Origin of the sequence: Streptomyces avidinii, assembly GCF_045161815.1 — a bacterium.
GTDB lineage: Bacteria > Actinomycetota > Actinomycetes > Streptomycetales > Streptomycetaceae > Streptomyces > Streptomyces avidinii.
This window is the reverse complement of sequence record NZ_CP108863.1, coordinates 5,297,426-5,354,442: the sequence shown is the minus strand read 5'-3', so window position 1 is coordinate 5,354,442 and position 57,017 is coordinate 5,297,426. Positions and strand designations below refer to the sequence as shown.

Below are 57,017 nucleotides of genomic sequence, written 5' to 3'. Positions count from 1 at the left end.
CTGTCCGTGGACGTGGGCGTGGTCGTGACGGACACCTTCGGGCGGCCGTGGCGCACCGGACTGACGGACGTGGCGATCGGCTCGGCCGGCGTACGGGTCCTGGACGACCTGCGCGGCGGCACGGACGCGCACGGCAATCCGCTGAGCGCGACCGTGGTGGCGACGGCGGACGAGCTGGCCGCCGCCGGTGACCTGGTCAAGGGGAAGGCGGCGGGGCTGCCGGTGGCCGTCGTGCGCGGGCTGCCCCATGTCCTGGGCGAGGGCTCCTCGGCCCGGGACCTGGTGCGCTCACCGGCCGACGACATGTTCCGGCTCGGCACCTCGGAGGCGGTACGGGAAGCCGTGACGCAGCGCCGTACGGTACGGGCCTTCACGGCGGAACCGGTGGACCCGGGCGCGGTACGGCGGGCGGTGGCGGCGGCCGTGACCGCCCCGGCTCCGCACCACACGACGCCGTGGCGGTTCGTGCTGCTGGAGTCCGAGGCCTCCCGGGTGCGGCTGCTGGACGCGATGCGGGACGCGTGGATCGCGGACCTGCGGGCGGACGGCAAGTCCGAGGAGTCCGTCGCGAAGCGGGTGAAGCGCGGGGACGTGCTGCGGGCCGCCCCGTACCTGGTGGTGCCGTGTCTGGTGACGGACGGCGCACACCACTACGGACACGCGCGGCGGGACACCGCGGAGCGGGAGATGTTCGTGGTCGCCATGGGCGCGGGCGTGCAGAACCTGCTGGTCGCGCTGGCCGGGGAACGGCTGGGCTCGGCGTGGGTGTCCTCGACGATGTTCTGCCGGGACGTGGTGCGGGAGGTGCTGGAGCTGCCGCAGGACTGGGACCCGATGGGAACGGTGGCGGTGGGGCACCCGGCGGCGGCCCCGGCGGAGCGGCCGGGGCGGTCCGCGGCGGACTTCATCCAGGTCCGCTGAGGCGGCCTAGAGCCGGCCGATGTCGCCGCGCGGCATACGGGGCGCGCGGCGGGGCGGGGTGCGGCCCGCGAGGAGGATGAGACGGGCCGCGCGGTGGCGCTGGCCGGCGTACGGGGCGAGCAGCTCCAGCATGGCGGCGTCGTCGGTGTCGCGGTCGCCCGCGAGGGCGTAGCCGATGATGCCGGGCAGGTGGAGGTCACCGGTGGTGACCGCGTCCGGGGCGCCGTTGCTGCGCTGGAGGGTCTCGGCGGAGGTCCACGGGCCGATGCCGGGGACGGCCTCCAGCCTTCGTACGGCCTCGGGCAGGTCCATCGCGGCCGCCTCCTCCAGCCGGTTCGCCACCCGGACGGCCCGCAGGATCGTGTCGGAGCGCTTGGCGTCGACCCCGGCCCGGTGCCAGTCCCAGGAGGGGATCATCGCCCAGGTCCGCGGGGCGGGCAGGACGTACAGGTCGGGGCCAGGGCCCGGGGCGGGCTCGCCGTACTGCCGGACGAGGCGGCGCCAGGCGCGGTAGGCCTCGTCGGCGGTGACCTTCTGCTCCAGGACCGTGGGGATCAGCGATTCGAGGACCAGGCCGGTGCGGGTGAGGCGCAGGCCGGGGCGGCGGCGGTGGCTCGCGTGCACGAGGCGGTGGCGGGGCACGAAGGCGGCGGGGTCGTCGCCCGCGCCGAGGAGCGCGGGCAGCTGTTCGAGGAACCAGTCGGCGCCGGGGCCCCAGGCCTCGGCGGTGATCTCCGTGCCGGTCCCGAAGACGCGCAGGGTGGCGGCGAGTCCCTGAGGGCTTCTGCCGGTACGCCAGACGGAGCCGTCGGGGGTGGTGCGGAAGGTGGGGTCGGCGGGGCCGCGGCGGAGCGGGCCGAGGGTGAGCCCGAGGTCGACCGGCCCGTCGGGGGTCCAGCGGCGTTCCCCGGCCCCGGAGCCGGCGGCGCCGCCGCGGCCCGCGGGTACGTCGGTCCGGCCGCCACGGACGGCGGCGCGGGTGAGGGGATCGAAGCGGCCGGCCATGCCCCGAGCGTAGCCCGGCCCGTCCACGTCCCCCGGGGCTCCGCCCCGGACCCCGCTCCTAGGGGCGGCCCTGGAGTTTGGCCGAGGTCGTGCGGGTCGTGCCCAGCTTGCCGTAGAGCTTCGTGCCCGGGCACTGGGTGGCGAAGCCGTCCCGGTGGCCCGAGATGACGTTCATCGACACGTTCCGGCCCTTGGGGTAGAGGTTGCCGCCGCCCGACGTCAGGGTCGTCTTCGCGCGCGGGTCCCGGCCGAAGAGGCCCAGCTTCCAGGCGGTGAGACGGGCGACCGCGTCGACCGCCGCCGCCGGCGGGGCCGAGGAGGTGAAGGTGCCGAGCACCGCGACGCCCATGCTGTTGGTGTTGAAGCCCATGGTGTGCGCGCCGAGGACCGCCTTGGCGACGCCGCCCGCGCGACCCTCGTAGACCGTGCCGCACTTGTCGACGGCGAAGTTGTAGCCGAAGTCCCGCCAGCCGTTGCTGACCACGTGGTAGCGGTACAGGCTGCGCAGGACCGCGGGGGCCTCCTTGCAGGCGTAGTTGTTGCCGGAGGCGCTGTGGTGGACGAAGGCAGCCTTGACCGTGCTGGTGTAGACGAAGCCCGACTCGCGCAGCTTCTCGTCCGCGCCCCAGCCCTTGCGGGTGACGATGCGCGGGCGCGGGCCGATGTACGGGGCGGCGGCCGCGGTCAGCTCGCCGTCGCTCGCGAAGATCGCGTCGGCGGTGGAGTCGGCCTTGTCCAGTGCGCTGATCTCGTTCGCGCCGAGCGAGGCGTGCGGGACGTTCGCGGCGGAGGACTCCGCCGTCTCCATCGTCAGGGCCGGCACCACTTCGCCCTTGCCGTCGCCGTCGCCGTCGGCCCCGGTGTTCTTGCCGTCGGGCTCCGCGGGGGGTTCCGCGCCCGGGTCCACCAGCTCGATCCGCAGGCCCGAGGGCAGCCGGGAGGGGGCGCGGGTGGTCGGGGCGCCGGGCTCGGCCTGGACGCGGACCTCCACGCCGTCGGACTCGCCCACCCACAGCGGGGCGGTGGCGCCCCGGATCGGGCGGGAGCCGCGCTCGGGTGCGTCGGGGTCCGCGGCGTGATCGCCGTTGTGGGTCTCGACGTCCTGCCAGTCCGACCAGGTGGCGGTCCGGGTGGAGCGGGTACGCACCTGGACCCGGCCGTTCAGTTCGGTGGTGGCGTCGTCCCAGATCACGCCGACCAACGAGAACGTCTTGACCTCGCGTGGGGTCAGACCCTGCGTCTCGGGGCGGCCCGCGGAGGTGCTCATTCCGGGGACTCCGGGTGCCCGTGTCGCCGACGGCCCCAGGGGGACGAGCGGCAGCGACTGGGTGGACCCGGCGGGGGCTACGGGGGCGGTCTCGGCCAGGGCGGGGGTGGGGAGCGCGAGGGGCAGGGCCAGTACGGCGGCCGTCGCGACGCCGATCGAGGAAGCAAGGAATCCACGCATGAAAAGGATGGTGAGCACCCGGACCGCCCGGCGCCATCCGAGAACTGACGCTCCGTCCGACATCCCGCGGGTACGCCTCCCCCGTACGGAGGAGCCGGTGGCCCCCGTACGAGGGACGGCCCCGCGTACGCTGTGCCGGGTGAACGCCACTGACCGCACCCCTGCCGACCTGCTGCGATCCGCGCTCGCCGCCGATCCGGGCCGCCCGCTCGTCACCTTCTACGACGACGCCACCGGCGAGCGCGTCGAATTGTCCGTCGCGACCTTCGCCAATTGGGTGGCCAAGACCGCCAATCTGCTCCAGGGCGACCTGGGGGCCGAGCCCGGGGACCGGCTCGCGCTGATGCTCCCGGCGCACTGGCAGAGCGCGGTCTGGCTGCTCGCCTGCGCCTCGGTCGGGGTCGTCGCCGAGGTCGGCGGCGATCCGGCCGGTGCGGATCTCGTCGTCAGCGGGCCGGACACCCTGGAGCAGGCCCTGGCGTGCGGCGGTGAGCGCGTGGCGCTCGCCCTGCGGCCGCTGGGCGGACGCTTCCCGCAGCCGCCGGCCGGGTTCGCCGACTACGCGGTGGAGGTGCCGGGGCAGGGCGACCGCTTCGCCCCCTTCGTGCCCGTGGACCCCGAGGGTCCGGCGCTGGTGGTCGGCGGCGAGGAGCTCACGCACACGGCGCTCGTGGCCCGCGCCCGCGAGGACGCGGCGAAGCGGGGCCTCGGCGAGGGCTCGCGGGTGCTGACCGGGCTCGGCTACGACACCTGGGACGGCCTCTCGGCCGGGCTCTACGCCGCCCTGGCCGCGGGCGGGTCCGTGGTGCTGTGCCGGAACCTGGACCGGCTCTCGCCGGAGGGGCTGGCCCAGCGCAGCGAGAGCGAGCGCGTCACCCACACCGTCTGATCGCCGACCGGACGCCCTTCACCCACACCGGCGAAGAGCAGGTACGGGCGATCTGTCACCCGCATGGCCCTAGACAAGCCCCTGCCCCCGGGCCTCTTCGGCAGCCCGGGTGCAGCATCGGCAGTGGCCGTGCTCACCCGTACGGCTGACGGCCCAGAGTCGTAGCGGCGAGGGGACGGACGCCAGTGACGGACAGCGCAGGCATACCGGGCGGCACCGACGCGGCCGGGGGCCCGGGGCGGCCCCCGCGCGGCCGCGGGCGCCGGCGCCGCATGCTGCGCCGGATCGGGCTCGGGATGGTCCTCCTGGTCCTGGCGGGCACGGTCACCGGCTGGTGGCTCTACAACAAGCTCGACGGGAACATCACCGAGGACACCTCGGCCGCGGCCGAGCTGCGGCGCTACGAGCGCGAACGCCCGGCCCACCTGGCCACCGGGGCCCAGAACATCCTGCTGATCGGCTCGGACTCGCGCTCCGGCAGGAACAACGCCGGGTACGGGCGGGACAAGGGCACCCAGCGCTCGGACACCACGATCCTGCTGCACCTGCCGCAGGACCGCAGGAGCGCGACCGCGGTGTCGATACCCCGGGACCTGATGACGGACATCCCCATCTGCACGCAGGTGGACGGCAGCCGCACCGGGGAGCAGTTCGCACAGTTCAACTGGGCGTTCCAGTGGGGCGGGGCCGCCTGCACGATCCGTACCGTGGAGAAGCTCACCGGGATCCGGATCGACCACCACATGGTGATCGACTTCGGCGGGTTCAAGAAGATGGTCGACGCGATCGGCGGTGTCGAGGTCTGCCTCAAGGAGCCGGTGAACGACGCGGAGGCGAAGCTGCGGCTGGCCGCCGGGCGCCAGACCCTCCAGGGCGAGAAGGCGCTGGGCTTCGTCCGCGCCCGGCACAGCCTGGGCAACGGCAGCGACACCGAACGGATGGACCGCCAGCAGCAGTTCCTCGGCTCGCTCGTCAAGAAGGTGCAGAGCAACGGGGTGCTGCTGAATCCGGCCCGGCTGTACCCGCTGCTGGACGCGGCGACCTCCTCGGTGACCACGGACCCGGAGCTGGCCTCGCTGCGCGGCCTGTACGAACTCGTCCGGGGCATGCGGGACATACCGACTGAGCAGGTTAAATTCCTTACGGTTCCGCGCAAGCCCTATGCACCCAACCCGAACCGTGACGAATTGGTCGAGCCTGCCGCGGAGCAGCTGTTCCAGCAGCTGCGGACGGACAAGCCGGTCACGGTGACCCCGCCGAAGCCGGAGCCGACCCCGGCCCCGGCCGAAGCCGCGGACGAGGACACGGAGTCCGGTACGTCCGGAACATCCGATACGGACGTGGACGGAACCGACGAGGGAACCGTCACATCCCCCGTACCCGTCCCCACCTTCACCGGAACCACTGCGGGGAACGCCGACTGCCGGTAAAGCAATCCCAAAAGCCGGTGACCGAACCGAGTGGGATGGGTGGTTCACCCCGTTATAAGGGGAGTGGAATTTGTCACCAGCATGGTTTGCCGCCGAACAGGGCGGATAGGGTGAGCGATCCGGTGCCCGGCCGGACCAGAGATCGGGCGCCAGCAGCCGGATCGTTGACCGTGCGCCTGGGGGAGGCGCGTCGCGAGGCACCGACGGAGGATTCGAGCAACCGTGGATGCGCAAAGCCGTGGGCGGGCGGAAGAAATCGACCCCGCAGACCAGTGGGTACTCAATCCCCGCACCGGCAACTACGAATTGCGACTGGCCGACTCCGCCGCGCAAGCGCGGCCCAGGGTCACCGCACCTCGCAGATCGCCGTCTGCTCCCTCCGCCCCCACCTCTCCCTCACCCGGTGTGCCGAAGCCGCGGCGCGGCGACGCCCCGCCCGGCGGCCGGCGCGGCGGCCGCTCCCGCAAGGGCGGCGGGGCCGGCGGTGGCGGACGCCGTAAGAAGGCGCTGGTCATCACCGGTGGGACCCTGGCGTTCCTGCTGGTCGGCGGATCGCTGGCGGCGTACCTCTACTACGACCACCTGAACGGCAACCTGAGCGTCACCGACATCGCGGGCGCGGGCACCGGCGGGTTCAAGAAGGACCAGGCCATCAACATCCTGGTCATCGGCACCGACAAGCGCAGCGGTGCGGGCAACGAGGGCTACGGGGACAAGGAGAGCGTCGGCCACGCCGACACCACGATCCTCTTCCACATCGCCAAGGACCGCAGCAACGCCACCGCGCTGTCCATCCCGCGCGACCTGATCACCAACATCCCGGACTGCCCGACGAAGCAGCCGGACGGGACGACGAAGGAGATCCGGGGCTCGAAGGGGATCCGCTTCAACAACAGCCTGGGTCAGGAGGGTCGCGACGCGGGCTGCACCATGCGCACGGTGAAGGACCTCACCGGCATAGAGGTCGACAACTTCATGATGGTCGACTTCAACGCGGTGAAGAACCTGAGCACCGCGGTCGGCGGGGTGCCCGTCTGCCTGGAGAAGGCCGTCGACGACAAGGACTCCAAGCTCAAGCTGTCGCAGGGCGAGCACCGGCTGCAGGGCGAGGAGGCCCTGGCCTTCGTACGGACCCGGCACGCCTTCGGCAACGAGAGCGACCTGGACCGGATCAAGACCCAGCAGCAGTTCCTCGGTTCGATGATGCGCGAGATGAAGTCCAAGGAGACGCTGACCAGTCCGAAGAAGTTCTTCTCGCTGGCGGAGGCGGCCACCAAGTCGCTGACTGTGGATCAGGGTCTGGGCTCCATCAACAAACTCACCGACCTCGCGGGCGAGTTGAAGGACATCGACCTCAAGAACATCACCTTCACCACCCTGCCGGTGCTCGACAACCCGGCCGAGAAGGTCAAGGCCACCGTCGTGGTCAACCAGGCCCTCGCCGATCCGCTGCTGCAGATGATCCGGGGGGACGTCTCGCTCACCGAGGTCGAGAAGAAGGAGCAGGCTGCCAAGGAGGCGGCCGACGCCGACTCGAAGGCCAAGCAGGACGCGCTGCTCCAGGGCAACCGCGCTCCCGCGGCGGACGTACGGGTCAACATCTACAACGGCGGCGGGCCCAAGGGCTCCGCCTCCACGACGGTGAACTGGCTGCAGAACAGCAAGGGCGTGGCCAGGTCCAGCAATGAAGGCAACGCACCCACGAAGGTCGGTGCCACGCAGCTGGAGTTCGCGCCCAACCAGGCCGACCAGGCCCGGGCACTGGCGGACATGATGGGCCTGCCGGCCACCGCGCTGAAGATGGGGACGACGGACGCGTCGGCGAAGACCGCGATGAAGCTGACGCTGGGTCCGGACTTTCAGCAGGCGGGCGCCCCGCTGGCGCCCGCGGCACCGCAGCAGCTGCCCGAGGACGTTCAGCAGGCCCAGGCCGACAAGGCCGTCTGCGCCAAGTAGCGGGACCCGGCCGGGAGTACCGGCCGCTATCGACCAAGATGGATCTTGAGGGGGATGTGTGAGGCACAGCAGCGTGCGAGGGGAGGGGGCGACCGCCCGGACCACCGAGGAGATATCCGACGGCGGGGCGGACGCCTCCGCCACAGTGCCCCCACCGCGGGGCGGCTCCAGAGCTGCCCGACGGGCGGCCGACCGCCGTCCCGGCAGACGGGGCCGGCGGCGCGTGCTGCGCTGGGTGGCCTCCGTGCTGTCCCTGCTGATACTCGGAACGGCGGCGGCCGGATACCTGTACTACCGCCATCTGAACGGCAGCATCCAGACGGACGAGCTGAACCTCGGTGAGACCAAGCTGGGCGGTTCCAAGCCCAACGCCTTCGGGCAGACCCCGCTGAACATCCTGCTGATCGGCTCCGACGCCCGCGACGACGAGGCCAACCAGTCCCTCGGTGGCGGCAGGGACACCTTCGGCGGCCCGCCGCTGGCGGACGTGCAGATGCTGCTGCACCTGTCCGCGGACCGCAGCAACATGTCGGTGGTCTCGATGCCGCGCGACACGATGCTGATGATGCCCAAGTGCACCGAGCCGGGCGGCAAGGTGCACCCCGCCAGCAAGGGCCTCGTACAGACCAACGAGTCCCTGCAGCGCGGCGGTCCGGGCTGCACGGTCGCCGCCTGGCAGGAGCTGACCAAGATCCCCGTCGATCACTTCATGATGATCGACTTCAAGGGTGTGGTCTCGATGGCGGACGCCATCGGCGGCGTCCCGGTCTGCGTCGAGGAGAACGTCCACTCCCGCAACCGTGAGGGCAAGGGCTCCGGCCTGAAGCTGCCGAAGGGCACGTCCGTCATCCAGGGCGAGACCGCCCTGCAGTGGCTGCGTACCCGCTACGGCTTCGAGGACGGCACCGACATCGGCCGCACGCACGCCCAGCACCAGTACATGACCTCGATGGCCCGCGAGTTCCGCAAGAACGCCAAGCTCACCAACCCGGTGAAGCTCAACAGCCTGGCGCAGGCGGCGATCCAGGCCATGGTCGTGGACAACGGCCTGAACAAGATCGACAAGCTGTACGACCTGAGCATGGAGCTCAAGAAGGTGCCGCCGGGCCGGATCACCATGACCACCATGCCGTGGGTCTACAGCGACAAGCCCGGCCTGGACGGCCGGGTCGAGCCCATGGCGGGCGAGGCCGAGGCCGTGTTCCGGATGGTCCGCGAGGACATCGCGCTCGACGGCAAGGGCTCCGGTACCCCCGCGGACGGTGCCTCGCCGTCGCCGGGTGCCTCCGCGTCCGCGGCCGCCCCGAGCACGGCACCGAGTACGGCCCCGGCCGCCGCTCCCGCGAAGATCGCGGTCTCCGTGCGCAACGCCACCGGCGGCAGGAACGGCACCGAGGCCAGGGTCAAGAACCGGGCGAACGACGTCGCCGCGCTGCTGGTCGGCAAGGGCTTCACCAAGGCCGCCGCCGAGAACCAGACCGGGGCCGAGGACACCACGGTGATCCGCTACGCCACGGACGCGCAGGCGGCCGACGCGGGCGTCCTGGCCACCGCCCTGGGTCTGCCCGCCGCCTCGGTGCAGAAGTCCGAGGACGTCTCCGGGATCACCCTGTTCGTCGGCAAGGACTGGCGGACCGGCAACGCGCCGGCAACGCCGCCGCCCGCCCCGACCGTGGCGCCGACCTCGGCCCACGCGCTCAACGGTGACAACGAGGGCGCCTGCATGCCGATCCAGCCGGGCTTCACCTGGTAGTGCGCACACGGAAGGGGCCCGGCCGGGCGGCTGCGACGTACGCAGCCGCCCGGCCGGGCCCCTTCCGTAAGGTCCCGGACTGCCGTCCCGGACCGCTGTCTCAGACCTGCGAGGAGTCCCGGTGCACGGCCGGGCGGCGGCTCGCGATCACCTTGTTCGCCAGCGCCTTCGGGCTGGTCAGGAAGCCGAAGCCCCAGCTCAGGTGCATGGTCGCCAGGGCGACGGGGATCTGCGCGCGGGCCTTGATCCCGAGCCCCTTGCCGGCCGGGACGGAGCCCGCGGCGATCGCCGCGAAGTAGCCGGCCGGGACGGCGAAGCCGAGGGGGGTCACGGCGACACCCACGACCACGCCCGCGGCGATCGCGCAGACGAGGGTCGGCGGGGCGAGGTAGCGCAGATTGATGGAGCCCGAGTGGTAGCGGGCCACCACGTGCCGCCAGCGCCCGTAGTCCTTGTACTGCTTGGCCAGGGCCCGTACGGAACGCCGCGGGCGGTACTGGACCATCAGCTCCGGCGAGAACCAGATCAGGCCGCCGGCTTCGCGGATGCGGAAGTTCAGCTCCCAGTCCTGCGCGCGGATGAACTCCTCGTTGTAACCACCCTGCTGTTCCAGCGCCTCGCGGCGGAAGACACCGAGGTAGACGGTCTCGGCCGGGCCGGCCTGGCCGCCGGTGTGGAAGGGGGCGTTGCCGACGCCGATCTTCGAGGTCATCGCCGCGGCGACGGCCTCCTCCCAGGCGTTCTCGCCCTCGGCGTGCATGATGCCGCCGACGTTCTGCGCACCCGTCTCCTCCAGGAGGCGGACGGCGGTGGCGATGTAGTTCGGCGAAAGCATGCCGTGGCCGTCGACGCGTACCACGATCGGGTGGCGCGAGGCCTTGATGGCGGCGTTGAGCGCCGCCGGGGTGCGGCCGGTGGGATTCGGGACGGTGTGGACTCGGGGATCCTCGGCGACGAGTTCGGCGGCGATCTCGTCGGTGCGGTCCGTGGACGGCCCGAGTGCGATCACCACCTCCATCTCGCCCGCATACTCCTGTTCGAGGATGTGGCGGACGGAATCGCGGAGGTAGTGCTCCTCATTGAGCACCGGCATGATCACCGAGACTGCGGGCTGCTGGGCGGGCATGTGGTCCTTCAAGGTCGGGTATCGGTGTCACGTTACCGCGTACGGGGGAACCGGGTGCGCGCCGAGCGACCGGTAAGGACAGCGGCTGATCGTATGGGCCTACTGTCTGTCGCATCAGCTGAATCCCGCCGGTGTCCCGACCGGTGTCCCTGCTGCCCCCGCGGAGGTGTCCACCGTGCCCCAGCCGCACCGTCCCGCCCGTCCCGCCGGGCCGCCCCGGCCGCAGCGCGCCCGGCGCGGCACAGGCGGCGGTCCCGCCCGGCACCGGGACGGACGACCCCGGTGGGGGGTACGGATCGCGGCCGGACTCTCGGTGGCGGTACTGGGCTCCGGGGCCGTCGGGCATGCCGTGATGACCGGCCTGGACACCGGCATCGAGCGGGTGGACCCGTTCAAGGACATGAAGAACCGCCCGCAGGCCGGACACGGCCTCAACTTCCTTCTGGTGGGCACCGACGGGCGGGAGAAGATCTCTCCGGAGGAGAAGCGCGAGTACCGCCTGGGCGGGGCGCCCTGCCACTGCACGGACACGATCATGCTGGTGCACCTGTCGGCGGACAAGGAGCGGGCCAGTGTGGTCAGCCTGCCCCGCGACAGCTACGCCGAGGTGCCCGCGCACCGGGACCTCGTCACCGGCAAGGCGCACAAGCCCCACCCCGTGCGGCTGAACGCGGCGTACGCGGAGGGCGGGCCCAACCTGACCGTGCGGACCGTGGAGAACATGACCCGGGTGAAGATCGACCACTACCTGGAGGTCGACTTCACCAGCTTCATGAAGACGGTCGACGCGATGGGCGGCGTGGAGATCTGCACCGCCAAGACCATGCGCGACAGCAACACGGGCCTCGACCTGCTGCCCGGCAGCCACCGCCTCAGCGGCGGACAGGCCCTGCAGTACGTGCGCTCGCGCCATGTCGACGGGGCCTCCGACCTCGGCCGGATGCAGCGCCAGCAGCGCTTCATCGCCGCCCTGATCAAGCAGGCGACCGGGGGCGGGGTGCTGCTGAACCCGGTGAAGTTCAAGGAGGTCAGCTCCACCCTCCTCGGCTCGGTCCGGGCCGACAAGGACTTCGGCTCGGAGCAGATGCTGGCCCTCGGGCAGGCGATGCGCGACTTCACGCCGTCCTCCTCGGAGTTCGCCTCGGTGCCCATCGGGAGCCCCTCCTTCCCCGTCAAGGGCATCGGATCCACCGTGAAGTGGGACGAGCCGAAGGCGGCCAAGCTGTTCGAGGCGCTGCGCGAGGACCGGCCGCTGGCCCCGGCCCGGCCCGGGCGGACCGGCGGCGGTCCGCCGGCGGCCGTGCCGGTGGACGTGCCCCCGCGCCAGGTCCGCGTCCAGGTGGAGAACGGCACCCGGATCGACGGGCTGGGCGGCCGGGTCGACGCCGCGCTGCGCGCCACCGGCTTCGACACCACCCGGGCCCCGGGCAACGGCGCCAGCCGCGAGGTCAAGCGCACGGTGATCACCTACGACCCGCGCTGGGACCGCTCCGCCCGCTCGGTGGCGACCGCGCTGCCGGGCAGCGAACTGCGTGCGGTGGCGCGCCAGGGCCGGACGGTGGTGGTGATCGCGGGCGCGGACTACCGCAAGGTGGTGCCGGTGCGCGCGGAGGACCCCTACCAGGGCACTTTCGGGGTGGTCACCGGCGACCAGGTGGTCTGCGGGAAGTGAGCGGGCCCGGCCGGCCGGGGGCGGGCGTCAGTCGTCGAAGCCCTGGGCCGACCGCTCCTCGCGCAGCGCCCTGATCGCCTGGCGGCGGGCGAGCCGGTGGGTGCGGCGGATCTGGGCCTCCTGGTAGCGCCGCTCGTCCTGTTCCGTCTCCGGGAGGACCGGCGGGACCTCGCGGGGCTTGCCGTCGGCGTCGACCGCGGCGAAGACGAGATAGGCCGTGCCGACCTGGGTGGCGGGAGTGGACTCGTTCCACCGCTCCGCGAGGACCCGTACGCCGATCTCCATGGAGGAGCGGCCGGTCCAGTTGCACTGGGCCTTCACATGGACGAGGTCGCCCACGCGCACGGGCGCGAGGAAGACCATCTCGTCCATGGAGGCGGTGACCGCCGGGCCGCCGGAGTGGCGGCCGGCCACGGCGCCCGCCGCGTCGTCCACCAGCTTCATGATCACGCCGCCGTGCACCGTCCCGAGGAGGTTGGTGTCGTTGGCGGTCATGATGTGGCTGAGGGTCGTCCGGGAGGCTGCGGTCGGCTTCCCGGGCAGCTCGCCCGGTATCTGTGTCATACGGACACCTTAGTTGGGTCATGGAGGCATCAGCTTCGCAACAGCACCGGTACGGAATGCGGACCGGGCTGTCGGAGGACCCACCCGGGCAGGCATTCTTGGGCGCATGAATGACTGGCCAGAAGGTCGTGACGACGCGTACGGGCGCGGCAGCGCGCAGCCGCAGCCCGAGGGCGCGCAGCGGATGCGGCACATCCAGCGGCAGCCGCAGCAACCGCCGCGGCCCGGGCAGCCCCCGCGCCCGCAGGGACCGGCGGGCCCGCCGGCGCACGGCGTACCCCCGCAGCAGGCGGGGAGCCACGACACGTACGGCGGTTACGACAGCGGCTACAACACCGGCCAGGTCTACGGGGCACCCGCGGGCGGCGCTCCGGGCGGGCCGGGAGGCCCCGGCGGGCCGTCCGGGCCCGGCCGCCCCGGGCGGGCGCCCGGTCCCGCTCCGGACTGGCGCAAGCGGATCAAGGTCGGCGGGGTCGTGCTGGTCTCGGCGCTCCTTGTGACGTCCGTCTCCACCTACTTCTGGGCCGACTCCAAGGTGCGCCGCGAGGTGGACCTCTCCAAGGTCATCGAGCGCCCGAAGGAGGGCGACTGCACGACGTACCTGATCGTGGGCTCCGACAGCCGCGAGGGCATGTCCGCCGAGGAGAAGAAGAAGCTGCACACCGGCTCGGCCGAGGGCAAGCGGACCGACTCGATGATGATCCTGGCGAAGTGCTCCAGCGGGAACACCATGATCTCGCTGCCCCGCGACTCGGACGTGGAGATCCCCTCCTTCGTCGGCTCGCAGTCCGGCAAGAAGTTCCCCGGGCAGGGACGCCGGGTCAAGCTCAACGCGGCGTACGCGGAGGACGGACCCGAGCTGCTGGTGCGGACGGTGGAGCACAACACCGGCCTGCGCATCGACCACTACGCGGAGATCGGCTTCGCCGGCTTCGCGAACATCGTGGACGCGCTGGGCGGTGTGGAGCTCGACATCGAGGAGGGCTTCAAGGACGAGAAGTCGGGCGCCGACTTCAAGGCCGGCAAGCAGACCCTCAACGGCGAGCAGTCACTGGCCTTCGTACGGACCCGGTACGCCTTCGCCGAGTCCGACCTCCAGCGCACGAAGAACCAGCAGAAGTTCCTGTCGGCGCTGGCCAGCCAGGCCGCGACCCCCTCGACGATCCTCAACCCGTTCTCGCTCTACCCGATGCTGGGCGCGGGCCTGGACACGCTCATCGTGGACAAGGACATGGGCCTGTACGACATGGGCCAGATGTTCTTCGCGATGAAGGGCGTCAACGGCGGTGACGGCGTGTCGATGAACATGCCGATCTCCGGTCAGCGCGGCGGCAACCTCGTCTGGGACAAGGCGAAGGTGCAGCAGCTGGTGAAGCAGATCCAGAACGACGAGAAGGTCACCGTCCGCGGCAACTGACGGCGGTGAGGGAGCACGGCCGGGTCGGCCGTGCTCCCTGCCCGGACCGGGATCAGGCGTCCGGGGAGAAGCGGATGGCGGCGGCGGGCAGCTGTGCCTCGCACCAGACGCGGGCGCCGGCGCGCAGTTCGTTGTCGGCTCCCACGGCCGCGCCGTCGCCGACGACCGTGCCGTCGAGCACGGTCCGCGCGCCGACCGAGGCGCGGGCCCCGATGAGGCTGGCGTTCACCTGGGCGTCGGGGCCGATCACGGCGTCGTCGAGGACGATCGAGCCCTGGACGACCGCTCCGGCCCCGATCCGGGCTCCGGCGCCCACCACGGTGCCCCCGGAGAGCTTGGCACCGGCCGCCACCTCGGCGCCGGGCAGGACCAGGTACTCGCCGCGGCGTCCGGGGACGGCCGGGGAGGAGACCACTCCGCGTACCAGGTCGGCGGAGGCCTGGATGATCGACTCGGGCTTGCCGAGGTCCATCCAGTAGGTGTTCTCGGTGACGCCGTGCAGCTTGGCGCCCGCGGCGAGCAGGCCGGGGAAGGTCTCGCGCTCGACGGAGACGGGGCGGCCGGCCGGGATGGAGTCGATCACGCTGCGGCGGAAGACGTAGCAGCCGGCATTGATCTGGTCGGTGATGATCTCCTCGGGGGTCTGCGGCTTCTCGGTGAAGGCCAGCACCCGCCCCTCGGGGTCGGTGGGGACCAGACCGAAGGCGCGCGGGTCCTCGACCCGCACCAGGTGCAGGGAGACGTCGGCGTCGGCCGCCTTGTGGGATTCGACCAGGCCGGCGATGTCGAGACCGGTGAGGATGTCGCCGTTGAAGACGAGGACGGAGGAGTCCGGGCCGCCGGTCAGGCGCCGGCCGGCGTTGCGGATGGCGCCGCCGGTGCCCAGCGGCTCGTCCTCGACCACGTACTCCAGGCTGAGGCCGAAGTCGGACCCGTCGCCGAAGTAGGGCTCGAAGACCTCGGCGAGGTAGCAGGTGGCCATCACGATGTGCGTGACACCGGCGGCGGCGGCCCTGGCTATCTGGTGGGCGAGGAAGGGAACGCCTGCCGTGGGAACCATCGGCTTCGGCGTGTTCACCGTCACGGGACGCAGCCGCGTCCCCTGTCCGCCGACCAGCAGGATCGCTTCCGTCATTGCGTTCTCCCCAACCGATTCCGGCGTACGAAGGTCCAAATTTAGCCCATCCGGGGGCGCCCGAAGGCCGGTGCCGGATGTGTCCACCGGTGCGCCCACCCGCGGGTTCGGCGCACTCGACATGTCATGAAATGACGCGTTGTCCGCCCGGTCAGGAAGCGAACGGATTGGCGTGGCCCGGCAGTTGCCGCCCCGGCTCCAGGAAGCGCTGCCGGCCGTGGTCGTCCGAGACCGGGACGAACCCGGCGTCCGTCAGTCGGCGGGCGATCCGCTGCCGGCGGATCGCGCCCAGCTTGAGGCCGCCGCCCAGGAACGCCGCGAGCGCCGCGCCGCCGACCAGCGCGGCGACCGGCATCCCGAGGACGAGCAGCATGAGGACCATGGCTCCGCAGGACCCCCAGGCGAACAGCTTCTGCCGCTTGTTCGCGGCCTCGGCCATGACGTCGAGCATGATCCTGTCCTTGAGCCGGGCCACGGGCTCCTGCGCCTCGGGGAGCGGCTTGACCGTCCCCGGCCGCATTCCCGGCACCGTCCCGCCGTTGCCGGCCTGCGGGTGGGCGGCGATGGTCGCCGCTTCGCGGGCACGCGCCGCGGGGTGCGGGTCCCGGTACATCCGGACCAGGATCAGCATGCCGTTGTGGCCGGTCCGGTGCGCCCGGTCGTACGCATAGCCGTACTGCTCCGCGACGTGGGCCAGGGCGGCCACCCGGCCGACCGTCTGCTCCGGGCCGATCTCGACGTCGTCCTGGCGGGCGATCTGCCCGAGCATCGCCGATATCTGGCGTTCCGTGAACATGCTTGTTTCCGCCCCACCTGCGCGCCTACGGCTGACAGCCGCACAGCCTAGCCCGCCGCCCCCTGCGCGAACGTCCCCCGGCTCCGTGCCGGGGGACGCCGCGTCGCTGCAGGTCAGGTACCCGCTACGGCAGGTTGCGGGCCATGACGATCCGCTGGACCTGGTTGGTGCCCTCGTAGATCTGGGTGATCTTGGCGTCGCGCATCATGCGCTCCACCGGGTAGTCACGGGTGTAGCCGTAACCGCCGAGGAGCTGGACGGCGTCCGTGGTGACCTCCATGGCCACGTCGGAGGCGAAGCACTTGGCCGCGGCACCGAAGAAGGTCAGGTCCTCCTTCTCGCCTCCGGCGGAGACGCGCTCGGACTTGGCGGCGGCCGAGTACGTGAGCTGGCGGGCGGCCTCGATCTTCATGGCCATGTCGGCGAGCATGAACTGCACGCCCTGGAAGTCGCCGATCGGCTTGCCGAACTGCTTGCGCTCCTGGACGTAGCCCTTGGCGTAGTCCAGGGCGCCCTGGGCGATGCCGAGCGCCTGGGCCGCGATGGTGATGCGGGTGTGGTCCAGCGTCTTCATCGCGGTGGCGAAGCCGGTGCCCTCGGCGCCGATCATGCGGTCGGCCGGGATCCGGACGTTGTCGAGGTAGACCTCGCGCGTCGGGGAGCCCTTGATGCCGAGCTTCTTCTCCGGGGCGCCGAAGGAGACGCCCTCGTCCGACTTCTCCACGACGAAGGCGCTGATGCCCTTGGAGCGCTTCTCGGGGTCCGTGACGGCCATGACCGTGTAGTACTCGGAGACGCCCGCGTTGGTGATCCAGCGCTTGACGCCGTTGAGCACCCAGAAGTCCCCGTCGCGCACGGCGCGGGTCTTCATGCCGGCGGCGTCGGAGCCCGCGTCCGGCTCGGAGAGCGCGTACGAGAACATCGCGTCGCCCTTGGCGAGCGGGCCCAGGTACTTGGCCTTGAGCTCCTCGGAACCGGAGAGGATCACCGGGAGCGAGCCGAGCTTGTTCACCGCGGGAATGAGGGAGGAAGAGGCGCAGACACGGGCCACCTCCTCGATCACGATCACGGTGGCGAGGGCGTCGGCGCCCGCGCCGCCGTAGGTCTCGGGCACGTGGACGGCGTGCAGGTCGCTGGCGACCAGGGCGTCCAGGGCCTCCTGCGGGAAGCGGGATTCCTCGTCGACCGCGGCGGCGAACGGCAGGATCTTCGCCTCGGCGAGCGAGCGGACCGACTCGCGGAGCATGTCGTGCTCCTCGGCCGGGCGGTACAGGTCGAAGTCGGCAGAACCCGCCAAGATCTCTCACTCCCCAGGGTGATGCGTGATGCTAACTACCGTTAAGTAACCCGATCCTAGTGGGCCCGTCACGGATGGCGATATGGACGGCCCACGTGAGTTGCGTGACAGCGGTGCCCTCCTGGGGAACGTCCCCGCTGGTGGGCCCGACTATGCTCAGTGGCCGCAAACGGCCCCGCACCTCTGGAGCACCCATGGCCCCCCTCAGGATCACTGTGATCGGCACCGGCTACCTCGGCGCCACCCACGCCGCGGCGATGGCGGAGCTGGGCTTCGAGGTGCTCGGGCTGGACGTGGTGCCGGAGAAGATCGAGATGCTCGCCTCCGGCCGGGTCCCGATGTACGAGCCCGGGCTGGAGGAACTGCTGGCCCAGCACGTGGCCGGACTGCCCGGCTCGACGGGACGGCTGCGGTTCACCACCTCCTGGGAGGAGGTCGGGGAATTCGGCGACGTCCACTTCGTCTGCGTGAACACCCCGCAGAAGCACGGCGAGTACGCGTGCGACATGTCCTACGTCGACTCCGCGATGGCCTCCCTGGCCCCGCACCTGACCCGGCCGGTGCTGGTCGTCGGCAAGTCCACGGTCCCGGTGGGATCGGCGGAGCGGCTGGCGGCGAAGCTCACCGAGCTGGCCCCGGCGGGCGCGGACGTGGAGCTGGCCTGGAACCCGGAGTTCCTGCGGGAGGGCTTCGCCGTGCAGGACACCCTGCACCCCGACCGGATCGTGGTCGGCGTCCAGGGCGAGCGCGGCGAGAAGCTGCTGCGGGAGGTGTACGAGACGCCGATGTCCGAGGGGACCCCGCTGGTCGTCACCGACTTCCCGACGGCCGAGCTGGTCAAGACCGCCGCCAACTCCTTCCTCGCCACCAAGATCTCCTTCATCAACGCGATGGCGGAGGTGTGCGAGGCCGCCGGCGGCGACGTGGTCAAGCTGGCCGAGGCCATCGGCTACGACGACCGGATCGGCGCGAAGTTCCTGCGCGCCGGGATCGGCTTCGGCGGCGGCTGCCTGCCGAAGGACATCCGGGCCTTCATGGCGCGCGCCGGTGAGCTGGGCGCCGACCAGGCACTGACCTTCCTGCGCGAGGTCGACTCCATCAACATGCGGCGCCGCGGGCACATGGTCGAGCTGGCCCGGGAGGCCGTGGGCGGTTCGTTCCTCGGCAAGCGGGTCGCCGTGCTCGGTGCCACCTTCAAGCCGGACTCGGACGACGTCCGCGACTCCCCCGCGCTGAACGTGGCCGGGCAGATCCACCTCCAGGGCGGCCAGGTCACCGTCTACGACCCCAAGGGCATGGACAACGCCCGGCGCGTCTTCCCGACCCTCGGCTACGCGGACTCCGCGCTGGCGGCGGCCCGGGGTGCGGAGGTCGTCCTCCACCTCACCGAGTGGCGCGAGTTCCGCGACCTCGACCCGGCGGAGCTCGCCGGTGTGGTCACCGACCGCCTCGTCCTGGACGGCCGCAACGCGCTGGACCCGGTGCGGTGGCGTGCCGCGGGCTGGACCTACCGCGCGATGGGCCGCCCGCGGGCCTAGCCCTCGGGCCGGGGTGGGGTGCGGATCCGGGCTGCCGGTGCGGCGCCGTTGGCGGGGCGCTGCCCCGGACCCCGCGCCTCGAACGCAGGCGGGGCTGGGAGTGGCCGGCGGGGCTGACCTAGTGCTGTGACCGGAAAGGTTTGCCGGGTCGCGGCGTCCGGTGCATGGGGTATCCCCAGGCCCGCAGGGCCTGGGGGAAGCATCGCAAGGCGGAGGGCCGCGGGCCGTACTGGACGTACTTCCGTGGTCCGACAACGCGGCGAGGTGCCGTGCCGGGCGTCGCGACCCGGTGGACCTTTCCGGTCACAGCACTAGCGGCGGTGCCCGGCGGCGCGGGCGGTGAATTCCGCGTCGCGGACCACGCGCTGGACGTTGCCCCAGGTCAGCATGGCCACCTCGGACTCCGGCCAGCCGCGCTCCAGCAGCTCCGCGATCAGCCGCGGGTAGCCCTCGGGGTCGGTCAGGCCCGTCGGGCGGGGGTGGTCCGGTCCGGTGCCGAAGGCGGCGCCGAGTCCGACGCCGTGCGGGCCCGCGATCGCCCGTACGTGGTCGAAGTGGTCCGCCACCGCGTGCAGGGAGTCCCCCGTGCGCGCGCTGTCGAAGGTGACCATCGCGAGGCCGTTCGCCTCCCGCAGCGCGGCCAGGACCTCGTCGGTCACGTTCCCCGGATGCGGGTTCAGCGAGGCCGCCGCCGTGTTCGAAATGATCACCGGCGCCTTGGAGGCCCCCGCGAGCCGGCAGGCCACCGCCGGCGGGCAGTCCGTGAGGTCCAGCAGGATCGCCAGCCGGTTCGCCTCGCGGACCACCTCGTGGCCGAAGGCCGTCAGCTCCTCCCGGGCCCAGGCCGCTCCCGCCGGCGCGAGGCTCCGTACGCCCAGCGCATGGAAGGCGCGCAGCGCACCCAGGGAGTCGGTCAGCGTGCGGCCGGGCACCGGGCCCAGGAACGAGGCGATCCGGCCGCGGTTGCGGGCGTCCGCCATGTCGTCGGCGCTGAGCGCCAGGCACAGACTGTCGGGATAGCGGCGCATCAGGGTCAGCGCCGTGTCGATCTGGTCCAGCGTGTCGGAGAGCACCTGGTCACCGGTGGCGTTCTCGGGCGCCCGCGCCGACGGCACGAGCAGGGACCAGAACTGGGCCCCCACTCCCCCGGCGCGCAACCGCGGGATGTCGGTGTCCACACCCGTGTCCGAGGTCTCGATGTCGTGGTACGGGCGCTGGTGCAGGGTCCGGACCAGGGTGTTGCACCCGTCGGCCACGGGATGGACGGCCAGCAGCGCGACGGCCCGGTCGAGGGCGCCCGCCGCCACCGCTGCTGCGGGTGCGGGGAGGTCTTCGGCTCCGATGCCCACGGAGTGGGGTTCATCCTGCAGGTCGGCCATGGCGTTCGCTCCGGTCTCGGCGGCAGCAGGGAGAGGTGGTGCCACCGTGACACGCGGGACGGCAGGGCCGCCCGGCGGACGCAGCGTTCGAGTGAACCCGCAGGTCACACCCTGTTACCGCATCCGCCGGGCACCGCCTCCGCTACCGGATCACCGCGTTCGACGGGCCCCGGGACGACGACAGGTCACGGGCCACCGACTCCGCGTCGCGCAGCACCCGTACCGCGTTCGACCAGGTCAGCTTCGCCAGGTCGGCCCGGGACCAGCCGCGCGTGAGCAGCTCGGCGACCAGGTTGGGGTAGCCCGCCACGTCGTCCAGGCCGGACGGGGTGAAGGCCGTGCCGTCGTAATCGCCGCCGATGCCGATGTGGTCGATCCCGGCCACCTCGCGCATGTGGTCCAGGTGGTCGGCGACCGTCGCGGCCGTGGCCACCGGTCGCGGGCGCTCCGCCTCGAAGGCCCGGTGCAGGGCCATCGCCTCGGGGGTGGTGTCCAGGTGGTGGAAACCGTGCGCCCGCAGGTTCTCGTCTGCGGCCAGGGTCCACTCGACCGCCGCCGGGAGGATGAACTTCGGTACGAAGGTGGCCATCGCCACGCCGCCGTTGCCCGGCAGCGTCGCCAGCACGTCGTCGGGGATGTTGCGCGGGTGGTCGCAGACCGCCCGGGCCGAGGAGTGCGAGAAGACCACCGGCGCGGCCGAGACCGCGATCGCGTCGCGCATCGTCGTCGCGGCGACGTGCGAGAGGTCCACCAGCATGCCCACGCGGTTCATCTCGCGGACGACCTCGCGGCCGAAGTCGGTCAGACCGCCGTGCCGGGGCTCGTCGGTCGCCGAGTCCGCCCAGTCGATCGTGTCGTTGTGCGTGAGCGTCATGTACCGCACGCCCAACCGGTGCAGGGCGCGCAGGGTGGCGAGCGAGTTGTTGATGGAGTGGCCGCCCTCGGCGCCCATCAGCGAGGCGATCCGGCCGTCGGCGCGGGCCGCCTCCATGTCGTCCGCCGTCAGTGCCCGCACCAGGTCGCCGGGATAACGGTCGATCAGCTGGGCGACGACGTCGATCTGCTCCAGGGTGGCGCTGACCGCCTCGTCACCGGCGTAGTCGGAGCGTACGTAGACGGACCAGAACTGCGCGCCGACCCCGCCGGCGCGCAGCCGGGGGATGTCGGTGTGCAGGTGGGCGGACTGGTCGCCCGCGATGTCGCGTTGCGCCAGGTCGTAGCGCACCTGCTGACGCAGCGCCCAGGGCAGGTCGTTGTGGCCGTCCACGACGGGGTGCTCGGCCAGCAGCTCGCGCGCCTCGTCCAGACGCTGCGCCGCGCTCACTTGCCGAATCCGAAGGACTCCGCGTTCGCGACCTTCGTCCGCAGCCGCTTGCCCTTCTCGGTGGCCTGGTCGTTCAGCTCCTGCTGGAAGTCGCGCATCCGGGCCAGCAGCTCCGTGTCGTGCGCGGCCAGCATCCGTACGGCCAGCAGTCCCGCGTTGCGCGCCCCGGCGACCGAGACGGTGGCGACGGGAACCCCCGCGGGCATCTGGACGATCGACATCAGCGAGTCCATGCCGTCGAGGTACTTCAGCGGCACCGGGACGCCGATGACCGGCAGCGGGGTGACCGAGGCGAGCATGCCGGGCAGGTGGGCGGCACCGCCCGCGCCCGCGATGATCGCCTTCAGCCCGCGGTCGGCGGCCCGCTCCCCGTACGTGATCATCTCGCGCGGCATCCGGTGGGCGGAGACGACGTCGACCTCGTAGGGGATCTCGAACTCGTCCAGGGCCTGGGCGGCCGCCTCCATGACGGGCCAGTCCGAGTCGGAGCCCATGACGATGCCGATGACGGGGCCTGCGGAGGTGGTGCTCATGCGGTGATCGTTCCCCTGAGGTAGCCGGCTGCGTGGCGTGCGCGTTCCAGCACATCGTCCAGATCGTCGCCGTAGGTGTTGACGTGGCCGACCTTGCGGCCGTGTTTCACGTCCTTGCCGTACATGTGGATCTTCAGCTGGGGGTCGTGGGCCATGCAGTGCAGGTACGCCGCGTACATGTCGGGGTAGTCCCCGCCCAGCACGTTCGCCATGACCGTCCACCGGGCGCGGGGGCGCGGGTCGCCGAGCGGGAGGTCCAGGACCGCCCGTACGTGGTTGGCGAACTGGGAGGTGACGGCGCCGTCCTGGGTCCAGTGGCCGCTGTTGTGCGGGCGCATCGCCAGCTCGTTGACCAGGATCCGGCCGTCGGTGGTCTCGAACAGCTCCACGGCCAGGTGGCCGGTCACGTCGAGTTCCTTGGCGATGCGCAGGGCGAGGGCCTGGGCCTCGCCCGCGAGGGCCTCCGAGAGGTTCGGGGCCGGGGCGATCACCGTGTCGCAGACCCCGTCCACCTGGACGGACTCCACGACGGGATAGGCGACCGCCTGTCCGTGCGGGGAGCGGACGATGTTGGCCGCGAGTTCGCGGACGTACTCGACCTTCTCCTCCGCAAGGACGGGGACGCCCGCCTTGAAGGGGGCTGCCGCGTCCTCGGGGGTGCGGACGAACCACACCCCCTTGCCGTCGTACCCGCCCCGCACGGTCTTGAGGATGACGGGGAACCCGCCCACCTCGTCCGCGAAGGCGGTCACGTCGTCCGGATCGCTCACGATCCGGTGCCGGGGGCTGGGCGCGCCGATCTCGTCGAGCTTGGCGCGCATCACCCCCTTGTCCTGGGCGTGTACCAAAGCGTCGGGCCCCGGGCGGACGGGGATGCCGTCCGCTTCCAGGGCCCGCAGGTGCTCCATGGGTACATGCTCGTGGTCGAAGGTGATCACGTCACAGCCGCGCGCGAAGGCACGCAACGTCTCCAGGTCGCGATAGTCGCCGATGACGACATCGCTCACGACCTGGGCCGCAGAGTCCTGCGGGCTGTCACTGAGGAGCTTGAATCTGATGCCGAGGGGGATACCCGCCTCGTGGGTCATGCGGGCGAGCTGACCGCCGCCGACCATGCCGACTACCGGGAACGTCACTCCTCCAGGGTATCCGCCGGTATTCGGCCACCGGGACCCGCCCGGGACGCGGCCCCGGCCCGATCCGTGCGAGTGCCGTGCGTGTGCCGTGCGTGTGCCGTGCGTGTGCCGTGCGTCGCAGGGTGCCGGAAGGCACAGACGGAGCACTGGGGGGAGACTTAGAGTGGTTGGGTTGACGGAGAACACCGGACGCCCCGTAAGCGGGCGGTGACCGACAGGACTGACCTACTGATGAGCACGCCGGGCGGATCTGTCCTCGAACGTGTACGTGGCCTCGTGCGAGAGGTCGCCAAGTTCGGGGCGGTCGGCGGTCTGGGCGTCCTGGTCAACCTGGGTGTCTTCAACCTGATCCGCAACACGACCGACCTCCAGGTGGTGCGCGCGAGCGTGATAGCCACCGTCGTCGCCATCGCCACGAACTACATCGGCTTCCGCTACTTCGCCTACCGCGACCGCGCCCAGAGCGGCCGCACCCGCGAGCTCGTCCTGTTCGCCGTGTTCAGCGGGATCGGCCTGGTCATCGAGAGCGGTGTGCTCTACGCCGCCACCTACGGCTTCGGCTGGGACGGCCCGGTCGCGAGCAACGTGTTCAAGTTCATCGGCATCGGGACCGCCACCGTGTTCCGCTTCTGGTCGTACCGGACCTGGGTCTTCAGGGCCCTGCCCGTGCCGGTCGAGCCCACCGAGCCGATGCCGGATCCCGCGCCGCTGCCGAAGCCGGAGCGCCGGCCGGAGCCGGTGCCCGAGCCGGCCCCCGCGAACAACTAGCTCCCCGGTCTCCGGGCCCCCGGTCTCCCCCGGCCTCCCGGCTCCCTGCTCTGCGCCCCTCAGCGCACCGTGGCCTGCGGTTCGGCCGGTTCCGGCGCCGTCCGGCTGAGGAACAGCGCGAACACCGGCGGCTGCGTCTGGAGCAGCTCCAGCCGTCCGCCGTCCGCCTCCGCGAGGTCCCGGGCCACCGCGAGGCCGATCCCGGTGGAGTTGCGGCCACTGATGGCCCGCTCGAAGATCCGGTTCCCGAGGTCCGGCGGAACGCCCGGCCCCTCGTCGGTGACCTCCAGCACCGCCTGGTTGCCGATCACCCGGGTGCGCAGCGCGACCGTGCCGCCACCGTGCATCAGGGCGTTCTCCACGAGGGTGGCCAGCACCTGCGAGACCGCGCCCGGGGTGCCGACGGCCCGCACGCCCTGTTTCCCGGAGCGGACGATGGCCCGGCCCGCGCTGCGGTAGGCCGGCCGCCACTCCTCCACCTGCTGCTTGACGACCTCGTCCAGGTCGAAGGGGACCGCCGAGCCGGTCCGCGGGTCCCGCGAGTTCGTGAGCAACCGCTGCACCACGTCCGTGAGCCGCTCCACCTGGGTCAGGGCGATGGTCGCCTCCTCCCGTACGGTCTCCAGGTCGTCGGTGACCGTGATCTCCTCCAGCCGCATGGAGAGCGCGGTGAGCGGGGTGCGCAGCTGGTGGGAGGCGTCCGCGGCCAGGCGCCGCTCGGCCGTCAGCATCCGGCCGATCCGCTCGGCGCTGGAGTCCAGTACGTCCGCGACCCGGTCCAGCTCGGGAACCCCGTACCGCTTGTGCCGGGGCCGCGGGTCGCCCGATCCGAGCTGCTCGGCCGTCTCGGCCAGGTCGGTGAGCGGGGAGGCGAGCCGGTTGGCCTGGCGTACGGCGAGCAGCACGGCCGCCACGACGGCAAGCAGGGCCACCGCGCCGACCACGGCCAGGGTCCGGCCGACCTCGCGGGTCACGATGGAGCGGGACTCCTCGACGACCACGACCTCGCCCTGCTCCCCGCGGGCGACGCCGCGGATGACGCTGTCCGGGATCGGGGCGCCCACCTGCACGGCCTGCTGGCCGGGGACGGTGATCCGCGCGTAGTGGCCGGCGTCCAGTTGCTCGCCGAGGGCCACGGGGTCGATCGGCTTCTTCTCCAGGACGCTCGCCTCGACGATGCCCACGAGCCGCAGCGCCTCGGACTCGATGCGGTCCTGGGCGCTGCTGGTGATGGTCCTGGTCTCCACGATGACGAGGGAGACCCCGAAGACGGCGATCACGACGAGCACCACGGCGAGCGTGGAGTTGATCAGGCGGCGGCGCATGCCCTAGAGCATGCCCCAGGAGTGGCCGCGGGAGGCGGTCAGCTCTTCTCGAAGCGGAAACCGACGCCCCGCACGGTGGCGATGTAGCGGGGGTTGGCGGCGTCGTCCCCGAGCTTCTTGCGCAGCCAGGAGATGTGCATGTCGAGGGTCTTGGTGGAGGACCACCAGGTGGTGTCCCAGACCTCGCGCATGAGCTGGTCGCGGGTGACGACCCGGCCCGCGTCGCGGACCAGGACCCGCAGCAGGTCGAACTCCTTGGCCGTGAGCTGGAGCTCCTCCTCCCCCATCCAGGCGCGGTGCGACTCGACGTCGATCCGCACGCCGTGGGTGGCGGGGGGCTGGAGGGCCTCGGTGGCGCCGCGCCGGAGCAGGGCCCGGACCCGGGCGAGCAGCTCTGCCAGGCGGAAGGGCTTGGTCACGTAGTCGTCGGCGCCCGCGTCCAGGCCGACGACCGTGTCGACCTCGTCCGCGCGGGCGGTGAGGACCAGGATCGGGAAGCCGTGGCCCTCGGCGCGCAGTCGGCGGGCGACCTCCAGGCCGTCCATGCCCGGCAGGCCCAGGTCGAGGACGACGAGGTCGACGCCGCCCTGCAGTCCCGCGTCCAGAGCGGTGGGGCCGTCCTCCCGGACCTCGACCTCGTACCCCTCCCGGCGCAGAGCGCGGGCCAGGGGTTCCGAGATGGATGCGTCGTCCTCGGCGAGCAGTACACGCGTCATGTGGGTGATGGTAGTCCGCGGCGGCTGGATCCAGGGGCCCGCCTGCAGACCCCTCTCGATCTGGGCTTATGAACGACTGAGCGCCTTCGAATATGGTCGAACGGTTCCCGACGCGCCTTGTGATCCATCTCTCAAGTCCTTTTAAATGCCACCGTGTCGTGTCGTATGGTGGCGAGACGCCTGATGCACTACCTCAGGGACCTTTGTGCCGAAAACCGAGCCAAGGGTCTCTATTTCTGTCCTGATCGGACAGGACGGTCCTGTCGGATTCGCCTGTCCGGGCTTGATGACAGTGAATGACCTGTGGGCCGGGCCCCTCCGCGATGGTGCGAGAGCGGGCGTGGATCCCGGTTACGGATGTTCTTTCGCCTCCAACCCCTTGGGGGGCGAGACCCCGAGGCGTGGGGTGGGAGATCCGTCGCCGGTGCCGGCCACCCCCCACCGGGCGCGGATGAGCTCACGAAGCCAAGCGTCCCGAGCAAGCAAGGATCGACCATGGCTTCCAGCCTGACGACGGCTTCTCCGAGCCCCGCTCACGAGAAGACCTTCCTCGGCCACCCGATCGGCCTGGCCACGCTGTTCATGACCGAGATGTGGGAGCGCTTCTCCTACTACGGCATGCGTGCGCTTCTCGTCCTGTACCTGGTCTCCGGCGGTGCGGACGCCGCGACCGGGAGCCAGGGCGGTGGCCTGGGCTTCAAGATGGGTGTCGCCACGGCGATCTACTCCGTGTACGTGGCCATGGTCTACCTGATGGCCATGCCCGGTGGCTGGTTCGGCGACCGCGTCTGGGGCGCCCGCAAGACCGTCACCATCGCCAGCTTCGTGATCATGGCCGGTCACGTGGCGCTGGCGCTGCCGGGGCAGATCTCGTTCTTCGCGGGTCTGATGCTGGTCGCCGTCGGTTCCGGTCTGCTGAAGGCCAACATCTCCACGATGGTCGGCCACCTGTACGCCGGCCCGGACGACCCGCGCCGTGACGGCGGCTTCACGCTGTTCTACATCGGCATCAACCTGGGTGCCTTCGGTGCGCCGTGGGTGATCGGCATCATCGGCGAGACCTTCAGCTGGCACCTCGGCTTCCTGCTCGCCGCCATCGGCATGGCCATCGGCCTGGTCGTGTTCCTGGTCTTCGGCCGCACGCTGAGCCCGACCAGCAGCGTCGTCCCGAACCCGCTCTCGGTCACCGAGCGCAACAGCCTCGTCGTCAAGGTCGCCGCCGTCGTGGCGATCATCGGCGCCTTCTACGGCACCGTCGTCGCGATGGGCATGTTCACCATCAACTGGGCGCTGTACCCGATCACCATCGCCGGTCTGGTCATCCCGGTCACCGTGCTGGTGCGCATCAAGCGGGACAAGGCCCTGTCGGGTCCCGAGCAGTCCAAGATGTCCGCGTACATCTGGTTCTTCGTCGCCGCCGCCGCGTTCTGGATGATCTACGACCAGGGTGGCTCGACGCTCTCCCTGTTCGCCGACAACAGCACCGGCTCGATCTTCGGCTGGACCCCGTCCACCGTCCTGTACCAGGCGCTGAACCCGCTGTTCGTCATGGCGCTGGCCCCGGTCTTCGCGTGGCTGTGGCTGTGGCTGGCCCGCAAGAACCAGGAGCCGAACACCATCGTGAAGTTCGCGATGGGCCTCGTCCTGGTCGGCGCGTCCTTCTTCATCTTCATCATCCCGATGAGCATGGCGGGCGACGGCACCAAGGTGTCGCCGATGTGGCTGGTCTCGATATACATGATCCAGACGATCGCCGAGCTGTGCCTGTCCCCGGTCGGCCTCTCGGTCACCACCAAGATGGCTCCGCAGAAGTACGCCTCCCAGATGATGGGTGTCTGGTTCCTCGCGGTCACCGCCGGTGACTGCACCACCGGTCTGCTCGCGCTGGCCGGCGTGGACCTGAACGGCACGATCATCATCGGCCTGCAGGCCGCCGCCGCGGCGCTCGCGGGTCTCGCGGTCTACATGTACCGCAAGAGGGTCCAGGCCCTGATGGGCAACGTGCACTGACGCACCCCCGCCCGACGACGAACGGCCCGGCACACCGGAAGGTGTGCCGGGCCGTTCGCGTGTCAGCGGGTGCCGCGCAGGCGGCGCCACGGGGTGAACGTGAACACCGCGCCGCCGAGCAGGATCACCGTGCCGGCGACCAGGGCGAGGGCCTTGATGCCGCCTTCGTCCTCCGCGCCGGTCTCGGCGAGGCCGCCGCCCGAGGTGGTGCTGCCGGAGGCCGTCGAGGAACCGGAGCCGCCCGGCTGGGCGGCGGTGTCCAGTTCCAGCGAGACGCCGCTGCTCGTCGCCTTGCAGGGGACGTTGATCGGCGTGGAGCCGGGGGCCATCGTGACGTCGATCGTCAGCTGGTCCGGGCTCAGCGTCACCTTGCCGGACTTCCCCGGCTTGTAGGTGCCGGTCATGTCGCTGAGGCTGACCGGGGCCTTGTCCGGGATCGGCTCGGCGTTGGCCGGGCCGGAGACCTTGACCGTGCCGCTGTCCGCCCCGCCGAGCTTCACGTCCATCGAGGGCTTGAGGGCTCCCGCGGGCAGGGCCATGGGCGCCGCCATCGCGCCCTTGGCGGTCTTGACCGTCAGGTCGTAGCTGCCGCCGTTCTTCTTGGCGTTGACCGTGACCGGGGTCTTGATGCCGCCCGGGACGACCGGCCCGCAGTCGAAGGCCACCTCGACCGCCTTGCCCGGGAAGTCGGTCTGGCCGCCTCCGCCGCCGGTGGAGCCGCCCGAGGTCGATCCGCCCGTGGTGGTACCGCCGGTGGTGGAGCCGCCCGTGGTCGTACCGCCGGTCGTGGTCGTGCCACCGGTCGTCGTGCCACCCGTCGTCGTACCACCGCTGGAGCCGGCCGACACGTCGATGGTGGCCCCGATGCCCACGGCGCCGGTCGGCGCGCACTTGGTGACGAACGTGCCGAAGGAGAAGGTGACCGCCACGTCGTACTTGCCGGGGGTCAGCGTGATCTTCCCGGCCTTGGTGAGCTTCAGCTTGCCCTTCATCACGGACATCTGCATGGGCGCCTTCTTCGGGATCGGCGGGTTCTTCTTCTCCCCGACGACCTTCAGCTCACCGCCACCGCCGCCCACGGTGATCCAGCCGGTGGGCTGGACCGCGTCCTGCGGGATGTCCATCAGGTCCGTGTTGTTCGAGGCCGGCTTCACCGTCTCCCAGGACACGTCGACCTCGTCGCCGACCTTCGCCGAGGCCGGCGCGGTGACCTTGGCGGTGGTCTCGCCCTCCACCGGGCTGCCGCCCCCGGCCGGGGGAACGCACTTGACGTTGAACTTGGTCTCCGCGGCCTGGGCGGGGGTCGTTCCGATGGCGATACCGGCGCCGCCGAGCAGCAGCGCGATCACGACCGCGCTCACCCTCCGTTGGGTTTTCACGAATGTCCCTTCGTCGTCGAACGGTTCTCAGACGGTGCGGACGCCTGTGGTGCTGTGCCCGGCGCGCTGTCCGGGGTGAACCACGGCAGGTTCGCCGTGGTGGTCTGGGGGGACCGCTCCGCGCGGTCGGAGCGCGGGGCCGGCCCCGGTGGCCGCAGGGCCGGGATCCGCGGCAGCCGGGCCGTCACGGCGGCGGCCGCGTCGGGGAGCCGTACGCCCCGGTGGCGGCCGGCGGCGGGCGCGGCGCGCGGCCGGACCCGGTCGACGACGGCCATGCCGATACGGAAGACCGCGGCCGGGATCACCAGCAGGAGCAGGCCCCAGAAGAGCAGCACCCCGTACGGGCGGTCCACGCCCCAGGGCTGCGTGGCCACGACGGTCTCGCCGTACTTGAGGGAGATCGTGTAGTCGCCGTGGGCGCCCGCGGCGAGGGCGACGTCGAGCGCGATCTCCGCCTTGCCCCCGGGCGCGATGGTGCCCTTCCAGCGGGCCTCCTCCCACAGCGGGGCGAACACCCCGTGCGCGGTGCCGAGCTGGAAGACCGGGTCCTTGACCGGGACCGGGCCGAGGTTGCCGACGGTGACCTTGAACTTCCGGGCGGGCGGGGCGCCGAACCAGGTCAGTACTCCGTCCTCGCCCTCCAGCCGGACTCCGGTGAGCATCGCGAGGCGGGCCGTGCCGGATTCGGCGGGCAGCTCGGCGACCGGGTGGTCGGTGATCTTCAGCGGGGTCGCGACGGTGGACCGGTCGCCGTTGACGGAGGTGACGTTGACGATGCAGGGGCAGGGCTTGGGCGGCGCCACCACGGGCAGCTGCGCGGTGAAGCTCCCGTCGGCGGCGACCGAGACGGCGGCGCCGTCGGCGTTGGCGCAGCTGTTGGTGCCGCCGATCATGTTCTGCCCGCAGACCAGCAGCATCACCAGCGTCCTGGCCGGCCAGCCCGTACCGGTGACGGTGATCCCGGTGCCCTTGGCGGCCTCCTGGAGCGACAGCGCCACGGCCGGCCTGCCCTCGGCCGCTGTGGCCGGACCCGCGGGGAACAGGGCGAGGGCGCACACCGCCAGCCCCGCGGCCAGCAGGGCTCCGACTCTTCTCACCTGGCGGCTCCCGTCAGTTCGTGGTGCGGTGCAGGGGTCGTCGGTCCGGCCTCGGGCGGCCCCTCCGGCGCCGGGCCCGGTTCGGAACGCCGGCCGCGTACGAGGTACAGCGCGGCAGCGGTGGTCGCGCCGAGGACGAGCAGACCGGCGCCGGTCCGGCCGGGAAGGCCGACGGGGACCAGCCAGCGCGAACCACCGGCCTTCCCGACGGCGCCGCCGGGGGCGGTCACGGTGACGGTGACGCGGACCCGGTCGAGGGCCGGGGCGCCGGGCCAGGGCTCGGTGAGCTCCACCCGCTGCCCGGGCAGCAGTTCCAGCGGCAGGGTGCGGGCGCGGGGCGGGGCGGGCGCGTCACCGAAGAGGGCGTCGGCCCGGATGCGGAGTTCGGGGGCGAGGGCCACGTTCCCCCGGTTGACGAGGGTGTAGGCGACGACGGCGGACCGGCCCCGGCCGCGTACGGCGACGTCCTCGACCGTGAGGGCGGCCAGGGTGGGACCGCCGACCCGCAGGTGGACCCGTACGGCGACCTCGCGGCCCGCCTCGGTGGCGACCACGGCGGCGGGGTGGTCGCCGGGCGGGGACGCGGGCGGCACGGTGAGCGTGAAGGGGACCACGGCGCGGGTGCGGGGCGGGACCGTCACGGTGGTGGCGGTCCCGAAGCTGATCCAGGAGCCGGCCCCGGAGGTGGCGGGGGCGGCGGCGGTGGCCGGGCGGACCGCGAGGGCGCCGTCGGCGGTGTTGTAGGCGTCGGCCCCGCGCAGCGCGAGGGTGCGCTCCCGGTCGGTGCTGTTGACCAGGGCGAGGCGGTCCTCCAGCACGGTGCCGGGGGCGCCCGCGAGGTAGAAGTACGGGCGGACGGCGGCGGCCGTTCCCGCCGCGGGCTCGGCGGTCCAGCCCGGCTCGTCGGCGGCCGCGGGGGGCGCCGGAGCCGCGTACAACGCGGCCGCAGCGGCGAGCAGGAGCACGGCGCCGGCGCGCCTCAGGGTGTGGAGCACGGGCATGACCGGGGTGCTCCGTTCAGGACCGGGCCCGCTGGCCGCGCCGGGTCAGCCAGAGCACTCCGGCGGCACCGGAGAGCAGCACGGTGGCGCCGAGGGTGCCGAGGGCGAGGGCGGAGTCGGTGGGCCCGGTCTGCGGGAGGGTGTCGCCGGTGGTGTCGGCGCCGGCGGCGGACTGCGTGCCCGCGCCGCCGGGCGCCGTGACGTCCAGCTCCAGCGAGGGCTTCGGGCTGTTGCCGGGGGTGCAGGTGGTCGTGGTGCTCATCGCCATGATGGTGAGCACACCGGCGGTGAAGGTGACCTTGCCGCTCTTCCTGGGCGTGTAGGTGCCCGAGAGGTCGGTGATCCTGATGGGTGTGTCGGGCGGTACGGCCTCGGGGTTGGGCGGACCCGAGACCGGTACGGACACCTTCTCGGCGCCGTCGACGAGGATGACGGCGCTGGGGTTCATCGCGCCCTTGCCCAGCTCGATGGGGCTGGACGAGACGCCCTTCTGGAACGACATCGTCAGCTTGTAGCCGTCGCCCTCCTTGACGGCCTTGATGTCGATGGGCGACACCGCCGACTTGTCCCCGATCGGGGTCTTGCAGTCGTAGGCCACGTCGACGACGGCGGCACGGGCCGCGGGGGCGGTGAGCAGCACCGCCGTTCCGGCCAGCGCGGAGGCCAGCGCGAGCGCGGTGGAGCGTTTGCGGTCGGACACCTTCGTCTTCCCCTCGGGCCACAGATAACTGACGGGACATCAGATCGGTGGCTCAAGGTACGCCCGGGGTCTTACGGAGGGAAGACAAAGGACAACCCGGGATTGACCGTTCGTCAGTGCACGCGGCGGCCCCGCTGCCAGACGGTGGAAACGAGCGGGACGCCCGGCCGGTAGGCGAGGTGGACGTGGCTCGGGGCGTCCAGCAGGGCCAGGTCGGCGCGGGCGCCCGGGGCCAGCCGGCCGATGTCGTCGCGGCGCAGGGCGCGGGCACCGCCGGCGGTGGCCGACCAGAGGGCCTCGTCGGGGGTCATGCGCATGTCGCGGACGGCGAGCGCGATGCAGAACGGCATCGAACTCGTGTAGGAGGAGCCGGGGTTGCAGTCCGTGGACAGGGCGACGGTCGCCCCCGCGTCGATCAGGCGCCGGGCGTCGGGCCACTGGGCCCGGGTGGAGAACTCGGCGCCGGGCAGCAGGGTGGCGACGGTGGTGCCGGCGGCCTGGGCGAGGGCGTCGACGTCGGCGTCGGTGAGGTGGGTGCAGTGGTCGGCGGAGGCCGCTTCGAGCTCGACGGCGAGCTGGACGCCGGGCCCGTGGGAGAGCTGGTTGGCGTGCACGCGCGGGATCAGTCCGGCGGCGGCGCCGGCGGTGAGGATCGCGCGGGCCTGGTCGCCGTCGAAGGCGCCCCTCTCGCAGAAGACGTCCACCCAGCGGGCGTACGGGGCGCAGGCCGCCAGCATCTCGCCGGTGACGAGGCCGACGTAGCCGGCCGGGTCCTCGGCGTAGTCGGGGGAGACGATGTGCGCGCCGAGGTAGGTGACCTCCTCGGTGTGCGCGGCGGCGATGCGCAGGGCGCGGGCCTCGTCGGCGACGGTGAGGCCGTAGCCGGACTTGGTCTCGAAGGTGGTGGTGCCCTGGCGGCGGGCCTCGTCGAGGTGGCGCACCAGGTTGGCCTCCAGCTCCGCGTCGGTGGCGGCGCGGGTGGCGGCGACGGTGGTGCGGATGCCTCCGGCGGAGTAGGCGCGGCCCGACATCCGGGCGTTGAACTCCTGGGTGCGGTCGCCGGCGAAGACGAGGTGCGAGTGGGAGTCGACGAAGCCGGGGATGACGGCCCGGCCCTGCGCGTCGAAGCTCTCGTCCGCGGCCGGGGCCTTGGCGGCGGGGCCGACCCAGGCGACGGTCTCGCCGTCGATGACGACGGCGGCGTTCTCGATCAGGCCGAGGGGGGAGCCGTCGCCTGCGGCGGGGTCGTTGGTGACGAGGCTGCCGATGTTGGTGATGCAGGTGGTGGTCATGGGGTTCCTCTCAGAGGGTTCGCTCCCCCACCCCGCCCTTTCGCCGTTTCCTGGGGCTCCGCCCGGACCCCGGTCCTCAAACGCCGGACGGGCTGAAATCAGCCCCGCCGGCGTTTGAGGCGCGGGTCCGGGCGGAGCCCGGGAAACGGTGAAAGGGCGGGGTGGGGGAGAAGGCCCGCCGCAGGCGGCTCGGTCAGGAGCGGAGGGCTGCGATCGATTCGGCCAGGGCCGATGCGACGTCCGGCACCAGGGTGTGGGCGCCGTCGCGGACGATATGCCGGCCGCCGACCACCGTGTGGCGGACGTCCGAGGCGGTGGCGGCGAAGACCGCCGTCTCGGCGCCGAGCCGCGGCAGCGGACCGGCCGTGCGTACGGAGTCCAGCGCGATCGTGGTGAAGTCCGCCAGCGCGCCCGCCTCCAGGCGGCCCGCGTCCGGGCGTCCGAGGGCGGCGTGGCCGTCCTCGGTGGCGGCGGTGAGCAGGGCGTTCGCCGTCCAGTGCCCCCGGGTGCGGCTGCGCAGCCGCTCGTTCAGCTCCATCGCGCGGGCCTCTTCGAGCAGGTCGATCACGGCGTGGCTGTCGCTGCCCAGGGACAGCGGGCTGCCCGCCTGCTGGAGACGGGTCGCCGGGCCGATGCCGTCCGCGAGGTCGCGTTCGGTGGTGGGGCACATGCAGGTGCCGGTGGTGGTCCCGCCGAGGAGGGCGATGTCCACGTCGGTGAGGTGCGTGTTGTGCACGCCGGTGGTGCGCGGGCCGAGCACTCCGTGGTCGGCCAGCAGCTGGGTCGGGGTGCGCCCGTGGGCGGCCAGGCAGGCGTCGTTCTCGGCGGTCTGCTCCGAGAGGTGGACGTGCAGGGGCGCCCGGTGCTCCTCGGCCCAGCGGGCGACGGTGGCCAGTTCGGCGGCCGGTACGGCGCGGACCGAGTGGATGGCGGCGCCGATCAGGGCGTGCTCACGCGGCTTCAGCGCGCTCGCGCGCTCCGCCCAGGCCTCGGCGGTGCCGTCGGAGAAGCGCAGCTGGTGGCTGTTGGGGGCCTCCCCGAAGCCGGAGGACAGGTACGCCGTGTCCAGCAGGGTGATGCGGATGCCGGCCGCGGCGGCGGCCTCGATCAGGGCCTCGCCCATGGCGTTCGGGTCGGCGTACGCGGCGCCGCCGGGCGCGTGGTGGACGTAGTGGAACTCGCCGACGTTGGTGATGCCGGCCAGCGCCATCTCGGCGTAGACGGCGCGGGCGAGCGCGAAGTAGCTCTCGGGCGTGAGGTTCTGGGCGACCTTGTACATGAGGTCGCGCCAGGTCCAGAAGGTGCCCGAGCCGACCTGGACGGTGCCCCGCAGGGCCCGGTGGAAGGCGTGGCTGTGCGCGTTGGCCAGGCCCGGGAGCGTCAGGCCGCGCAGCACCTGCGCCCCGGGCGGCGGGCTGCTCACGCCGGTGCGCAGGGCGCCGATCCGGCCCTCCGCGGTGACCTCCAGGGCGACGCCCGGCTCGACGTGGGTGCCGAGCCAGGCGTGCTCCAGCCAGTACGTCGTCAGCGACATGCCAGGCCTTCCAGTACGTCGGCGAGGGCGAGGACGCCTGCCACGCAGTCGTCCTCGGCGGCGAACTCCCGCGGGGAGTGGGAGACGCCGGTCGGGTTCCGTACGAACAGCATCGCGGTCGGGACGGCGGCGGAGAGGATTCCGGCGTCGTGTCCCGCCCCGGTCCCGAGGACGGGGACCGAACCGCCCAGGATCCGGTTCATCTCGTCGCGCAGGGCGTGCTCGAACTCGACGACCGGGGTGAAGGACTCCCGGACGATGCCGAGGTCGATGCCGTCCTGGTCGGCGCGCTCGCGGGCGGCCTTCTCGATGGCGGTGACGACCGTGTCGAGGGTGGCCTGGTCGGCGGCCCGGGAGTCGAGCCAGCCGCGCACCAGCGAGGGGATGGCGTTGACCCCGTTGGGCTCGACCGAGATCTTCCCGAAGGTGGCCACGGCCCCGGCGAGGGCCGCCTCGGTGCGCGCCGCCAGCACGGTCGCCGCGTAGGTGAGCATCGGGTCGCGGCGGTCGACCAGCCGGGTGGTGCCGGCGTGGTTGGCCTCGCCCCGGAAGTCGAACCGCCAGCGGCCGTGCGGCCAGATCGCGGAGGCGATGCCGACCCGGTCCCCGGACAGGTCCAGGGCCCGGCCCTGCTCCACGTGCAGCTCGACGAAGGCGCCGATGCGGCCGAGGCGTTCGGGGTCGGCCCCGATGGTCTCGGGGTCGTAGCCGGCGGCCTCCATGGCCCGGGGCAGGGGGATGCCGTCGGCGTCGCGCAGCTCGTACGCCTTCTCCTTGGTCAGCTGCCCGGCGGCGAGCCGGGAGCCGACGCAGGCGAGCCCGAAGCGGGCGCCCTCCTCGTCACCGAAGTTGGTGATGGCCAGCGGCCGGGAGAACTCCACGCCCCTCCTGCGGAGTTCGTCCAGGGCCGCGAAGGAGGACACCACCCCGAGGGGGCCGTCGAAGGCCCCGCCGTCGGGGACGGAGTCCAGGTGGGAGCCGGTGACCACGGCGTCCCCCGCGAGGGGGTCGCCGAGCCAGGCCCACTGGTTGCCGTTGCGGTCGGTCTCGTACGTGAGCCCGCGCGCCTCGGCCTGCTCCTGGAACCAGGTCCGGCAGTCGGCGTCGGCCCCGGTCCAGGCGTAGCGGCGGTATCCGCCGGTGTCGGCGTTCCGGCCGATGGGCGCGAGCTCGGCCCACATGCTGTGGAACGATGCGGCCTCGCTCACGCGTCGTCGCCCTCACGCATGGGGACGCGGACGCCGCGCTCGTCGGCCACCGACTCGGCGATGTCGTAGCCGGCGTCGACGTGGCGGATGACGCCCATGCCCGGGTCGTTGGTGAGGACGCGGCGGATCTTCTCGCCGGCGAGCGGGGTGCCGTCGGCGACGGTGACCTGGCCCGCGTGGATCGAGCGGCCCATGCCGACGCCGCCACCGTGGTGGATGGAGACCCAGGAGGCGCCGGAGGCCACGTTGACCATGGCGTTGAGCAGCGGCCAGTCGGCGATCGCGTCGGAGCCGTCGAGCATGGCCTCGGTCTCGCGGTACGGGGAGGCCACCGAGCCGCAGTCGAGGTGGTCACGGCCGATGACCAGCGGCGCGGCGAGGGTGCCGTCGGCCACCATCTCGTTGAAGCGCTCGCCGGCCTTGTCGCGCTCGCCGTAGCCGAGCCAGCAGATGCGCGCGGGCAGGCCCTGGAAGTGGACGCGCTCGCCCGCCATCTTGATCCAGCGGTGCAGGGACTCGTTCTCGGGGAAGAGCTCCAGCATCGCCTTGTCGGTCTTGTGGATGTCCGAGGCCTCGCCGGACAGCGCCGCCCAGCGGAAGGGGCCCTTGCCCTCGCAGAACAGCGGGCGGATGTAGGCGGGGACGAAGCCGGGGAAGGCGAAGGCGCGGTCGTAGCCGGCCAGCTGGGCCTCGCCGCGGATGGAGTTGCCGTAGTCGAAGACCTCGGCGCCGGCGTCCATGAAGCCGACCATGGCCTCGACGTGCTTGGCCATCGACTCGCGGGCGCGGGTGGTGAAGCCGGCCGGGTCCTTGGCGGCGTAGGAGGCCATGTCGTCGAAGTCGACGCCGACGGGCAGGTACGCGAGCGGGTCGTGGGCCGAGGTCTGGTCGGTCACGATGTCGATCGGGGCGCCCTCGGCGAGCATCTGCGGGAGCAGCTCGGCGGCGTTGCCGAGCAGGCCGATGGAGAGCGGCTTGCGGGCGTCGCGGGCCTCCACGGCCAGCTGGAGGGCGTGGCGCAGGTTGTCGGCCTTGACGTCCAGGTAGCGGTGCTCGATGCGGCGGTCGATGGCGCGCGGGTCGACGTCGATGCAGATCGCGACGCCGTCGTTCATCGTCACGGCCAGCGGCTGGGCGCCGCCCATGCCGCCGAGGCCGGCGGTGAGGGTGATGGTGCCGGCGAGGGTGCCGTTGACCCCTCCCTTACCGATTGAATGCAGCTTGGCGGCGACGGCGGCGAAGGTCTCGTAGGTGCCCTGGAGGATGCCCTGCGTGCCGATGTAGATCCAGGACCCGGCGGTCATCTGGCCGTACATGGTCAGGCCCAGGTGCTCCAGGCGGCGGAACTCCTCCCAGTTGGCCCAGTCGCCGACCAGGTTGGAGTTGGCGAGCAGGACGCGCGGCGCCCACTCGTGCGTCTGCATCACGCCGACCGGGCGGCCGGACTGGACCAGCATGGTCTCGTCCTGCTTGAGGGTCTGCAGGGTGCGCACCATGGCGTCGTACGAGCGCCAGTCACGGGCGGCCTTGCCGGTGCCGCCGTAGACGACCAGCTTGTCGGGGTGCTCGGCGACCTCGGGGTCGAGGTTGTTCTGGAGCATCCGCAGCGCGGCCTCCTGCTGCCATCCCAGGGTGCTGAGGTCGGTGCCTCGCGCGGCACGTACGGGGCGGGGTCCTGACATGGCGGTGCCTCCTCCGATGTTGGTCAATCTATTCACATCCTCGCGCCCTGAATAGATTCAGTCAACAGCTGCGGTCGGCCCCGTCGAATGATGGGATGGCCGACATGGCTGCACACACGGAGCGCGAGGGCGCCGTCGAGGCCGCCGCCGAGAGCGCCGCCGCGCGCCGGGACCTGGCCGTACGGGCCGCCGTCGCGCAGGGCCTCGTGGGCGGGGCCGACGCCGCGGAGCCGCTGACCTGCCTGCTGGACATCGCCGGGATCCGGGCCTCCGCCGCCGCCCTGACCGGTGCCTTCGCCGCCGCAGCGGCCCCCGGCACCCCCGTCCTGCACGCCTTCGCCGTCAAGGCCGCCCCGCTCGTGCCGGTCCTGCGGCTGCTCGCCGACGCCGGACTCGGCTGCGAGGTGGCCAGCCCCGGCGAGCTGGCGCTGGCCCGGGCGGCGGGGGTCCCCGCGGCCCGGACCGTCCTGGACTCCCCCGCCAAGACGGTGGCCGAGCTGCGCGAGGCCCTGGCCCTGGGCATCGCCCTCAACGCCGACAACCCGCAGGAGCTGGCCCGCCTCGACGCGCTCGTCGCGGCGGCGACCGCGCCCACCACGACCCCGATCGGCCTGCGGATCAACCCGCAGACCGGCGCCGGGGCCATCGACGCCCTGTCCACGGCGACCGCGACCTCGAAGTTCGGGATCGCGCTGCGCGACCCCGGCGCGCGCGACTGGCTCGTACGGGCCTACCTGGACCGGCCGTGGCTCACCCGCCTGCACGTCCACTCGGGCTCCCAGGGCGTCCCCCTGCCCCTGATCGCCGAAGGCGTACGGGAACTGCACGCGCTGGCCGAGGAGATCAACGCGGCGGCCGGGCGGCGCCAGGTCGACACCCTCGACATCGGCGGCGGCCTGCCGGTGAACTTCGCCTCGGACGAGGAGACCCCCACCCACGCGCAGTACGTGGCCGCCCTGCGCGAGGCGGCCCCTGCCCTCTTCGACGGCTCGTACGGCCTGGTCACGGAGTTCGGCCGGTCCCTGCTGGCCAAGCACGGCCTGGTGCTGGCCCGCGTCGAGTACACCAAGACCAGCGGCTCCCGGCCCATCGCGCTCACCCACGCCGGGGTCCAGCTGGCGACCCGCACCGCGTACGCGCCGGCGGCCTGGCCGGTGCGGATCCTGCCGTACGACGCGAAGGGCGCCCCGAGGACCGGCGACCCGGTGCCCCAGGACATCGCGGGCCCGGCCTGCTTCGCGGGGGACCTGCTGGCCACGGCGCGCGAGCTGCCGCGGCTCGCCCCCGGCGACCTGATCGGCGTCCCGGACACCGGCGCGTACTTCTTCACGGCCCACTACGGCTACAACAGCCTGCCCCGCCCGGCGATCCACGGCTTCGCGCTCACGCCGTCGGGCGAGGTCCGCTTCCGCCTCGTGCGCCCGGCGCAGGACGTGCCGTCGATCGTCGCGGAGGCGGGCGGGGACTTCCGCGACGCCCTGCTGTAGCCCCGGGGTTCCGCCCCGCACCCCGCGCCTCGAAGGCCGGCGAGGCTGTCCTCTCCCCGGCTCACTCCACGAAGAGGCCCCGCGCCGCGGCCCGCGCGTCGAAGGCCTCCAGCCGCGCCTGCGCGTCCGGCAGCGCGTCCGCCATCGACTCCAGCAGCACGCGCCCCAACAGCATCGGCGCGCACGCCGTGTCGAAGGCCAGCCCGGTGCCGACCTGCGCCGGGATCAGCAGGTCCGAGTGACGGGCCACGGGGGCGAAGGCCGAGTCGGCGACCGTGACCACGGTCAGACCGGCCGCCCGCGAGCGTTCCAGCGTCTCCACGACCTCCCGGGGGTGCCGGGGCAGCGCGAAGCACAGCAGGGCCGTTGCGCCCTCGTAGCGCGCCGCGTCGATGCGGTCCTCCAGCATCGTGCCACCCTCGTCGAGGAGCCGTACGTCCGGGTGGACCTTCGACGCGAAGTACGCGAACCCGCGCGCCTGCGACGAGGCCGCCCGCAGCCCGAGCACCAGCAGCGGCGTCGAGGCGGCGAGCAGCCGGCCGGCCTCCTGGACCGGCGCGGGATCCGCGAGCATGGCCGCCAGCTGCCGCAGGTTCTCGATCTCGCCGAGGACGGCCTGCTGGTATTCGTTGTACGAGTCCTCGTGCGCGGCCTCGGGCCGCTCGGCCGGGGCCACCTCGCGCAGGTGGCGGCGCAGCGCGGGATATCCGTCGAAGCCGAGCGCCACGGCGAACCGGGTCACCGAGGGCTGGCTCACCCCGGCCAGTTCGGCCAGCTCGACGCTCGACAGGAAGGGCACCTCCGCCGCCCCGCGCACCATGCAGTGCGCGATCCGCCGCTGGGTCGGCGTCAGCCGGTGCCCCTCGAACAGCTTCTGCAGCCGCGCGGCCGGGCTGTCACTCATCCCGTCCCCTCCGTCCCGGTGAGTTATTCAGACACGGAGCACTCTGCATGCGGTTATGCAGCGGGGCAAGCCGTGCCCGCGATGCGGATACGGGGGACAGCCCCAGTGCCGGGACCCGCGGAGGTTCCTACGGTGGGGGCATGGACGCCCACACCCAAGAGCTGAAGAAGGAATTCGACGCGACGATGGACGCCCGGCGCGAGCTGGGCCCGGAGTACGAGGCCGCGCTGGTGGACTCGTTCGTCGAGAAGGTCGACACCCAGGTCCGGCGCCGCCTCGCGGAGGAACGCCTGGCCGCGGCCCGCGGCGACGCCCGGACGCCGTCCACCGCCCCGGGGGACGGGAACTTCGGCGAACGCTTCGGCTTCGCGATCATCACACTGGTGCTGGCGATCCCGCTGTCGGCCATCGCCGCCGCACAGGCGCGGCTGCCGGGGCTGATCGTCGCCTGGGCGGGCATCGTGGGCGTGAACTTCATCCATGCCCATCGCCTCCGGCGCGGCGGGGCGGACCCGCGGGACTGACGCCGGTCCCGCCGCCGCACGGGCGAGTGAGCCGAAGGGGCGCGACGGGGAGTGAGGGCGAACGCGCGGAGGAAACCGTGAGGCACGAGCGGTTTTCGAGCACGTACGCCGTCACGAGCCGGCAAGAGGCGCCCCGGAGGCGAACCGAGCCCCGAAAAAGGGATTGCGCGGGGACCGCCGCACCCTCGGTTGCCCGAGGGGCGGGACGACGGCGGTCCCCGCGAAGGACACGGCCGGGTCAGGGCCGTCCGCGTCCGTGGCGTACGCGCGGTCCGGGAGCCGCTCCGGAGGTACGCACACGCCGTTCCGTGGTGCCGGCCGGGTTCCGGTCTCCCGGACTTCCCTGCCGACAACCACCACTGTGCCGGAGCCGTGTTAAGCGGGTGCTGCCGTCACGTGTCATGCCCGTACCGTTTGCGCGAAGGCCGCGCCACGGACCGGGTGCCCGGGGCCGGAGGCGGGCCGCGGGCCCGCTCCCCGTCCCCCGGGCGGGCCGCAGGCTACTTGGCGGCCTTGGCCAGGAAGGCCAGCAGGTCCTGACGGCTCACCACACCGGTGGGCTTGCCCTCGACCAGCACGATCGCCGCGTCCGCCTCGCCGAGCACCGCCATCAGCTCGGACACCGGCTCGCCGGAGCCCACCTGCGGCAGCGGGGAGCTCATGTGCTTCTCCAGCGGGTCGGTCAGCGAGGCCCGCTGGGCGAACAGCGCCGCCAGCAGCTCCTTCTCGACCACGGAGCCGATGACCTCGGCGGCCATCACGTCCGGGTGACCGGCGCCCGGCTTGACGATCGGCATCTGCGAGACGCCGTACTCGCGCAGGACCTCGATGGCCTCGCCGACGGTCTCCTCGGGGTGCATGTGGACGAGGGACGGGATGCCGCCCTCCTTGTCGTTCAGCACGTCACCGATGCGCGCGGCGGGGCCGGCCTCCTCCAGGAAGCCGTGTCCCGCCATCCACTCGTCGCTGAAGATCTTGCTGAGGTAGCCGCGGCCGCTGTCCGGCAGCAGGACGACGACGACGTCGTCCGGGCCGAGGCCCTCGGCGGCCTTGAGCGCGGCGACGACGGCCATGCCGCAGGAGCCGCCGACGAGCAGGCCCTCCTCCTTGGCGAGGCGGCGGGTCATCTGGAACGAGTCCTTGTCGGACACCGCGATGATCTCGTCGGTGACGTCCGGGTCGTAGGCGGTCGGCCAGAAGTCCTCGCCGACACCTTCGACGAGGTACGGACGCCCGGAGCCGCCGGAGTAGACCGAGCCCTCGGGGTCGGCCCCGATGACCTTGACCTTCCCGCCGCTGACCTCCTTGAGGTAGTTGCCGGTACCGGAGATCGTGCCGCCGGTGCCGACGCCCGCGACGAAGTGGGTGATCTTCCCGTCCGTCTGGTCCCACAGCTCGGGGCCGGTGGTCTCGTAGTGCGAACGGGGGTTGTTCGGGTTGCTGTACTGGTCGGGCTTCCAAGCGCCGGGCTCGCGCGCGAGGCGGTCGGACACGTTGTAGTACGAGTCCGGGTGCTCGGGGTCGACGGCGGTCGGGCAGACCACGACCTCGGCGCCGTACGCGCGCATCACGTTGATCTTGTCCATGGACACCTTGTCAGGGCAGACGAAGATGCACTTGTAGCCCTTCTGCTGGGCCACGATGGCGAGTCCTACACCCGTGTTGCCGCTGGTCGGCTCCACGATGGTGCCGCCGGGCTTGAGGGCTCCGCTCTGCTCGGCGGCCTCGATCATCCGTACGGCGATCCGGTCCTTCACGGATCCACCGGGATTGAAGTACTCGACCTTCGCAAGGACGGTGGCCTGCAGGCCTTCGGTCACACGGTTGAGCTTCACCAGCGGGGTGTTGCCGACGAGGCTGATCATCGAGTCGTGGAATTGCACCATGTTCTCCAAGGAGGGGACTCCACGGGTTCTCCGGGAGGTCCGGCCAGAGTATGCCGAAAGGGATTGGCCGACCGTCCGTACGGGGCAGGTAGGGGTCAATGAGGACCGAGGAGGTGGCCTGAAGGATGTCCAGGGCGAGAACAGCCCGCCGGATCGCGGCGGGGGCAGCGTACGGCGGAGGCGGCCTCGGGCTGGTCGGGGCCGCCACGGTCGGGCTGGTGGTGGCCGAGATGCAGTTCGCCAGGCGGGCGGTCGGATCCGGGCTGCCGGAGCCGCCGCGCGCCGACGGGCTGTACGGGAGCGAGTTCGGCGGGCCGGAGCAGAGCCCGGGCCCCCTGCGCCTGGGCATGCTGGGTGATTCCACGGCCGCCGGGCTGGGCGTACGACGGGCCCGGCAGACGCCGGCGGCCCTGCTGGCCTCCGGCCTGGCGGCGGTGGCGGAGCGGCCGGTGGAGCTGCGCAACGTGGCCCTGTCGGGGGCCATGTCGGACGATCTGGACCGGCAGGTGGGCCTGCTGCTGGACGGCACCGCGCCGCCCCCGGACGTCTGCGTGATCATGATCGGTGCGAACGACGTGACCCGCCGGATGCCGCCGACGCAGTCGGTACGGCTGCTGACCTCGGCCGTCCGCAGGCTGCGCATGGCCGGCGCCGAGGTCGTCGTGGGTACCTGCCCCGACCTCGGCACGATCGAGCCGGTCTACCAGCCGCTGCGCTGGCTGGCCCGCCGGGTCTCGCGCCAGCTGGCCGCCGCGCAGACCATAGGGGTGGTCGCGCTGGGCGCCCGTACGGTCTCCATGGGAGACCTGCTGGGCCCGGAGTTCGCGGCGAACCCCCGCGAGATGTTCGGCCCGGACTCCTACCACCCGTCCGCGGAGGGGTACGCGACCGCCGCCATGGCCGTGCTGCCGACCCTGTGCGCGGCGCTGGGCCTGTGGCCGGAGTCGGACCGGCTGGACGTCTCCCGGGACGAGGACATGCTGCCGGTGGCGAAGGCCGCGTCGGCCGCGGCGGGCCAGGCGGGTACGGAGGTCACGGCGGTCCGTGGCCCCTGGGTCCTGCTCAAGCACCGCCGCAGGCGGCGGGTACCGGCCACGGACCCGGCGCAGACGACCGTCACCTGAGAAGGGCACCGAGGGGGTGCCCGGGGCCGAGTGCGGCCCGTGTCACACGCCCCGGCCGGTGACCTGGACCGTACGGGGCGGTAACTTCGCATGCGGTCCCGCTCAGAGCCGCAACACACCCTTGGAGTCCCGATGCCCGAAGCCGTCATCGTTTCCACCGCCCGCTCCCCCATCGGGCGCGCCTTCAAGGGGTCCCTCAAGGACGTGCGGCCGGACGACCTGACCGCGACGATCATCCAGGCCGCCCTGGCCAAGGTCCCCGGGCTGGACCCGCGCGAGATCGACGACCTGATGCTGGGCTGCGGCCTGCCCGGCGGCGAGCAGGGCAACAACCTGGCCCGCATCGTGGCCGTGCAGATGGGCATGGACTTCCTGCCCGGCACCACCATCACCCGCTACTGCTCCTCCTCGCTGCAGACCTCCCGGATGGCCCTGCACGCCATCAAGGCGGGCGAGGGCGACGTCTTCATCTCGGCCGGCGTCGAGATGGTGTCGCGGTTCGCCAAGGGCAACTCGGACTCCTGGCCCGACACCCACAACCCGCACTTCGCCGAGGCCGAGGCCCGCACGGCGGCCGTCGCCGAGTCGACCGGCTCCGACTGGCACGACCCGCGCGAGGACGGCCTGGTCCCGGACGCGTACATCGCGATGGGCCAGACCGCCGAGAACCTGGCCCGCATCAAGGGCGTGACCCGTCAGGACATGGACGAGTTCGGCGTCCGCTCGCAGAACCTCGCGGAAGAGGCCATCAAGAACGGCTTCTGGGCCCGCGAGATCACCCCGGTCACCACCCCGGACGGCACGGTCGTCTCCACGGACGACGGCCCGCGCGCCGGCGTGACCCTGGAGGGCGTGCAGGGCCTCAAGCCCGTCTTCCGCCCCGACGGCCTGGTCACGGCCGCCAACTGCTGCCCGCTGAACGACGGCGCCGCGGCGCTGGTCATCATGAGCGACACCAAGGCCCGCGAGCTGGGCCTGACCCCGCTGGCCCGGATCGTCTCCACCGGCGTCACCGGCCTCTCCCCCGAGATCATGGGCCTGGGCCCGGTCGAGGCATCGAAGCAGGCCCTGAAGCGGGCCGGGCTGACCGTCGGCGACATCGACCTCTTCGAGATCAACGAGGCCTTCGCGGCCCAGGTCATCCCGTCGTACCGGGACCTGGAGATCCCGCTGGAGAAGCTGAACGTCAACGGTGGCGCCATCGCCGTCGGTCACCCCTTCGGGATGACCGGCGCACGCATCACCGGCACTCTGATCAACAGCCTGCAGTTCCACGACAAGCAGTTCGGCCTCGAGACCATGTGCGTCGGCGGCGGCCAGGGCATGGCCATGGTGATCGAGCGCCTGAGCTAATTGGATCAAGAGTGTGCCCAGGCGCCGCAAGGGATCCGGCCGGATCCCTTGCGGCGTACCGGCCCCGGATCCAACCCCCTCGCGGCCGACCTGTGACCAAATTTCCCCCAGGATGTGACCTATCTCCTGGGGGATCGGTGTTTATGCAGGTCACGGCCGGTACAGATGCTGCCTGTGTGACGAAAGCCCTGTCCATTTCGTGACGTAATGCACTGCACGCCATTCCCAGGTCGGGACACTCTGATGTAGGAAGTCGGGGGATCGAATCACTTCAGGAGTTAGTCAGTGAGCGCCATGTCTCTTGCCCTGTTGCTGACCACGGCCGCTGCCACGGCCGTGGGCGCTGCTGCGCTGCACGCCGTCCACGGTCTGCGCAAGCAGGTCACCGCCCTGCGCACCGAGCTGGTGGTGCCGGCCCACACCCGCGGTACGACCGTCCCGCACGCCCGCAGCGCCGTGGAGTCCCCCGCCGCGGAGATACGAGCCGCCGTGGCCGAAGCCCTCGCCGAGGAGCGGGAGCGCGAGCTGGCCGAGGCGCGGGCCTTCTGGGCCGCGCAGGAGGCCCGCGACGCCGCCGACGCCCCCTCGCTGCTGGGCGGTCTGCCCGGCCTCGGCGAGGACAGCCCGGTCTTCCTGCCCCGGCAGGCCGACCTGGTGGGGCTGGAGCCCGTCGTCGGCGAGGACATCCTGGACGAGCTTCCCGGGTACCCGGAGGATTCGGCCGAGCTGGCCGCCGCACGCCGGCGCCACCCCTCGCACCCCGACTTCGTCCCCGTCCAGGCCTCGCACCCCGGCGCCGACCACGAGCGCACCGTGAACCGCCTGGAGGAGCTCGCGGAGGCCCGTACGGCCCTCGCGGACGTCCGCCCGGGCCCGCTGGGCACCCTCGACGTGTACGTCTTCACCGACGGCACCACGCTCTGCATGACCCCCGGCCACCGGGAGACCGCGGAGCGCCTCGCCGAGGCCCTGCGCTCGGGCACCGCGCCGGTCCTGCTGGGCGGCTCGGGCATTTCCGGCGCCTACGCACTGACCTTCTCCTGCGGTGACGCCGAGGACCCCGACAGCAACGTCTACATCCTCGCGGACCGCGTCATCGCATCGCTCTGATCTCCGCCTGCTCCACCAGCCGCACGGCCTCGTCCAGCATCTCGGACGGGGCCTTCGCGCTGTCCGGGGTCCCTGCCGCGGCGGGGGCTCCGGCCGCGGCGCGCAGCGCCTCGGCGAGGTCCAGCCCGGTCACCGCGACCTGGTCGCCGACCACGAAGATGCCGGCGTCCGGCACCTCCTTCGGCGCCTGCCCGGGAGTCTCGATCCGCTGGGCCCGTACGGAGAGCTCGCGGGCCAGCTCCAGCGCCGCGGCGGCGGCTCCCTGCTGCAGGCGGCTCTGCGGCGCGGCCCGCAGCCGGTCGGCGAAACGTTCCAGGACGGCGGTCAGGGGCGAGGTATCAAGCACGCGGCCGACCCTACGCGCCGCCCGGGCACCATTGCCAACGGGCGAACTCTCCGGCACGGTGGCGTGAAGAGAACAGCACGGCGATACCTCCGGAGGCGCCCATGTCCGTAGAGTTCTCCGAACAGACCCACCGCAACATGATCGACAGAATCCCCCAGACCACCGGTCGTGAACTCTCCGACTGGCTCCGCACCGTGGACGACGGCCCCTCACTCGTCCGGTTCGAGGAGAAGGTCAGCTGGCTGCGCGGCGCGCACGAACTGTCGTACGGCCAGGCCAAGGCGATCATCCACGAGTACGACCTGCGCAGAGCCGCGCGCCGGTTCGGCTGACCCCGATCCCTCGATCCCCCGACCCCGTCCCGCACCCCGGGATGCGGGAAGGCCCCGCGAGCGCTGTGCTCGCGGGGCCTTCCCCATGCCGTGCGCGGGCCGGTCGGCCGGTCCGCGGGTCCTGCTAGTCGTCGCCCGAGAGGATCGAGAAGATGCGCAGCATCTCCACGTAGATCCAGACCAGGGTCATGGTGAGGGCGAAGGCACCCAGCCAGGCCTCCTCGCGGGGGGCACCGTAGGCGATGCCGTCCTCGACCTGCTTGAAGTCGAGGGCGAGGAAGCAGGCACCGAGGATGACGCCGATGGCGCCGAACAGCAGGCCGAGGCCGCCGCTGCGGAAGCCGAGGCCGTCACCGCCGCCGAAGACCGCGAACAGCGTGTTCACGAGCATCAGCAGGATGAAGCCGAGCGTCGCGGCCATCACGAAGCCGTAGAAGCGGCGGGTGACGCGGATCCAGCGCATCTTGTACGCGAAGAGCACGGCGGCGAAGACGCACATCGTGCCCATCACGGCCTGCATGACCACGCCGGGGCCGAGGTAGGTGCTGACCGCGGCGCTGATGACGCCGAGGAACACACCCTCGAACGCCGCGTAGGCCAGGATCAGGCCCGGGACGGGCTTGCTCTTGAACGACTGGATGATCGCGAAGACGAACGCGACGAGGCCGGCGCCGATAGCGATGGCGTACGACTTGCCCAGGTTGGCCGGGTCGACCGGCAGCAGCGCCCAGGAAAGGGCCGCCGTCACGATGAGCGTGCCGAGCGTCATGGCCGTACGGCTCACGACGTCGTCCATGGTCATCACATTGGCGCGGGCGGGGGCCTGCGGCATGCCCGTGGCCGGGTCGGTCGCGTACGGGTTCGTCGCGTACGGGTTGGTCCCGGCCTGCTGCGGCTGCGCGTCAAACCCCGCATAGCCACCGTTGTCGCGGCTGAACCCCCGTCGCGAGAAGACCGGGTTACTGCTCCTCATCTCACTCCTCCGTGGCCACCGAGCGCGGCCTTGCAACAAGAGTAATGCGCTCGCAAAGAAAGCACCCTACTGCTGGAGGAGGATCTTAGGAGAAGGCAGGGCGAAGCGCAGGAGATAAAAGGAGGGACTCCGCGAGAGCTGCGGAGTGCCCGGAGCCGGACTTGAACCGGCACGGCCCGAAGGCCAGCGAGGTTTAAGCTCGCCGTGTCTGCATTCCACCATCCGGGCAAGGCGTGGCGGCCCCCGTCAAAAAGCCTTGAACGCTGAGCCGAGCCTATCCGGAACGATCGGCCCGCCGACCGGCCGTCTAACCGATGTTGTCTGATTTTATTGGCGCTTGAGGGTCCGTCAGACCCGAGAATGCGCGGTGGGCCCGTTCTGGACGTCGATCACCGCCTGTACGGGAATGACGGGATTTCGATGGCCCGCGCCACCCCCACGCCACCCTCCACGCCACCCCGGGCCATCGCCCGGCGAGCAGGCCCTCTGTCATACCAGAGGAGGAGACGCACCCGCCCGCCGTCAGACTCCAGTGGGCCGGGGAACAGGCACGGCGGCTGATCCGCAACGGGCATGCCCGCGGCGAGGATGGAAACGTCCCCGCACCGCAGACCGAGGAGCCGTCCCGTGACCACCATGAACTACGCCCCGCACACCGCCCAGGCCGTGGCCGCCCGCGCCACCGGCCTCTCCAAGGTGTACGGCCAGGGCGAGACCCAGGTGGTCGCGCTCAACAACGTCACCGTGGACTTCACGCAGGGCCAGTTCACCGCGATCATGGGCCCCTCGGGCTCCGGCAAGTCCACCCTGATGCACTGCGTCGCCGGCCTCGACACCTTCTCGGCGGGTTCCGTCCGCATCGGTGACACCGAGCTGGGCAGCCTCAAGGACAAGCAGCTCACCCAGCTCCGCCGGGACAAGATCGGCTTCATCTTCCAGGCCTTCAACCTACTGCCGACCCTGACGGCCCTGGAGAACATCACGCTCCCCATGGACATCGCCGGCCGCAAGCCCGACAAGCAGTGGCTGGACGCCGTGATCGACATGGTCGGCCTCTCGGGCCGTCTCTCCCACCGCCCCACCCAGCTCTCCGGCGGCCAGCAGCAGCGCGTGGCCGTGGCCCGCGCCCTGGCCTCCCGGCCCGAGATCATCTTCGGTGACGAGCCCACCGGAAACCTCGACTCCCGCTCCGGCGCCGAGGTCCTCGGCTTCCTGCGCAACTCGGTGCGCGAGCTCGGCCAGACCGTGGTGATGGTCACCCACGACCCGGTCGCCGCCTCCTACGCGGACCGCGTCATCTTCCTCGCCGACGGCGAGATCGTCCACGAGATGCTCGACCCCACCGCCGACAGCGTGCTCGACCGTATGAAGGCCTTCGACGCCAAGGGCCGTACGAGCTGATCCGGGCCGCCTCCGCAGCCCGCAGCCCTCCTCCAGACTTCCAGCCCCAGGACTCGAAACCCATGTTCCGTACAGCCCTGCGCAACGTCCTTGCGCACAAGGCCCGGCTGCTGATGACGGTGCTCGCCGTCACCCTCGGCGTCGCCTTCGTCTCCGGCACCCTCGTCTTCACCGACACCCTCAAGAAGTCCCTCTCCGGCCAGTCCGCCAAGGACTACGCGGGCGTGGCCGTCTCCGTCACCTCGTACGGCCAGGGCCGCAACGAACAGGGCGAGAAGGAGGGCGAGCCCGGCCTGAGCCAGGCCACCCTCGACAAGGCCAAGGCGCTCCCCGGCGTCGCATCCGTCTCCGGACGCGTCACGGGCTTCGCCGGCGTCGGCGACGAGAACGGCAAGCTGATCGGCTCCGGCTGGTCCAACCAGGGCGCCAACTACACGCCCGTCAAGGACGGCAAGGACCCGCGCTACACCTTCGTCCAGGGCGCCGGCCCGGCCAAGGCCGACGAGATCGCCCTCGACCGGGCGACCGCGGACCAGGGCAAGTACAAGGTCGGTGACAAGGTCCGCGTCGCCACCAACGGACCGGTCAAGGAGTACTCCCTCGCCGGTGTCTTCACCACCGAGGACGGCGCCGTCCAGGCCGGTGGCAGCCTGGTGCTCTTCGAGACCAAGGTCGCCCAGGAGCTCTACCTCAAGCCCGGCTACTTCATGGAGATGTCGGTCGCGGCCAAGGACGGCACCTCCGCCGACAAGCTGCTCGCCGACATCAAGCCGCTGGTCGACAGCAAGCACACCAAGGCGCAGACGGGCGCCGAGCTGGCCAAGAAGCAGGCCAAGGACATCGAGGAGGGCCTCGGCCAGATGGGCACCATGCTGCTCGTCTTCGCCGGCATCTCGCTCTTCGTCGGCATCTTCCTGATCTACAACACCTTCACCATGCTGGTCACCCAGCGCACCAAGGAGCTGGCCCTGCTGCGCGCCGTCGGCGCCAACCGCGGCCAGGTCATGCGCTCGGTGCTCGCCGAGGCCCTGGTCGTCGGCGCCGTGTCCGCCGTCGTCGGCCTGATCAGCGGTATCGGCCTGGCGGTCGCCATGCGCTCCGCGATCAGCTCCTTCGGTGCCAAGCTCCCGGGCGGCGACCTCGTGATCGCCCCGGGCACGATCATCGCGGCCCTGGTCATCGGCATCCTGGTCACGACGATCGCGGCGGTGCTGCCCGCCTGGCGCACCGGCCGGATCGCCCCGGTCGCCGCCATGGGCAGCGCCCACCTGCCGGCCACCTCGAAGTCGCTGGTCGTGCGGAACGTCATCGGCTCGATCATCAGCGTCCTCGGCATCGGCCTGGTCGTGCTCGGCGTGTCCACGGGCGGCAACAACGGCCGCATGACCATCGGCGCGGGCGCGTTCTTCATGCTCATCGGCATGATCGTGCTGCTGCCGCTGCTCTCCAGGCCGGTCATCGGGGCCGTCCGCCCGCTGCTGCAGAAGGTGTTCGGGGTTCCCGGCAAGCTGGCCTCCCAGAACGCCGTCCGCAACCCGCGCCGCACCGCCGTCACCGCCGCCTCCCTGGCGATCGGCCTGACCCTGGTGACCACCCTGTCGGTGCTCGGCATCACCGTCGGCAAGGTCGTCGACCGGATGAGCACCGAGAAGCTCAAGGCCGACTACAAGGTCTCCATGGCCGGCGGCATGGGCTACCTCGACAAGTCGGTGGCCGAGACCCTGGGCAAGACCCCCGGCATCAAGGCCGTCTCCCCGCAGACGTCCGGCTACTTCATGGTCGGAGACGACTTCCGGTCCGCCTCCGGCGTCAACCCGGCCGCCATCGGCCAGCTGCTGAACATCGAGACCGTCAGCGGCTCGGTGGACTCCCTCGGCAAGGGCGAGGTCCTGGTCGCCGAGAAGACCGCGAAGAGCCAGAACCTCGCCGTCGGCTCCACCCTCAAGGTGAAGTACGAGGACGGCCAGGAGGGCACCCTCAAGGTCGGCTCGGTCTACAAGGACATGGAGGGCCTGCTCTCCCCGTTCGTCCTCGACGACAAGATCCTCGCCCAGCACAGCGAGGAGAGTGCCGTCAGCGAGGTGTACGTCAACGTCGAGGGCGGGGCCTCCAAGGCCGGCCAGCAGAAGGTCGTCGACGCGCTGGGCAAGAACCCGGCCATCAACGTCGCCACCCAGCAGGACATGCGCAACGAGATGGGCGGCATGATCAACACCATGCTGAACGTCATGTACGGCCTGCTCGGCATGGCGCTGATCATCTCGGTGCTCGGTGTGGTCAACACCCTGGCGATGTCCGTCTTCGAGCGGACCCAGGAGATCGGCATGCTGCGGGCGATCGGTCTCGACCGCGGCCGGGTCAAGAACATGATCCGCCTGGAGGCCGTCGTGATCTCGCTCTTCGGAGCCACCCTGGGCATCGCCATCGGCATCTTCCTCGCCTGGGCCGTCGGCACCACGATGGCGAAGGCCATGCCGAACTACGAGCTGATCCTCCCGTGGGACCGGATCGGCATCTTCCTCCTGCTGGCCGCCGTGGTCGGTGTCCTGGCCGCCATGTGGCCGGCCCGCAGCGCCGCCCGCCTGAACATGCTGACCGCCATCAAGACGGAGTAGCAGCGGCAGGGACAAGGGGAAGGGCCCCGGGGCGACATGCCCCGGGGCCCTTCCCGTCCGCTAGACCGTTTCTGCGTCCCAGGTGCGCAGCCGCAGCGGCAGCCGGGAGTCCCCGGCGGCCGCGGGACGCACCGCCAGCACCTGGTTGACGCCCAGTCGGCCCCGCTCGAAACCGAGGGCGCAGGCCGCCATGTAGAGCTGCCAGACCCGGGCCCGTCCGGGCGAGGTCAGCCGGACCGCCTCGGTCCAGTGCTCCTCCAGCCGGGCCACCCAGGCGCGCAGGGTCAGCCCGTAGTGCTCGCGCAGCGCCTCCACGTCGCGGACCTCGAAGCCGGCCCGTTCCAGTTCGCCCACGGTGGTACCGAGCGGGGAGAGCTCCCCGTCGGGAAAGACGTAGGCATCGATGAACTCGTCGATCCGGTACGCCTCCTCGTCCGGCTCCGGCCGGCGGGCGATCTGATGGTTCAGCAGCCGCCCGCCCGGGCGCAGCAGGGCGTGCAGGGTGCGGGCGTAGTCCCGGTAGCGTTCGGCGCCGACGTGTTCGGCCATCCCGATGGAGGAAATGGCCTCGTACGGGCCGTCCTTGACGTCCCGGTAGTCCTGGATCCGGATGTCCACCTGCTCGGTCAGTCCCTCGTCCGCGATCCGTTTGCGGGCGTACGCGGCCTGCTCGCGCGAGAGCGTGACCCCGGTGACGCTGACTCCGTACTCGCGGGCGGCGTGCAGCGCCATGGAGCCCCAGCCGCATCCGACGTCGAGCAGCCGGTCCCCCGGCCGCAGGGCGAGTTTGCGGCAGACCAGGTCGAGCTTGTCGCGCTGGGCCTCCTCCAGGGTGGAGCCGGGGCTCCAGTAGGCGCAGGAGTACACCATCGAGGGGCCGAGCACCCGCTCGTAGAAGTCGTTGCCGACGTCGTAGTGGTGGCTGACGGCCCGGCGGTCGCGGCTCTTGCTGTGCCGCTGCCCGGCCCGCCGGTACGCCGCCTCCTCGGCGGGGGGCGCGGGCGGCGGCAGCGGTCCGGCGAGGGCGATCAGCTCGCGCGCGGCGGCCCGCAGGGCCGGGTCGCGCCACCTCGCCCCCGGCAGGCCGGACAGCCCGGCCCGGCGGGCGAGGCTCCCGAGCGCGGCGAACGGCCCGGGCCCGCCCTGGGCCGTGGAGACCTCGGGGCCGATGGGCGCCGGCTCGCGCTCCCGTTCCCACAGCAGGCCTGCCACCCGGTCCAGGAGGTCGAACAGATTGCCTTCGACCGTCAGTTCCCCCGCCACCCAGGCGCGGGCCAGCCCCATCTCGCCGGGCCTCCACAGCATCCGGCGCACGGCGCGGCGGTCGTGGATGACGAGCACGGGGCCGTCGGGCGGGCCGGCCTCACTGCCGTCCCAGGCCCGGACGCGTACCGGCAGCGGGGCACCCAGAAGTCTCTCGGCAACAACGGCGAGCCGCGGCGCGGCGTCGGTCATGGCGCACCTCCACAAAAGCTCCGACCCCTCCGTCTACCCATCCCGGGCCCCGGGTACGCCGAAGGGGCCGCCCGCACCACGGATGGCGGGCAGCCCCTTCGGGGTCGTACAGGTACTGCGGGGTGGAGCAGATGGAGCAGTGCGGCTCAGGTCCCGCCGGTCACACCGGTCAGGAGGCCTTGGCCTTCGCGGCCGGGGCAGCGGCGGCGGCCGGGGCCGGCGCCGGCTTGGCGGCCTCGTAGAACTCCTCGCGGGGGGTCTCCAGCGCGCCGAGGGAGACGACCTCGCGCTTGAGGAACATCGCGAGGGTCCAGTCGGCGAAGACGCGGATCTTGCGGTTCCAGGTCGGCATGGCCATGCCGTGGTAGCCACGGTGCATGTACCAGGCGAGCCGGCCCTTGAGCTTGATCTTCGTCTTGCCCATGACGATCATCGCGACGCCCTTGTGGAGGCCGAGGCCCGCCACCGCACCCTTGTTGGAGTGCGAGTACTCGGCCTGCGGGAAGCCCCGCATGCCCGAGATGACGTTGTCGCCGAGGACCTTGGCCTGGCGCAGCGCGTGCTGGGCGTTCGGCGGGCACCAGGCGTTCTCGACGCCGGCCTTGCGGGAGGCGACGTCCGGAACCTGGGCGTTGTCGCCGGCGGTCCAGATGTAGTCCGTGCCCGTGACCTGGAGGGTCGGCTGGGCGTCCACGTGGCCGCGGGGGCCCAGCGGCAGGCCGTAGCGGGCCAGCACCGGGTTCGGCTTGACGCCGGCGGTCCAGACGATGGTGCTGGAGTCGACCTCGAGGCCGTTCTTCAGGACCACGTGGCCGTCCACGCAGGAGTCCATGGAGGTGTTGAGGTAGATCTCGATGCCGCGGGACTCGAGGTGCTCCTTGCCCCAGGTGCCGAGCTTGGGCCCGACCTCGGGAAGGATCTTGTCGGCCGCGTCGACCAGGATGAAGCGCATGTCCTCGCGCTTGATCGTGGAGTAGTACTTCGCGGCGTCGCGGGCCATGTCCTCGACCTCACCGATGGTCTCCGCACCGGCGAAGCCGCCGCCGACGAAGACGAAGGTGAGGGCCTTGCGGCGGACGTTCTCGTCCGTCGTGGACTCGGCCTTGTCGAGCTGCTCAAGGACGTGGTTGCGCAGGCCGATGCCCTCTTCGACGCCCTTCATACCGATGCCCTGTTCGGCGAGGCCGGGGATCGGGAAGGTGCGGGAGACGGCGCCGAGCGCGATCACCAGGTAGTCGAAGGGCAGCTCGTACGCCTCGCCGACCAGCGGCGTGACGACGGCGACCTTGCGGTCCTGGTCGATGCTGGTGACCCGGCCGGTGAGAACCTCTGCCTTGGGCAGCACGCGTCGCAGCGGGACGACGACGTGCCGAGGCGAGATGCTGCCTGCGGCCACTTCAGGGAGGAAGGGCTGGTAGGTCATGTACGAGCGCGGGTCGACGACCGTGACGGTCGCCTCGCCGTAGCGCATCTTCTTCATGATGCGCTTGGCTGCGTACAGGCCTACGTACCCACCTCCTACAACGAGGATCCTGGGACGCTCCGTGGTGCTCATGGAACGAGTATCCAGCACCCAAAGGGGTGTCGCTCGTGAGCCCCTTCACAAGGACCGGGACACCCTCTGCTACACTCCGCCGCCCACGTGACCGAGGTCATGGCGCGCAACGGGAACCAGAAGGTGTCGGGAGTCGTTGTTCACCCGTCCTGAACTGGCCTCCAAGGCCGGAACCGGACTGGACCACCGGGGTTCGTCCATACCTCCGATGCGGAACCCGTCGCGTTCGCCGATCGCACGAACGCACGCGAAAAAGGGCCTGCAGGCCTCCGGAAGGGCCCAAAGGACCCTCCTGTTGACCCAACAGACCCTTTTTCCTTGTGAAGAACTTCACGAAGTTCGTTTGGATCACTGTCGCAACAACGCCCGAAGAGGCCTTCACAACCTGCTTCGAAGGTCGTTCAGGCGATGGACCAAGCGATTCCATCGAGGATGTCGTGCTCCGACACGACAACCTCGGAAGCGCCGATCCGTTCCATGATCGCCAGAAGCACCAGCGCGCCCGCGCCGATCACGTCCACCCGGCCCGCATGCATCACGGGGATCGCCGCGCGCTCGGCGTGCGTCGCCGTCAGCATCCGCCCGCTGATCTCCCGCACCTGCTCGTAGGAGATCCGGGAGTGGTGGATGGCCGACGAGAGGTACTCCGGCAGCCCCAGGGCGATCCCGGCGACCGTGGTCACCGAGCCCGACAGACCCACCAGCGTGCGCGCCTCGGACAGCGGCACGCTCTCGGCCGCCAGGTCCAGCGCCGCCTCGATGTCGGCCCGGATCGCGGCGACCTGCTCGGCGGTCGGCGGGTCGGTGACGACCCCGTCCACCACCAGGTGGCGCTCGGTCATCCGGACACAGCCGATGTCCACGGAACGGGCGGCCCGTACGTGCTCCTCGCCGACCACGAACTCGGTCGAACCGCCGCCGATGTCCACCACCAGGAACGGCCGCTCCAGGTGTTCGTGCGCCGTGAGCTCCTTGGTGGCGCCGGTGAAGGAGAACTCCGCCTCCTGGTCACCGGAGATCACCTCGGGCTCGACGCCCAGGATGTCCAGGACGCCCCGGACGAAGTCCGCCCGGTTCTCGGCGTCCCGGGAGGCCGAGGTGGCCACGAAACGCACCCGCTCCGCGCCGAACTCCTCGATGACCCCGGCGTACTCGCGGCACGCGGCGAAGGTGCGCTCCAGCGCCTCCGGAGCCAGCCGGCCGGTCCGGTCCACGCCCTGGCCGAGCCGGACGATGGTCATCCGGCGGTCCAGCTCGACGAGCTCGCCGGTGGCCGGGTCGCAGTCGGCCACGAGCAGCCGGATGGAGTTCGTACCGCAGTCGACGGCGGCGACCCGGGTCATGCCCGCGGCTCCTCGTCGTCCGTCTTCTTCTCCCCGCACGGGACGACGCAGGGGCCCTTGGCCCACCACTCCGGCAGCATGGCGAGGGCCTCGTCGCCGAACGGGTTCACGCCGGGGCCGGCGGCCAAGGAGTGACCGACCAGCACGTGCAGGCACTTCACCCGGTCCGGCATGCCGCCGGCGCTCGGGAAGCCCTGGAGCACCTCGATGGCGTCGCGCCGCTGGATGTAGTCCTCGTGGGCGGCCTGGTAGGCGGCGGCCAGTTCCTTGTCCTCGGAGAGCCGGGCCTGCATCTCCTTCATCACGCCGTTGGCCTCCAGCGTGCCGATCGCGGAGGCCGCGCGCGGGCACGTCAGGTAGTACGTCGTCGGGAAGGGGGTGCCGTCGGGGAGCCGCGGGGCGGTCTCCACCACGTCCGGCTGCCCGCAGGGGCAGCGGTGCGCGATGGCGCGCAGCCCGCGCGGCGGGCGGCCGAGCTGCTGCTCGAACGCCTCGATGTCCGCGTCGGTCGGCTCGGTCCGGTCGGTCTGGGGCGGGGGCGTCTGCATGCCTGGAGGAAGTCTCTTCGTTCTCGTGGAT

At 71.8% G+C, this 57,017-nt stretch carries 47 protein-coding genes and 1 tRNA gene (1 of these 48 cut by a window edge); 18 read left to right on the top strand and 30 right to left on the bottom strand.

Annotated features, from left to right (window positions below):
* Positions 1-921, top strand: the 3' portion of a protein-coding gene (locus OG373_RS24015; RefSeq protein ID WP_405440213.1) for a coenzyme F420-0:L-glutamate ligase. The gene continues 378 nt to the left of window position 1, outside the view; the window shows 921 of its 1,299 coding nt (coding positions 379-1,299); its start codon lies off the left edge, out of view; its stop codon occupies positions 919-921.
* 6 nt (positions 922-927) lie between these two features.
* On the opposite strand, the gene OG373_RS24010 is transcribed toward OG373_RS24015, so the two are convergent.
* A complete protein-coding gene (locus OG373_RS24010) occupies positions 928-1,926 on the bottom strand; it encodes a DNA-3-methyladenine glycosylase family protein (protein ID WP_397730451.1) in 999 nt (332 codons plus the stop codon).
* A gap of 58 nt (positions 1,927-1,984) precedes the next feature.
* Entirely contained in the window at positions 1,985-3,373 is a 1,389-nt protein-coding gene (locus OG373_RS24005) for a peptidoglycan recognition protein (RefSeq protein WP_405440211.1), read from the bottom strand.
* Between the two features lie 139 nt (positions 3,374-3,512).
* Between OG373_RS24005 and OG373_RS24000 the strand changes: the two genes are divergently transcribed.
* From OG373_RS24000 to OG373_RS23985, 4 genes are all read left to right on the top strand, one after another.
* Positions 3,513-4,262 carry a TIGR03089 family protein gene (locus OG373_RS24000; RefSeq protein ID WP_397730456.1) on the top strand — a complete coding sequence of 250 codons (750 nt, stop codon included), beginning with the start codon at positions 3,513-3,515 and terminating at the stop codon, positions 4,260-4,262.
* Between the two features lie 185 nt (positions 4,263-4,447).
* Positions 4,448-5,692, top strand: coding sequence for an LCP family protein (locus OG373_RS23995; RefSeq protein ID WP_405440209.1), 1,245 nt, complete (start codon positions 4,448-4,450; stop codon positions 5,690-5,692).
* A gap of 222 nt (positions 5,693-5,914) precedes the next feature.
* Positions 5,915-7,648: an LCP family protein gene (locus OG373_RS23990; protein WP_405440208.1), complete on the top strand. Its 1,734-nt coding sequence runs from the start codon at positions 5,915-5,917 to the stop codon at positions 7,646-7,648.
* 223 nt (positions 7,649-7,871) lie between these two features.
* Positions 7,872-9,401 carry an LCP family protein gene (locus OG373_RS23985; RefSeq protein ID WP_405440206.1) on the top strand — a complete coding sequence of 510 codons (1,530 nt, stop codon included), beginning with the start codon at positions 7,872-7,874 and terminating at the stop codon, positions 9,399-9,401.
* A gap of 100 nt (positions 9,402-9,501) precedes the next feature.
* Here the strand turns inward: OG373_RS23985 and OG373_RS23980 are convergent, their stop codons facing one another.
* Positions 9,502-10,527, bottom strand: a complete 1,026-nt coding sequence (locus OG373_RS23980; RefSeq protein ID WP_405440205.1) for a glycosyltransferase family 2 protein — start codon at positions 10,525-10,527, stop codon at positions 9,502-9,504.
* 175 nt (positions 10,528-10,702) lie between these two features.
* Here OG373_RS23980 and OG373_RS23975 point away from each other — a divergent pair, with 175 nt between their 5' ends.
* Positions 10,703-12,199, top strand: coding sequence for an LCP family protein (locus OG373_RS23975; protein ID WP_397730465.1), 1,497 nt, complete (start codon positions 10,703-10,705; stop codon positions 12,197-12,199).
* Between the two features lie 27 nt (positions 12,200-12,226).
* Here the strand turns inward: OG373_RS23975 and OG373_RS23970 are convergent, their stop codons facing one another.
* Positions 12,227-12,763, bottom strand: coding sequence for an acyl-CoA thioesterase (locus OG373_RS23970; RefSeq protein ID WP_397730467.1), 537 nt, complete (start codon positions 12,761-12,763; stop codon positions 12,227-12,229).
* 106 nt (positions 12,764-12,869) lie between these two features.
* Between OG373_RS23970 and OG373_RS23965 the strand changes: the two genes are divergently transcribed.
* Positions 12,870-14,180 carry an LCP family protein gene (locus OG373_RS23965; RefSeq protein WP_397730469.1) on the top strand — a complete coding sequence of 437 codons (1,311 nt, stop codon included), beginning with the start codon at positions 12,870-12,872 and terminating at the stop codon, positions 14,178-14,180.
* 52 nt (positions 14,181-14,232) lie between these two features.
* Here the strand turns inward: OG373_RS23965 and OG373_RS23960 are convergent, their stop codons facing one another.
* The 3 genes from OG373_RS23960 to OG373_RS23950 form a co-directional block, all read right to left on the bottom strand.
* On the bottom strand, positions 14,233-15,315 hold the full coding sequence (locus tag OG373_RS23960) for a sugar phosphate nucleotidyltransferase (protein WP_405440201.1): 1,083 nt from the start codon (positions 15,313-15,315) through the stop codon (positions 14,233-14,235).
* Positions 15,316-15,466: 151 nt separating this feature from the next.
* A complete protein-coding gene (locus OG373_RS23955) occupies positions 15,467-16,111 on the bottom strand; it encodes a hypothetical protein (RefSeq protein WP_405440199.1) in 645 nt (214 codons plus the stop codon).
* 124 nt (positions 16,112-16,235) lie between these two features.
* Positions 16,236-17,408, bottom strand: coding sequence for an acyl-CoA dehydrogenase family protein (locus tag OG373_RS23950; RefSeq protein ID WP_397730474.1), 1,173 nt, complete (start codon positions 17,406-17,408; stop codon positions 16,236-16,238).
* Positions 17,409-17,602: 194 nt separating this feature from the next.
* Here OG373_RS23950 and OG373_RS23945 point away from each other — a divergent pair, with 194 nt between their 5' ends.
* Positions 17,603-18,946 carry a UDP-glucose dehydrogenase family protein gene (locus tag OG373_RS23945; protein ID WP_405440198.1) on the top strand — a complete coding sequence of 448 codons (1,344 nt, stop codon included), beginning with the start codon at positions 17,603-17,605 and terminating at the stop codon, positions 18,944-18,946.
* 311 nt (positions 18,947-19,257) lie between these two features.
* Here OG373_RS23945 and OG373_RS23940 read toward each other — a convergent pair whose 3' ends face one another.
* The 4 genes from OG373_RS23940 to OG373_RS23925 all read right to left on the bottom strand — a co-directional run bounded on the left by OG373_RS23940 (position 19,258) and on the right by OG373_RS23925 (position 23,318).
* The gene (locus OG373_RS23940; protein ID WP_405440197.1) at positions 19,258-20,325 is read right to left on the bottom strand and encodes a membrane dipeptidase; all 1,068 of its coding nucleotides are present in this window, start codon (positions 20,323-20,325) and stop codon (positions 19,258-19,260) included.
* A 142-nt stretch (positions 20,326-20,467) separates the two neighbouring features.
* The gene (locus OG373_RS23935; RefSeq protein ID WP_397730480.1) at positions 20,468-21,649 is read right to left on the bottom strand and encodes a dipeptidase; all 1,182 of its coding nucleotides are present in this window, start codon (positions 21,647-21,649) and stop codon (positions 20,468-20,470) included.
* Positions 21,646-22,182, bottom strand: a complete 537-nt coding sequence (gene purE, locus OG373_RS23930; RefSeq protein ID WP_030387011.1) for a 5-(carboxyamino)imidazole ribonucleotide mutase — start codon at positions 22,180-22,182, stop codon at positions 21,646-21,648. Before purE ends, OG373_RS23935 begins: the two co-directional genes overlap by 4 nt.
* Positions 22,179-23,318, bottom strand: coding sequence for a 5-(carboxyamino)imidazole ribonucleotide synthase (locus OG373_RS23925; RefSeq protein WP_189971105.1), 1,140 nt, complete (start codon positions 23,316-23,318; stop codon positions 22,179-22,181). The genes purE and OG373_RS23925 overlap by 4 nt, the downstream gene beginning before the upstream one ends.
* Before the next feature lie 231 nt (positions 23,319-23,549).
* On the opposite strand from OG373_RS23925, the gene OG373_RS23920 reads away from it, so the two are divergent.
* Positions 23,550-24,086 carry a GtrA family protein gene (locus OG373_RS23920; protein ID WP_405440195.1) on the top strand — a complete coding sequence of 179 codons (537 nt, stop codon included), beginning with the start codon at positions 23,550-23,552 and terminating at the stop codon, positions 24,084-24,086.
* A gap of 59 nt (positions 24,087-24,145) precedes the next feature.
* Here OG373_RS23920 and OG373_RS23915 read toward each other — a convergent pair whose 3' ends face one another.
* A complete protein-coding gene (locus OG373_RS23915; protein ID WP_405440194.1) occupies positions 24,146-25,411 on the bottom strand; it encodes an ATP-binding protein in 1,266 nt (421 codons plus the stop codon).
* 38 nt (positions 25,412-25,449) lie between these two features.
* Positions 25,450-26,127 carry a response regulator transcription factor gene (locus OG373_RS23910; RefSeq protein WP_030724697.1) on the bottom strand — a complete coding sequence of 226 codons (678 nt, stop codon included), beginning with the start codon at positions 26,125-26,127 and terminating at the stop codon, positions 25,450-25,452.
* A gap of 495 nt (positions 26,128-26,622) precedes the next feature.
* On the opposite strand from OG373_RS23910, the gene OG373_RS23905 reads away from it, so the two are divergent.
* Entirely contained in the window at positions 26,623-28,137 is a 1,515-nt protein-coding gene (locus OG373_RS23905; RefSeq protein WP_405440193.1) for a peptide MFS transporter, read from the top strand.
* Positions 28,138-28,199: 62 nt separating this feature from the next.
* On the opposite strand, the gene OG373_RS23900 is transcribed toward OG373_RS23905, so the two are convergent.
* The 8 genes from OG373_RS23900 to hutU all read right to left on the bottom strand — a co-directional run bounded on the left by OG373_RS23900 (position 28,200) and on the right by hutU (position 38,030).
* Positions 28,200-29,498 carry a hypothetical protein gene (locus OG373_RS23900; RefSeq protein ID WP_405440191.1) on the bottom strand — a complete coding sequence of 433 codons (1,299 nt, stop codon included), beginning with the start codon at positions 29,496-29,498 and terminating at the stop codon, positions 28,200-28,202.
* Between the two features lie 14 nt (positions 29,499-29,512).
* Positions 29,513-30,613 carry a hypothetical protein gene (locus OG373_RS23895; protein ID WP_405440190.1) on the bottom strand — a complete coding sequence of 367 codons (1,101 nt, stop codon included), beginning with the start codon at positions 30,611-30,613 and terminating at the stop codon, positions 29,513-29,515.
* Positions 30,610-31,614 (bottom strand): hypothetical protein, encoded by a 1,005-nt coding sequence (locus OG373_RS23890; protein WP_405440189.1) that lies wholly within the window; start codon positions 31,612-31,614, stop codon positions 30,610-30,612. The genes OG373_RS23895 and OG373_RS23890 overlap by 4 nt, the downstream gene beginning before the upstream one ends.
* 16 nt (positions 31,615-31,630) lie before the next feature.
* The gene (locus OG373_RS23885; RefSeq protein WP_405440188.1) at positions 31,631-32,314 is read right to left on the bottom strand and encodes an LPXTG cell wall anchor domain-containing protein; all 684 of its coding nucleotides are present in this window, start codon (positions 32,312-32,314) and stop codon (positions 31,631-31,633) included.
* A 113-nt stretch (positions 32,315-32,427) separates the two neighbouring features.
* Positions 32,428-33,606, bottom strand: a complete 1,179-nt coding sequence (gene hutI / locus OG373_RS23880; protein ID WP_405440187.1) for an imidazolonepropionase — start codon at positions 33,604-33,606, stop codon at positions 32,428-32,430.
* Positions 33,607-33,799: 193 nt separating this feature from the next.
* Positions 33,800-35,140, bottom strand: a complete 1,341-nt coding sequence (locus OG373_RS23875) for a formimidoylglutamate deiminase (protein ID WP_405440186.1) — start codon at positions 35,138-35,140, stop codon at positions 33,800-33,802.
* Complete coding sequence (locus OG373_RS23870) at positions 35,131-36,321, bottom strand: allantoate amidohydrolase (protein ID WP_405444178.1); 1,191 nt, start codon at positions 36,319-36,321, stop codon at positions 35,131-35,133. The genes OG373_RS23875 and OG373_RS23870 overlap by 10 nt, the downstream gene beginning before the upstream one ends.
* A gap of 23 nt (positions 36,322-36,344) precedes the next feature.
* Entirely contained in the window at positions 36,345-38,030 is a 1,686-nt protein-coding gene (hutU, locus tag OG373_RS23865) for a urocanate hydratase (protein WP_189971127.1), read from the bottom strand.
* A 104-nt stretch (positions 38,031-38,134) separates the two neighbouring features.
* Here hutU and OG373_RS23860 point away from each other — a divergent pair, with 104 nt between their 5' ends.
* On the top strand, positions 38,135-39,517 hold the full coding sequence (locus OG373_RS23860; RefSeq protein ID WP_405440185.1) for a diaminopimelate decarboxylase: 1,383 nt from the start codon (positions 38,135-38,137) through the stop codon (positions 39,515-39,517).
* A gap of 61 nt (positions 39,518-39,578) precedes the next feature.
* Here the strand turns inward: OG373_RS23860 and OG373_RS23855 are convergent, their stop codons facing one another.
* Positions 39,579-40,421 carry a MurR/RpiR family transcriptional regulator gene (locus OG373_RS23855; RefSeq protein WP_405440184.1) on the bottom strand — a complete coding sequence of 281 codons (843 nt, stop codon included), beginning with the start codon at positions 40,419-40,421 and terminating at the stop codon, positions 39,579-39,581.
* Between the two features lie 140 nt (positions 40,422-40,561).
* On the opposite strand from OG373_RS23855, the gene OG373_RS23850 reads away from it, so the two are divergent.
* Positions 40,562-40,945: a hypothetical protein gene (locus OG373_RS23850; RefSeq protein ID WP_405440183.1), complete on the top strand. Its 384-nt coding sequence runs from the start codon at positions 40,562-40,564 to the stop codon at positions 40,943-40,945.
* 500 nt (positions 40,946-41,445) lie between these two features.
* On the opposite strand, the gene OG373_RS23845 is transcribed toward OG373_RS23850, so the two are convergent.
* Positions 41,446-42,828, bottom strand: coding sequence for a cystathionine beta-synthase (locus OG373_RS23845; RefSeq protein ID WP_189971540.1), 1,383 nt, complete (start codon positions 42,826-42,828; stop codon positions 41,446-41,448).
* Between the two features lie 128 nt (positions 42,829-42,956).
* Here OG373_RS23845 and OG373_RS23840 point away from each other — a divergent pair, with 128 nt between their 5' ends.
* The 3 genes from OG373_RS23840 (at position 42,957) to OG373_RS23830 (ending at position 46,418) form a co-directional block, all read left to right on the top strand.
* A complete protein-coding gene (locus OG373_RS23840) occupies positions 42,957-43,955 on the top strand; it encodes an SGNH/GDSL hydrolase family protein (protein ID WP_405440182.1) in 999 nt (332 codons plus the stop codon).
* 132 nt (positions 43,956-44,087) lie between these two features.
* Positions 44,088-45,308, top strand: a complete 1,221-nt coding sequence (locus OG373_RS23835; RefSeq protein ID WP_397730509.1) for an acetyl-CoA C-acetyltransferase — start codon at positions 44,088-44,090, stop codon at positions 45,306-45,308.
* Positions 45,309-45,602: 294 nt separating this feature from the next.
* Positions 45,603-46,418 carry a hypothetical protein gene (locus OG373_RS23830; RefSeq protein WP_405444176.1) on the top strand — a complete coding sequence of 272 codons (816 nt, stop codon included), beginning with the start codon at positions 45,603-45,605 and terminating at the stop codon, positions 46,416-46,418.
* On the opposite strand, the gene OG373_RS23825 is transcribed toward OG373_RS23830, so the two are convergent.
* Positions 46,402-46,764 (bottom strand): hypothetical protein, encoded by a 363-nt coding sequence (locus OG373_RS23825; protein WP_405440181.1) that lies wholly within the window; start codon positions 46,762-46,764, stop codon positions 46,402-46,404. The genes OG373_RS23830 and OG373_RS23825 overlap by 17 nt on opposite strands.
* Positions 46,765-46,865: 101 nt before the next feature.
* On the opposite strand from OG373_RS23825, the gene OG373_RS23820 reads away from it, so the two are divergent.
* On the top strand, positions 46,866-47,096 hold the full coding sequence (locus OG373_RS23820) for a DUF4287 domain-containing protein (RefSeq protein ID WP_189971141.1): 231 nt from the start codon (positions 46,866-46,868) through the stop codon (positions 47,094-47,096).
* Between the two features lie 124 nt (positions 47,097-47,220).
* Here OG373_RS23820 and OG373_RS23815 read toward each other — a convergent pair whose 3' ends face one another.
* Together OG373_RS23815 and OG373_RS23810 are read right to left on the bottom strand one after the other, a co-directional pair.
* Positions 47,221-48,069, bottom strand: coding sequence for a Bax inhibitor-1/YccA family protein (locus OG373_RS23815; protein ID WP_397730514.1), 849 nt, complete (start codon positions 48,067-48,069; stop codon positions 47,221-47,223).
* Positions 48,070-48,215: 146 nt separating this feature from the next.
* Positions 48,216-48,297: transfer RNA gene (locus OG373_RS23810), tRNA-Leu, on the bottom strand.
* 408 nt (positions 48,298-48,705) lie between these two features.
* Between OG373_RS23810 and OG373_RS23805 the strand changes: the two genes are divergently transcribed.
* Both OG373_RS23805 and OG373_RS23800 read left to right on the top strand, forming a co-directional pair.
* Complete coding sequence (locus OG373_RS23805; RefSeq protein WP_397730864.1) at positions 48,706-49,470, top strand: ABC transporter ATP-binding protein; 765 nt, start codon at positions 48,706-48,708, stop codon at positions 49,468-49,470.
* 62 nt (positions 49,471-49,532) lie between these two features.
* Positions 49,533-52,085, top strand: a complete 2,553-nt coding sequence (locus OG373_RS23800; RefSeq protein WP_405440180.1) for an ABC transporter permease — start codon at positions 49,533-49,535, stop codon at positions 52,083-52,085.
* A gap of 60 nt (positions 52,086-52,145) precedes the next feature.
* Here OG373_RS23800 and OG373_RS23795 read toward each other — a convergent pair whose 3' ends face one another.
* The 4 genes from OG373_RS23795 to OG373_RS23780 form a co-directional block, all read right to left on the bottom strand.
* Positions 52,146-53,540: a class I SAM-dependent methyltransferase gene (locus OG373_RS23795; protein WP_405440179.1), complete on the bottom strand. Its 1,395-nt coding sequence runs from the start codon at positions 53,538-53,540 to the stop codon at positions 52,146-52,148.
* Positions 53,541-53,709: 169 nt separating this feature from the next.
* Positions 53,710-55,095 carry an NAD(P)/FAD-dependent oxidoreductase gene (locus tag OG373_RS23790; RefSeq protein ID WP_397730519.1) on the bottom strand — a complete coding sequence of 462 codons (1,386 nt, stop codon included), beginning with the start codon at positions 55,093-55,095 and terminating at the stop codon, positions 53,710-53,712.
* A gap of 401 nt (positions 55,096-55,496) precedes the next feature.
* Positions 55,497-56,438, bottom strand: coding sequence for an exopolyphosphatase (locus OG373_RS23785; RefSeq protein ID WP_405440177.1), 942 nt, complete (start codon positions 56,436-56,438; stop codon positions 55,497-55,499).
* Complete coding sequence (locus OG373_RS23780) at positions 56,435-56,986, bottom strand: DUF501 domain-containing protein (RefSeq protein ID WP_397730521.1); 552 nt, start codon at positions 56,984-56,986, stop codon at positions 56,435-56,437. The genes OG373_RS23785 and OG373_RS23780 overlap by 4 nt, the downstream gene beginning before the upstream one ends.
* Between the last annotated feature and the right edge of the window lie 31 nt (positions 56,987-57,017).

Excerpts from the sequence above, each read along its gene's own strand:
- OG373_RS23870 (WP_405444178.1), bottom strand. The coding sequence starts at position 36,321 with ATGTGGGCCGAGCTCGCGCCCATCGGCCGGAACGCCGACACCGGCGGA.
- OG373_RS23960 (WP_405440201.1), bottom strand. The coding sequence starts at position 15,315 with ATGACGGAAGCGATCCTGCTGGTCGGCGGACAGGGGACGCGGCTGCGT.
- OG373_RS23850 (WP_405440183.1), top strand. The coding sequence starts at position 40,562 with ATGGACGCCCACACCCAAGAGCTGAAGAAGGAATTCGACGCGACGATG.
- OG373_RS23830 (WP_405444176.1), top strand. The coding sequence starts at position 45,603 with ATGTCTCTTGCCCTGTTGCTGACCACGGCCGCTGCCACGGCCGTGGGC.
- OG373_RS23920 (WP_405440195.1), top strand. The coding sequence starts at position 23,550 with ATGAGCACGCCGGGCGGATCTGTCCTCGAACGTGTACGTGGCCTCGTG.
- OG373_RS24010 (WP_397730451.1), bottom strand. The coding sequence starts at position 1,926 with ATGGCCGGCCGCTTCGATCCCCTCACCCGCGCCGCCGTCCGTGGCGGC.
- OG373_RS23940 (WP_405440197.1), bottom strand. The coding sequence starts at position 20,325 with ATGGCCGACCTGCAGGATGAACCCCACTCCGTGGGCATCGGAGCCGAA.
- OG373_RS23915 (WP_405440194.1), bottom strand. The coding sequence starts at position 25,411 with ATGCGCCGCCGCCTGATCAACTCCACGCTCGCCGTGGTGCTCGTCGTG.
- purE (WP_030387011.1), bottom strand. The coding sequence starts at position 22,182 with ATGAGCACCACCTCCGCAGGCCCCGTCATCGGCATCGTCATGGGCTCC.
- OG373_RS23965 (WP_397730469.1), top strand. The coding sequence starts at position 12,870 with ATGAATGACTGGCCAGAAGGTCGTGACGACGCGTACGGGCGCGGCAGC.
- OG373_RS23780 (WP_397730521.1), bottom strand. The coding sequence starts at position 56,986 with ATGCAGACGCCCCCGCCCCAGACCGACCGGACCGAGCCGACCGACGCG.
- OG373_RS23855 (WP_405440184.1), bottom strand. The coding sequence starts at position 40,421 with ATGAGTGACAGCCCGGCCGCGCGGCTGCAGAAGCTGTTCGAGGGGCAC.
- OG373_RS23785 (WP_405440177.1), bottom strand. The coding sequence starts at position 56,438 with ATGACCCGGGTCGCCGCCGTCGACTGCGGTACGAACTCCATCCGGCTG.
- OG373_RS23875 (WP_405440186.1), bottom strand. The coding sequence starts at position 35,140 with ATGTCGCTGACGACGTACTGGCTGGAGCACGCCTGGCTCGGCACCCAC.
- OG373_RS23945 (WP_405440198.1), top strand. The coding sequence starts at position 17,603 with ATGGCCCCCCTCAGGATCACTGTGATCGGCACCGGCTACCTCGGCGCC.
- OG373_RS23910 (WP_030724697.1), bottom strand. The coding sequence starts at position 26,127 with ATGACGCGTGTACTGCTCGCCGAGGACGACGCATCCATCTCGGAACCC.
- hutU (WP_189971127.1), bottom strand. The coding sequence starts at position 38,030 with ATGTCAGGACCCCGCCCCGTACGTGCCGCGCGAGGCACCGACCTCAGC.
- hutI (WP_405440187.1), bottom strand. The coding sequence starts at position 33,606 with ATGACCACCACCTGCATCACCAACATCGGCAGCCTCGTCACCAACGAC.
- OG373_RS23955 (WP_405440199.1), bottom strand. The coding sequence starts at position 16,111 with ATGTTCACGGAACGCCAGATATCGGCGATGCTCGGGCAGATCGCCCGC.
- OG373_RS23860 (WP_405440185.1), top strand. The coding sequence starts at position 38,135 with ATGGCTGCACACACGGAGCGCGAGGGCGCCGTCGAGGCCGCCGCCGAG.
- OG373_RS23820 (WP_189971141.1), top strand. The coding sequence starts at position 46,866 with ATGTCCGTAGAGTTCTCCGAACAGACCCACCGCAACATGATCGACAGA.
- OG373_RS23815 (WP_397730514.1), bottom strand. The coding sequence starts at position 48,069 with ATGAGGAGCAGTAACCCGGTCTTCTCGCGACGGGGGTTCAGCCGCGAC.
- OG373_RS23835 (WP_397730509.1), top strand. The coding sequence starts at position 44,088 with ATGCCCGAAGCCGTCATCGTTTCCACCGCCCGCTCCCCCATCGGGCGC.
- OG373_RS23905 (WP_405440193.1), top strand. The coding sequence starts at position 26,623 with ATGGCTTCCAGCCTGACGACGGCTTCTCCGAGCCCCGCTCACGAGAAG.
- OG373_RS23980 (WP_405440205.1), bottom strand. The coding sequence starts at position 10,527 with ATGCCCGCCCAGCAGCCCGCAGTCTCGGTGATCATGCCGGTGCTCAAT.
- OG373_RS23800 (WP_405440180.1), top strand. The coding sequence starts at position 49,533 with ATGTTCCGTACAGCCCTGCGCAACGTCCTTGCGCACAAGGCCCGGCTG.
- OG373_RS24005 (WP_405440211.1), bottom strand. The coding sequence starts at position 3,373 with ATGCGTGGATTCCTTGCTTCCTCGATCGGCGTCGCGACGGCCGCCGTA.
- OG373_RS23790 (WP_397730519.1), bottom strand. The coding sequence starts at position 55,095 with ATGAGCACCACGGAGCGTCCCAGGATCCTCGTTGTAGGAGGTGGGTAC.
- OG373_RS23805 (WP_397730864.1), top strand. The coding sequence starts at position 48,706 with ATGAACTACGCCCCGCACACCGCCCAGGCCGTGGCCGCCCGCGCCACC.
- OG373_RS23970 (WP_397730467.1), bottom strand. The coding sequence starts at position 12,763 with ATGACACAGATACCGGGCGAGCTGCCCGGGAAGCCGACCGCAGCCTCC.
- OG373_RS23890 (WP_405440189.1), bottom strand. The coding sequence starts at position 31,614 with ATGCCCGTGCTCCACACCCTGAGGCGCGCCGGCGCCGTGCTCCTGCTC.
- OG373_RS23840 (WP_405440182.1), top strand. The coding sequence starts at position 42,957 with ATGTCCAGGGCGAGAACAGCCCGCCGGATCGCGGCGGGGGCAGCGTAC.
- OG373_RS23795 (WP_405440179.1), bottom strand. The coding sequence starts at position 53,540 with ATGACCGACGCCGCGCCGCGGCTCGCCGTTGTTGCCGAGAGACTTCTG.